This window comes from Lunatibacter salilacus (genome assembly GCF_009797935.1).
Classification (GTDB): Bacteria; Bacteroidota; Bacteroidia; order Cytophagales; family Cyclobacteriaceae; genus Lunatibacter; species Lunatibacter salilacus.
Genome location: NZ_VOLC01000002.1, coordinates 115,344 through 173,014, shown reverse-complemented (window position 1 = coordinate 173,014; position 57,671 = coordinate 115,344). Strand labels below are relative to the sequence as shown.

Sequence of the window (57,671 nt, the reverse complement as noted above, 5' to 3'; positions counted from 1 at the left end):
GAACCTTCTGATGGACGGAATGGTGCTGCTCCTGGAAAATTAACCGTCCCGGAGGTTTCCGGGGTGAAGTCGGAATGGGACCGTGCCGAAAAACTTTTACCACAAGGGAAAAGTCACCTTAGCTGGTATGAAGGAAGGAATTCCTTATCAAAAAATGCCTTGAAGGAGTTGGTCAAAGAATTGGGAATAACATTTTCAGAAGATCTGGGTGATAAATCAATTGGGGAGGTCCCTGTGTCGTGGCCTGAAGCAGACAAAAGACAACAGCGTACGGTGAAAGACATGGAATTTCATTTGCAGCAATTGATTTCAAAAAGTGAACAGATCAGGGACAAGTATTTTTGGGAAACCGTAAATGGGGATGCCAAAGGAGTGGTTTCAGCAAAGGATGAACATAGGGAAAGGCTTTGGCAGTTGCTCGGCCGATTGCCGGATCCGGATCTCCCCGTAAACACGATGGCCAGGAAATATGCCGAATCGGAGAAGTGGACCGGATATGAGGTAAAACTGGATGTTTGGCCTGGAATCTATGCATGGGGGATTTTATTGATTCCAAAAAACCGGAGGAGTGGAGAACAATATCCGGCAGTGGTTTGCCAACATGGCCTGGAGGGACTTCCCGAAGATGTGGTGACCAGGGATGAAGATTCCAGGGCCTTTGCCCCCTACCAGGGATTTGCAGCAGAATTAGCGGATCGGGGATATGTGGTATTTGCCCCGCACAACCTATACTGGGGAGGAGATGATTTCAGGGTATTGCAAAGAAAAGCCAATCCCCTGGGACTTTCCCTTTTTTCTATCATCACCGGCCAACATCAGCGAATTGTGGAATGGTTGGGGCAGCAATCTTTTGTGGACGCCCAACGGATCGGGTTTTATGGCTTATCCTATGGAGGTAAAGCGGCCATGAGAATCCCTGCCCTGGTGGAGGGATATGCCCTTTCTATTTGTTCCGGCGATTTTAACGAATGGGTACGCAAAGTGAGCAGTACGGATCATGCGGCTTACAACAGTTATCCATTTACCGGAGAATATGAAATTCCGGAATGGGACCTGGCCAATACCTATAACTATGCAGAAATGGCGGCCCTTATAGCCCCCCGTCCCTTCATGGTGGAACGTGGTCATCGAGACGGAGTGGGTACGGATAAGTGGGTGGCTTATGAATATGCCAAAGTACGACTTCATTATACAATTATTGGCAAGATCGAAGCTACTGAGATAGAATATTTTGATAAGGGACATACCATCAACGGGGAGGGTAGTTTTAAATTTTTGGACAGGCACCTAAAAAATCCATAAAATATGAACGCTAAAAAATCAGAGAGTCCTTCGAATTTTCTTCTGGGAATTGATACCCAACCATCAGGAAAGCCAATGCCAACAGTCCCGGACAGTATAAATAGGACCTTTAATACTTTTCATATAAAATATGGTTTTTTGTTATTTTTATTTGTTGGATATTTGATATCGAATTCAGCTTCACCGGTTTTTGGGCAAGATGATCCTATTTTTGAGAGCACTCTACTTCTTGGTGAATTCGATTTCTCCCAAATGATGGTAAATGGTATAGGGGAGTTTTTGGATGAAAAGACCAAAAATACCATCCCGGACCGTAGTTCTTTTTGGGACCCCGATTTTTCCAATGAGCAAGCTTATGAAACTTCCGTTTCACCAAACCGTCAACGCCTTTTAGAAATCTTGGGAGCGGTTGATCCAATATTGCCCAAAACACAGATGGAATTTCTGTCCACCACTGAAATGCCATCATTGGTTGCAGAAAACAAATATTTTGAAGTATTCTCTGTTCGTTGGCAAGTACTGAAAGGTGTTTATGGGGAAGGCCTGCTGCTACAGCCCAAAGGAAAAATAAAGTCAAGGGTGGTGGTTCTACCCGATGCTGACCAGACTCCCGAGGACTTGGTGGGTATGAGTTCCGGTCTTCATGAAAACAGGCAATACGCCCGCCTCTTGGCTGAAAATGGCTGTCAGGTAATTATCCCCACCATTATTGACAGGAGTAGTCATGGTTCAGGTAGTGAGCGGATGGACCGGTTTACCAATCAGCCTCATAGGGAATGGATCTACCGCCAGGCTTTTACTTTTGGAGGGCATATTATCGGGTATGAGGTTCAGAAAATCAGGGCAGCATTGGGCTGGTTTGAATCTTTGAATAAAAATGATCCTACCAAAATTGGTGTGGTGGGTTGGGGAGAAGGGGCATTGCTTGGATTTTATACCGCAGCGGTTGATACAAGAATTGATGTGGCTTACCTTAGTGGTTACTTTTCAAAGAGAGAAGATTTGTGGCAGGAACCCATTTATAGAAATCTATCTGGTTTCCTTAAAGAATTTGGGGATGCGGAAGTGGCCAGTCTTATCGTTCCCCGAACCTTAATGATTGAGTATTCCAGAACACCGGAAATTAATGGGCCACCCCCGGCTGTGGAAGGCCCATCCAGGTTGGGGGCCTCTGCCGCACCAGGAAAAATTAATACCCCGGTATTTAACAGCGTGAAGAAAGAAGTGGAAAGAGCTAAAAACCTTTCGGGAAAATTCCATCATTCCATTCACTTTATCCATGAGAAGGGAAAGGTTGTAGAAAGCCTAAACAGGACCAGTATAGCTTTATTTTTAGAACAGATTCATCCGAATGAAAGATTAAGATCGGGTTCCGGAAAATCCATAATTGACAAAAGGGCGGAATTTAATCCCGCGGAAAGACAATTGAGGCAAGTCAAAGAACTGGAAGAATATACCCAAAATTTAATTTACAGTTCAAGGCATTTGCGGGAGGCTTTTTTTTGGAATAAGATGGAGCCTGTCGATCTTGATTCATGGATGGACAAAAAGAAATACTTTCAAGACTATTTATGGGATGAAATAATCGGTCGTATACCGTCGGAAAAAACGTTTCCTATTCCGAAATCCCGTAAAATTTACGATGAGGGGAGATGGACAGGTCATGAGATTATTTTGGATGCCGGACCGGGTATTTTTCTATGGGGGTATTTCTTGCTTCCAAAAGACCTGAAGAAGGGTGAAAAGCGCCCGGTCATGGTCGTAATGCATGGGGGAAGCGGGTTACCGGAAGTGGTAATGGATAACCAAAATAAGACTTATAAAGGATTGGCCGAAAAATTAGTAGAACAGGGATATGTGGTTTTTGCACCTCATTTTCCCTGGCGTGCTGGGGATGATTACCGTAACCTGCAACGTAAGGCCAACCCCTTGGGGCTATCGGTATTTTCCATAATACTCCACCAACATGAAAAATTATTGGACTGGTTGACGGAACTGTCTTTTATTGATCCGGAAAAAATTGGTTTTTATGGTCTCTCTTGGGGAGGAAAAGTGGCCGTAAGGATTCCTGCATTATTGGAAAGGTATAGCCTATCAATATGTTCTGGAGACTTTAATGAATGGATTTGGAAAAATGCTACAACGGATTGGTCCAACAGTTATATGTTTGCTCCTGAGTATGAGATGTTTGATTTTAACCTGGGAATGACTTTTAATTATGGAGAAATGGCAGCCCTCATGGCCCCAAGGGCATTTATGGTAGAAAGGGGGCATGATGACGGGGTAGGGATTGATGAATGGGTAGCCTTTGAATATGCGAAGGTAAACCGGTTGTATAATCGATTGGATATTCCCCATAAAACTACTATTGAATACTTTAATGGGGGGCATGAAATCAACGCAAAAGGAACTTTGCAGTTTATAAAACAACATTATAATAGGGAATCCAATAAATGAACTTGGTTGTAAAACACATAAAGTCAATGTGGTTACATACTTGATTATAAATAGCTAAATATAGGGCTTGAACAAACCTTTTTCAAAATGAAACATTTCTTTCAAGGTATGATTTTAAAGTGGTTGGTTCCAAAATCGAACCTTGTAATGGTTTTAATAGTGACATCCATTAGCTTTCAGCTTTTTTTGTCCAATACATTGGTATTGGCCCAAGGTGAGGCAAACTTTTTCAGTACACCCTTAGAAGGAACAGAAGATTTGTCCAATGAAATGGTTAAAGGAATTGACCGATTTCTTACGGATGAGGCAGATAATATCCTTTCTTCGAGAGGAGCTTTGTGGCAATTGGATTATTCCTCTCTGGAATCATATAATTTATCCATAGAAAAAAAGCGGCTGCTCTTGGCAAAAATCCTAGGTGTGGTAGATAAAAGGACAACGCCATTTATGGAACTATTAAACGAAAGTAATTTGGAACCATATTTCCTAGATACGAAGACCTGTATCATCCGTCCGGTCCGGTGGAAGGTGTTGGAAGGTCCCAATGGAGGAATGAATGCTGAAGGGTTGCTGCTTCAACCAAAAGATAGTGTCATTGCCAGGGCGGTTATGATTCTTGATGCCGATGTTCTTCCCGAAGTACTGGCAGGGTTTCACGGTCACGGGCAACCCGGGTTTGGAACCGCTAGACGTTTGGCTGAAGCGGGATGGGAAATCTTGGTGCCTGTTTTGCTAAGCAGGGAAGATACTTTTTCAGGCAATAGGGAAATTGGACCGTTCACCAACCAACCCCATAAGGAATGGATTTACATACAGGGGTTTGAGGTAGGAAGACATGTTATTGGTTATGAACTTCAAAAAGTTTTTTCTGCAATTGATTGGCTTGAAGCTCAAAATAGGGGGGGGAATTACCCCATTCCAATAGGGGTTGTCGGTCATGGAGAAGGGGGTATGTTGGCATTGTACGCAGCGGCATTGGACCGACGCATCAAATCTTCTCTGGTGTGTGGGTATTTTGATTCACGGGAAAGGATGTGGATAGAACCCATATATAGAAATGTATTCGGTTTATTGAAAAATTTCGGAGATGCGGAACTTGCCGTTATGGCCTGGCCGCGAAAATTGGTGATGGAGCATGGGTTTTTCCCTGAAAGACCGGGTACACCTACTCCTTCGCAAGGACGATCAGGTGCAGCCCCCGGTAGCATCGAAAAGCCCGATTTGTCAAGTGTAAGGGGGGAATGGGAAAGGGCGGTCCACTTTTTACCTGTTGGGCATAATCACCTTGGTTGGCATGATGGTACGGAAAACGGAGCCTTAAAAGTTTTTCCCACTCCAACCATAACAGAATTCGTAGAGGGAATGGAAATTGGTTACCCCTCCCAATACGATCAGCCAACCCCGATACTGGGCCCTACGAGGTGGCCGGATCCCATACAAAGGCAGGGCAGTATGGTCAAGGAAATGGAGCGGCATGTTCAGTGTGTCCTGGATAGATGTGAATTTGCGCGAGAGAAATTTTTCTTGGAAAGGTTAAAAGGAGATACCCTTGATCAAAAACTTATAAAGGATATCCTTAGGAACCGGTTATGGGAGGTGATAGGGCGGGTGCCCACTCCATCCACCCCGATTAACACACGGGCAAGATTACTTAAAGAAACCGCAAAATGGAAAAGATATGAAGTGGTCCTAGATGTTTTCCCAGGTGTATTTGCATGGGGTATTTTAACTATTCCAAAGGACTCCGAAAGGAACACTACAACCCCTGTAGTGGTTTGTCAGCATGGGCTAGAAGGATTACCCATGGATGTGGTGCGCACTGACCCTGATACCAAAAAATTCTCCACGTATAATGGGTTTGCTACCCAATTGGCCGAAAGGGGATATGTGACTTTTGCCCCACATAATCCCTACAGGGGTGGGGATCAATTTCGGATACTACAACGGAAAGCCAACCCATTGGGTATTTCCCTGTTTTCCATTATTACGGCACAGCACCAAAGAATTCTGGAATGGTTGGCCCAGAAATCCTTTGTGGATTCGGAAAGGATTGGTTTTTATGGTTTGTCATATGGGGGAAAGACGGCGATGCGGGTCCCTGCTTTAGTGGAAGGCTATGCTCTTTCTATCTGTTCTGGTGACTTTTATGAATGGGTACGGGTCAATTCCCTTACCGATCAGTCATATAGTTACATGTATACTGGAGAGTATGAAATGCCAGAATGGGACCTAGGCCACAAGCTTAACTATGCGGAGATGCCTGCCTTGATTGCACACCGACCTTTTATGGTAGAGAGAGGACATTTTGACAACCTTAAAACAGACCCTTGGGTAAATTATGAATACGCCAAAGTCAGGAGACATTATGATTTTATAGTCCTGAGTGAACGGACACAGCTCGACTATTTTATGGGGAGTCACCGGATAAATGGAGAGGGAACTTTCGATTTTTTGGACCGGTATTTAAAGCATTCCTAGTTTAATATTACGTTGATTCAATTATGTATAAACCCAGGTTATGGTGGCTTCAACAATGTAAAAGCTTTGCTTTGAGCCTATTTGAAAATTAAAAGTAAAAAAATCTATAAAATTAATGATATGAAAAACTTTATTTTGTTTTTAGAAAAAGCAATAGATTCAAAAATTCTATTGAGAAAAATGCTTTTATCTTTAATACTTTCATTTATCCTTGTTAACGCTACCCTTGCTCAATTAAGGGCGGGGGTGGCCAAAATGGACATCACCGACAGAGAGGCAGGGGAGGTAAATGATCCTCTTTTTGCCAAAACGCTGATCTTGGATGATGGGACTACCAAGATGGTCATCATTACACTTGATGTGGTGGCATTGGAGGGGATTGGACCCATCAGGGATGGGTACATGGAGAAAGTCCGCACCCAAATCCAAAATCAACTGGGCATTCCTCCTTCCCATGTCCTTTTCAATGCTAGCCATTGTCATGGTGTCGTCCGGAAGGACGTGGATCAACTCACCATGGTTGCCGTTCTTGAAGCCAGTAAAAATATGGTAAAAGTAAATGCAGGGACCGGCAGCGGCACTGAAAATAGAATTATGGAAAACAGGCGGGTATTTTTGAAAAATGGAAATCAGGCAGATATGAGAAGGGCCTATCCCTTTCCACCCGATGAGGAAATAGCCAAAATCGGGCCTATTGATCCTGAAATAGGGATTTTACGGTTGGATAGATTAAATGGCCAAACTTTAGCGGTAATCTATAATTTTGCGGTTCACCCCATACAGGGTGTTCCCAATGGGGGGAATACAGCAGATATGATAGGTTTTGCTTCAAAAGTAATAGAGGATAACATGGAGGGGACCATGGCCTTTTTTTTGCAGGGGTGTGGTGGGGACATAAATCCTGTTTCCTATAAAGGGGTAGAAACTCCTCCAAATGCAGAGCCACTCGGGAATATGCTCGGTCTCAGTGTACTCCATGCTCTCAAAGAAATACCCAGTAAAAAAGTGGGTAAAATCCAACTCATCAATGAAACCATAGAGCTTCCAAGGGCTGATTTCAAAGAACGTATAAGGTCTATGGAAGAAAAACAAATGGATTTGGTCCAATCCCTTCGAGGCTCCAATATAAATTTTAAAACCTACCTCAGCCTTTTGATCGACCATAATTATTCCGAGACCACCCCTTCCGCATATGCCTACAGATACATGCACGAAGAGATGATAGGTAGTTGCGGGTTACGTAACTGGGATAAAATCAATAGAAACGACCTGGATAATTATCAAAACAATATCTACATCATGGAGGAGCTCATTCGGCTGAATACCAACCTGGCGTTGATTAAAAAGCATCATCAACAAGCTGAAGGGAGACCCATGATTCCTGTAGAAATTTTGGGGGTGAATATTGGGGATTTTTATTTGGTTACTTTCCCCGGAGAATTAACGGTTCAGATTGGATTGAACATCAAAGAAAAATCTCCCCATGCCTCCACTTTTGTGGCAGGGTACACCAACGGATATATTTATTATGCCCCCACTTCCGAACAACTAAGAAATAAAGGAGGAGCACAGGAAGACAGTGATACAGTTTTGGCACCTGAATGGCAGGACCTATATGAAAAGAAAGTAGTTGAAATAATTCAAAATTTAAATTGAAACTGTGCTAGGTTATCGATTACATACTGGCAATCTGGGGATGTTTTTTAAAAACCCTGTCTGTTTATGGTTGTCGTAGGGCAAGGTACATTTTCGGGTGGTGACCGGTTTCGCATGAGTGTTTGTTATCGATGTGGTGAAAGCCTTTTTTGTTCCCTTTCCTTACGATGCCATTTAGCCCTAGCAGCGTTTTATGCCGTTGTTTTTACCTGATATCGCATTGTGTTCACCATCCAGAATGTCAATTATCCTAGATGCAGGTGCGCCATCGTCGCATCGTCATTTTCGTGATAGATCGGCAGCAGGAATAGATCAGTTTTCATAATGCAGAAGATATTTTTGTCTCTCTGATGGTGTTGTAAATGTCCCATAAGACAACCTCATCACATACACCCATGTTGGTGAAAATAAACAGAAATTAACTCGAAGTTTCTCGCTTAATCCGGAAAAGCGGTAATTGGGGTTAATCATACCGCCTAAGCAAGGGTCAACAAAAACGCCGCATCTATGTGCAGTTTTTGGTGGATTGCTGTCAAAAAATCAACGTCTGGTTCACGCTTACCTGACAGAATTTGCGATAATTTTGGAGCTCCCATACCCAATTCCATAGCCAATTTGGCTTGATTCATTCCTAATTCAGCCAATTTTTAATTCGATGGACTGCTACAAAGTTTTAGGTTGGATGGGCATAAATTTGATGATATTGTCCTCATAATTTTCTGCAAGTTGGGACAGTTCCGCAAGCAATGCTGCTTCATCCTTTCCCAGTTTATGAAAGCCACCTTTTTTAGTCGCTTTTTCAAAAAGCGATTCATTAGTTTTCATTACTGCCGTATATTATATTTCTATCCAGACCCTATTTATTATAATTTTATATTCTGAAATGAAGACCATTCCACATATTTTGGGTTTTTATTATGATTTAGTTAGGATATTTCTCCCCAATTTCTATATGTATTGTCCTCGATATGATTGCGATAGACCTTTATATTTAAAAAATAGAAATTAAATTTTAATTAATGTAAAAATTTGAAACACAATGGAATGTCTTCAAATATACTTACTTTATGGTATAAAAATTCTTGTGTATATTCTGGGTTTAACTTTGCACATGTCACCACCAATTGCCTGGTTACCAAATTTTCCTGTATTCCCTATCACCCAAGAACTTCATCATTACCATAAATTCATGGGTATTGCCCAAAAACTGTCTGCTGGAGGTTGTGGGGTATTCATATACATATCCCAACCGGAAATTACCTCCGAGATAGCCTACATGGAGTGAATTGGCATAATTGAAGCGGTGTCCGGCTCCCACCCAAAAGGTGTCAAGCATCAAGGCCTTCAAGTTGAATTCGGTGTTGTCTGCGAATCCTTCCTGTCTTCTATAGAAAAAATTCCCAATGCCTGTGATACTTTCGTTAATCGCAAGCCTGTATCCTGCCTGTACCATCATTGATACCGGATTCCCATCCATGAAATTGTCACCTGTAGACAATCTTCCCCCGTTGACATTGTGCATCCCATAGGAGAGATAATAGTTTTCATGGGTTAGTGCAAGTCCTAGGTTGAAATCAAGAATCTGCATATTGGCAAAACTACCCATATATTGGCCAACCGATGCGTCTTGGGATTGTTCAACTGTCAACGCATTGCCATCAAGCCTTACTGATAGGTAGTTGACGCCTGCGCCGAGCCGTAGGTTGTGACGGTCAGATATCCTGATCCGGCTTGCGTATGCTCCGATTAGCTCGGTTTCTTGGAATGCCCCATAGGTATCATGCAGCATATTGAGACTCATTGCATTTTTTCCCATCAGCGCAGGATCCTCCAAGCCGCCCAATTCCCCAAAGTCCAGTTCCAAACTCAAAAACCTTGTTTTGGGGGCTCCTTCCACACCACTCCATTGATTCCTTACAAATCCCCTTACCGCACTACCCTCATAGCCCGTTAACCCAGGGTTGTAATAACTTTGAAACTGTGTAAACTGTGAAATATATTTTCTGCTTTGCCCAAAGGTCTCTCCAAGTGTGCAGCAACTGAGCAATATCCCTATTAAAATGACTCGATTTTTCATGTCCGTTTTATCTAGTGATTAGATTGATGGTACCTGACCTCATTTCTTTTGGGTCTTTGGTTGCGATAATGTAGATATAAGTTCCCGCAGGGAGGTTTTTACCCTCAAAGGTTCCGTCCCATCTATCCCGGGGGTCTGTGCCCGTAAAGACAATTCTTCCCGCCCGATCTACCACGCTTATAGTTACTCCGTTAAATCCGAAGAGGTCCGGTATGCCCCAAGTATCATTCACCCCGTCTCCGTTTGGAGAGAATGTATTGAATACCTCTATATCTGCCAATTTTGGTAAGGCAAAGGTCATTGAAAAGGTTTTGGTTATAGTATTTCCGGCCCTATCGGTACTGCTTACCTCAATGGAAAATTCCGTACGCCCCGAAATATTCTTGCTGCCGTCCCAAGTAAGTATATTTCCCGCTAGAATAAAGAAACTGTTATCTGGCCCAGTACCTGTGAGTTCGTAATAGTGAATATTATCAGCGGGATCAATCGTAGATAAATCTCCGATTGGAACGTTCGGGTTTCTGTCCTGATTGGTGATATTCAATATAATATCCTGCGGTTGGGGTTTTTCAACGATCAAAACTGTCAGGTCGGCCTGTAACTGATCGGGGTTGATGATATCCTCCGTTAGGTTCAATGTTCCGGAAAGGGTGTAAATTCCTGAGACAACAGATTCATAACCTGACTCCTCCCAGCTTACATTCATATTCTCCGTCTCTCCATTATTCAATGTAACAGATACACTGTTTGGAAGCGAAAGATCGCCAAATGCGGTATTCCAATTCACTTCAACCATATTGAGTAGTGATACAGCAGCAACTTGAAAGGCTTCTACCTCGATTGCAAAGTTGGCTGATGCAGTATTGCCGCTTTTATCTTTGGCCATCAGCGTAATTGTATGTCTTTGATCTGCATCTAGCGTGCTTCCAGCTGCCGGACTTTGGGTGAACTCAACCGTCTCGCAATTGTCTTCTGTGATAGATGAACTGATAAAATCAGGTATCAAATAGCCGGAAGAGGCCCCCGCATATACAAGCTGATTTTCGGGTACATTCAAAATAACAGGAGGAATCTCATCCATAACTTTCACGGTGACATTCACTGCCGATTCATTGCCCGATACATCGGTTACGGTAAGCACCACTTCATTGTCACCAAGATCAGAACAGGTAAATGAAGTCCTGTTTATAGACAAAGATATAGGGCTACAGTTGTCTGCTGATCCACCGTCAACTTGAGAAGCGGAAAGGCTTGCTACGCCATTTTCATCCAAAAATAGCTCTACAGTTTTCCCTACTGCGCTTGGTGGGAGTATATCCTGCACCAAAAGTGTGACCTGTTGCACTGTTTCATTTCCTGACGCATCTGAGGCTGTAATCGATACTTGCTGCTCTCCAAGGTCATCACAGGTGAACATGGTTTTACTTAGGGCAATGCTTTCAATTCCACAGTTATCCGAGGAGCCGTCATCAACCATTTCTACAGTTAAACTTCCATCTCCATCGGAATCAAGGTTGACTACTATATTTGATTTGACTTTGATCAAAGGTGGTTCTTCATCCATTGCGACGACAGAGATTGTTTGTGATACTGTTTTGCCTCTCGCATCTTTAACAGTGACTTGGTAGGTACCGGCTTCCAATTCGCCAAGAAAATCAGCATTGGATCCAACTAGCTGACCATCTTTCTGCCAGCTATATTCAAATGGGGCGATACCTCCAGTCACGTTGGCTTTGGTGGTTCCATCGGCTCCATCCGGGCAGCTCAGGGCAGTTCCTTCCAAAGCCACTGACAAGATTTCAACGAACTTGGCTTTTAGATTTTTAGCGGCATCCATGGTCAGGGTTAAAGAAGCCTCTGTGGATTCTGAATCACCCTCCCATGCGTAAAACTCCCATCCAGCCTCTGGAGTCGCAGTCAAAGTAACTATCCTTCCGGATTCATATTGGCCGCCTTGGGGATCAATAGAGACCGATCCTTTTCCTTCGGTTGTAAAGTCTACTGCAAAAACAGGCAGCTCACCTTCGGCATAGACTGCTCTGATAGATGAATTATTGTCCATCACCAGTTTAATACGTGATTCGGTACTGCTTACAGCTCCTTCCCACCTTACAAATATCCAACCTTCCGCGGCACGTGCTTCAAGTTCTATCTCCTCTCCTTCGTTGAAAACAGTTCCAGTTGGGTTGACAATGATTTCTCCTTGTCCGGATACAGCCGTCTGAAGGGTGAATATTTTTGAAATGTTGATGACATCTTCTGGAGTCTCAAAGCAGATAACATCCTCTTCGCTTACCCGGATACCGTTGTTTACGTTGTCTTTGACCAGAGGTGCCAAACAGTAATTTTTTCCAGGGGTACCGCGGAAAACAAATTTCTCCCCAACAGCATTGTCAATACTTTGCAAAATGTATGGTCCCCCATCTTCGGAAACGAAAACATCGAATCCTTTCACACCGCTACCTCCTTCATCATCTACCGCTTCAACAGTGAAGCTCATTAGGGAATCAAATTCAACCAACACATCTTTAATTTCAAGTAGGTTAGGAGCTACCGCATCCACGGTATTTAAAGTTTCGTTGGTCACGATCGGCGCATTGGTATCAAAGAAGATATTAGCCATCGCACTTAGGCTGTCTCCCGTTACTGTTTCTCTGCCAGCTCTGATCGTATAAGAAACGAAACCCTCGCCCTTAGCGGTGGAATCATTCACAGGAAGGAATCCTGCCAAGGCCTCAAATGGTGGTAGGCCTGTTTTTGAATCCACGGACTGTAAAGCCCAGAACAATTCATTGTTCACAGGATCGAGTCCAAAGGTTACATTTACATCCACACCGATTTCTGCTGCGGTATTCAGCTTGGTGGTATAATTGGTCAATCCAGCAGGAACATCAAAGGTCATGTTCTGGAAGCCAAAACCAGTCAGCCTAAACGTAGCAGGATCAAAATTCGGATCTAACTGCTGCCTCACTACCACACGCTGTGCAGGCGCTGTGGCAAAGATTGGGTCGTTTTCATAGAATATGGTAAATGGCAGCTCCTCCTCTTTGGATACAAAGCCCTCCTCACCGTAGCCTGCAGGACCCAAAATTTCATTGGGGTCGCAGGAGGATACTACTGGCTTGCAAAGAACCTCTTTGGCACCACAAATTGCAATATCAACCGCTGCGGATACTCCAGGTGAAACCAATCCAAACAAACACATGGCCCATTCGTCCTTTTTATCCGTGGGTTTTGCATTGGGAACAAGTGCATCATAAATCCCAAACATACATGACGTCAAACTAACTGTGCAAGTAAGGGCACCTACACCACATCCTATAACAGTTGCGCATAAGGCAGCACCAGCTCCACATCCAACCACTGCAGCTCCACATCCCAAACCGGTGAACAGGTTTCCGCAAGATGGGGAATTGAAAAAGCCACCAGCTCCGCCCGATCCTTCACCAACCCCACATCCGCTTGGAGCCGGACCGCCGCCGCCACTGCCACCGCCGCCTCCAGGAGGAAAAGCAGGTTCGCCGGGTTCCGAGTGACATGGTGTTCCGGAAGGAGTGCCTGGTACACCATTGCTGCAATCGTCAATATCCTCTTCCGGCCTGTCATCGTTGTCACAGCCCTCAGGATACGGGCAGATTCCGGGAGGATCATTATCTTCTGGATCATCCGGATTATCCGGATCGTTGGGATCATCTGGATCGTCAGGGTTATCGGGATCATCTGATTCGCAATATTCACCTGCTGGACATCCACCGGGTTCACCATTTGAGCCTCTTTTCCCGCCTCCCGGACCACCGATTCCACCTCTACCTCCTAGACCTGGATTAATTCCAGGAGCTCCAGGCCCTCCGGGTCCCCCCGGCGAACCATCCTCTCCCCATCCACCAGTTGCACCTGGAACCCCCTGCTCGCCAGGTCCTGGTATATAAGCAGTAAAACATAAAGATATAGTAAAATCATCTAACTGCTGTACACTAAAAGTACCATTATAGACGAAGTTATACGCGAGGAATCCACTGAGATCCAATTCAAATTTCTCCGGATCGAAACCTGTAATTCCCCGGTCCGCAACTACGATAGACCAGCATTTATCTACCGCCGGATACCAACCTCCCAAATACCCTGGACTGTTGTTGTAGTCTAAGCTACTTATTTTGATAATAAACGGTGCTTCTTTAGTAGCACTTATGTTTAAATTGTTAGCAATCTTAATTAAATCCCACCCTGGATTGTTTCCAGCACTACCAGAGTATTTGTTTATCTGCCAATTATATACCTCACCTGAACTAAATGAAGCATTTTCCATAAAAGATGTTCCAATGCCTTGTGCTTCTGGATTGAAGCCACTATCCAAAGGAACCAAACTACAGTTCAAACAATTTAAGTCTATCCCAATGGTATCATTCGGAGTTAAAAGTCCATAGTCTAAATAATTTTGGATCATTGCATACCTGAATCCTATCTGATCATTGACCAGTTCTCGATCTTCATAGAACATTTCTGGTGATGATAATGCCAGCTGTCTGGTAGATTCGATTTTATCAAATAGATTCAATACCAAAACGGAAGGAGAGATTCCTACATATTTCACCTCCATTGGAAAGGTGCTACCCGTAAAATTACCCAACAAAAAACTTGCGGAAAGTTCTTCCCCAGGTCTTATATCTCTTCCATATAATGGCACAGTCATCATACCATTTGTTATGCTAAAATCAGAATTATCCGCTAATCGGCCCAATGGATCTAAGGTTGAATTTGTCTTAAGACCTCCCTGGGTTTTCAATTCGTAGATAATGATGTCTTCCTGCATGGTAACCTGTGAATTCAAAATGGGTATGTCCACATTGCCATCATTTTTGAAAACCACATTATAAAATGCAGTCTTGCCTCTTCGTACCACATCAGGGGCCAATATATCGTAGGTCAATCCCCCATATCCCGTACTGAGTTCAACTTCAAGCCCATTCTCCAAAATAAAGGTAGTGCCATCCGGGTTCTTAACTTCTACGTCATAAATACCGAAGGGCACTTCCGACAATCTCCATCCCAACCTGCCACTCATACTATTGGTCAAATCTACATTTGCAGCGCTGATTACCTTTGTTCCACCTTTGAGTAAAGAAACTTCCATACCGGCTTTGAATCCCGCACCGGTGATGGTTGTGGTAACTGTTCCGTTGCCTACAGTCCCCGGATTGGAGGACAAAATGCTGAAAGGCAGTGCCCGCGCAAGCAATTCAATATTCTGGCTGAGCGGAATGTCAGTTTTGACCAGAATATAGTAGGTACCAGGTTTGGTGGCTGGAACGAGTACTCTCTGGTCGGTTTGGTTTTTATTTGTACCTCTAAAATCAAATTCATTGGGAGTAGGCACTTTTCCAAATGACACAAAGACATCATTAGTTCCGACGGACCTGCTCGAACTCAGGTCTATCACCAAATCCAGATCTGCCCCAACATTTACTTTGTAATATCGCCAAGTACCTGCAATAAGGGTATTGGAAGTGGATACATCAAGCGGAAGTGACCTGACATCCAGGTTCAACTGCCTTTCAGCAACCAACATGTTGTTTTCAAAATTCGCCTCATTGATGGAAGCCAAAATATTGGTTCTGCCTATTCCAAAATAATTTCCGGGATCAAGACTTAGTATTGGGCCTTTTATGGTGAATTTCCTGCTTTGCCCGGGAAGGATATTTAGATCCGATTCCAGATTCCCAACCAATGGATCTACTGCTCCGTTGAATTGTTGGTCTCCAGAGAGATAGAAGCCATTGTAAAGCTTTCCCAACGCAGGTTTATCCCCTACATTAGTTACTTCAATTTCAGCTGACGTTTCGTCGCCTAGGAAAGCCGATTCCTGAATAGAAACGGCACTGACCGCCAAGTCCGTCGGATCGGATAAATTGATTAAGATTACTTGGTTACGTTCATTATTGACCTCACCTCCAGTAACCCCTTCAAATACTTTGTTTTGATAATCGGCTTTTGCTACCAAGTAGTAATTTCCTGAAACATTATTCGGTGTTTTGACTAAAGCACTGTCCCTTAACGTTTCTCCTACAGCCAGCATTTTGGTGACTCTTTTATAGCCAATATTTTGTGATCCTGAGGCCAATAAAGGGGAAGTACTTAAGAAGAATCCATCATTCCACTCAGCCCTAGTCGGACCCTCGCCTTTGTTTTCAAGGGTATATTTGATGTAAAAGTTTTCTCCGGAAATAACAGTTTCCGGTACTTCTAATTCTTTAATGACAAGGTCAGGCGCAGGTGTAGCTGTGATATTCAGCTTTCTTAGGGCAATATTGTTGGACTTGTTCTGATCTTCCATCACATTTTCCCTATAATCAACCCACAGATAGACAAAGTATTCCCCTGATATCCAGTCAGGAATTTTTACAGATCTTCCAAATTCATACACTTCTCCAGCATTTAACTTATTCCTTGAGAACTCAGTCAGGTATATATCATCTTCTGTCAGCACCGAATCCCTAGTCAAGTAAACCCTGCTGGTAAATGGCCTTGCCACATTATCGGGGCCGATATTTTGCACTTTAACATCAAAATTCAATTGATCCCCAGATCCAACAGGCGTAATAATTGAAAATTCCTGGATAGCTAGATCTACGACTTTGTCTGCTACCTGTTGCGTTAGCATTACGGGAGATTTGACCCCCAGTGCTTGATTACTTGCCCTATTATTTGTTTCATCAAGTTCAAAAACAACATCATTTACATCCGTGAAGATGTGGAAATAAATGCTGTCAGGTGTGTTAGCAGGTAAAGTTACCAAGGCAGTTTTTTCTGATGCCTGCCCCGCTGGCAAGCTATCTCTTTGCAATACATTATCCAGATTCCTAAAGGGCCTCTGTGCCGGGTCGGGACTCGTAGACCAATAGATCCTATCTGTAAATCCAACAGCCGCCTTATCACCATTATTGATTATTCTCCATTTTAATGGAAAGGCAACACCCCTGTAAACGGTATCCGGAAGTGTGATGGAGACGGGGGACAACTCAGCTCTCTCCCCAGTAATTAGTCTTACCGGATTTTCGCTTCTTCTAACATTATTATCTTTTGATTCGAATTCAAAAATCTTGTTATCTGTATCAGTCAGTACAAATACATAATAATCTCCTGCTAGGCGTTCCGGAATCAAAGCCTCCAAATCTACAGAATATGTGTCACCAGTTTCCAGAGGCTGGGGGGTACTCATCCCGAATTCATTTATTCTTACCGGTGTGGTAAAAGTTTTTCTAACTATTGAAACTGATTTACTTTTATCGAAATCAGGTTGCTCGGAAACAAATACCTCATCTACCCATGAGTTGACATTGGGCGGGTTGGCTCCCAAATTTTGTACGGTCCATGAAAAATCCATTTTTGTCCCGGCGGTAATTTCATTGGGAACCTGCAAGTCAACTACTGAAAGGTCAGAGGGTGGAGTAAGGATGACATTGATCGGATCACTTCGGCGGATGTTGTTGCCATAATCGTTTTCAAACATTCCTGAAAAATTGGAAACAACATAAAGGTAATAGGTGCCAAATACATTAACAGGCAATTTCAGCTCCCTTTGTTTGGTATATGTTGAATTTACGGGAAGATTTCCTCCTATAATGCAAGTGGAGCCCTCGTCTTCTTCGCCCAAAAACACCGAATATTCCTGTAACTTGGTGGCTTTACTGATATTGAATTCCGGTTCCTGAGAGAGGTAAATCGCATCTCTCCAATAATATTCAATTCTACATGATTCTGTGACAGAAATGTTGATGGGAGCTACACTGACACTTCTACTCCCTCTGGAAGTTCCACCGGAGTTTCCGGTGGAATAGCTGTATTGACCGGCGTCCCTTCTGAATCTCCAGTACAATCCTTTGGCTTCTCTTTCGCCAATATTCTGTACTTCGTAAATCACGCTGATGGAATCACCGGAAAATGCGTCTGTGGTTACCCCAACATTGTTTACAGCCAAATCAGCCAAAGGAGGAATCCCTATAGATATTGTTTGATATATTATGTTGTTTTGTTCATCACTTTCTACGACACTTTGTCTCCGTGTCCGCCGTTCACCAGCACAAATCCCATTTTCAATCCGACAGCTTCCGTTTTCATTATCCGTAATGATAAACAGGTAATAGACTCCTCTGAGATTAATTGGAACCCTTACCTCCTGCGTCATGGTGTAAGATTCTCCTTGGATCAATGAAGCTGGATTATCAAATACACCCAGTAGAATATCATCAGGTGGCCATAAGTCAAGGTCTGCGGATAAATAAATACGGTCTTTCCAACGCAAGTTGTTGGTATTTCCAGCACCGATGTTTTTTACCTCCCAAGAGACTGTTATGGTATTTCCAGCCACCACTGCCTCCGGAGCATTATAGGATTGTATCGTAAGGTCAGGAAGTCCCGCAGCAACGAAGTTTTGAACAGGACCTTCGGTAACTAAGCAACTGTTTTTAGAATGGACTTGCCACAGATATGATTTTTGGGGATCAATATTTTGCAATGTATAGTTGATATCAGTAATATCCTTCGCTACAGGTTGAGTTGGTTTGTCGTTACCTTCTTCCCACACAAAGACATCGTAGACCACGGTAAAATCCCCCGGAGTCCAAGATAGAGAAATAGGTTGGGCAAGATTTAAGGAGCCGTCGGCGGGCAGCATCTGTCTTACTGGCCCAGGTGCGGTGGCAGGAATTACCTTTACTTCCAATGTGTCTGAAAAGACACAATCAGTACCATACTTCCCACTCACCCAATATTTGGTATTGGTCGTTGGGCTGATATTGATGCTTTCTACTGACTGCCCGGTAGACCAGATTATACCACTTAATCCCTGGATGGACAAAGTCAAGGATTCTCCTGAACAGATGGTACTTAGTCCTGAAACCTCCAATTTAGGCAGTTCGTCCAATTCAAAGACGAAACTTGATGATTTGATTTCACAGCCATTTTCATTCACGTAGCTTGCGGTATATAAACCTGATTGATTGGCTTTCAGCGTGAGGGATTCCCCGAGGTCGAAATTCTCAGCATCTGTATTCAATACCCAACGAACTGGCATATTGAATTGGGTGCTTAGGATTCGACCGCCTTCACAGGATTCATTGTCAGGGGTCGATGAAATAGCGGGAAAGTCACTGCTATTTTCCACAAAAACCCGTACGTTTTTTTCCACCTGACATCCATCCGCCGTGGTTATCACAACGGTAAATTCTGTGTTTTCTATCGGGGCCACATCTATCAGATTGGTGGTTGCCCCGGTATTCCACAGATAGGAAGCTCCACCTGTAGCTTGCAACAAGACAGACCCGCCTCTACAGATATTGGCATCAGGGGATATGGTGGTATTGATTTCAGGTGTGTTATTAACTATGACAGTGAGGCTGTCATTATCTATATTTACATCCCCTTCCAAAATAGTATGAGCCCTTATTTCATAATCGCCTTCTACCGACAAATCCAGTTTGGTCTGGAAACTAAAGGTCAATGTACCACTACCAGCGATGGTATTGGTTCCAGAAACACTTTCGATGACAGGTTCTCCCCCGTTTACAGAATAAGCGATCTGGAATGAACCTGCGGGGGAAGTATTGAAATTTGTGATTTCGACTGTGACAGTTTCTTGGTCTCCCAAATCACAACTGGAAACTGGCGCGTTGATTTGTGTGACACCAAGGTCTGCATTGGTTTTGGAGGATTGGGATGAAGTATATGCCGGGGACAGGTAAAGTTCACCCTGCTCAGTAAAGGCATATTCGTAAAATGCAAAATGGTAAGTGACTCCGGCTTCGAGTCCCTCTAAAGAAAAGTTTTCTCCAAGATCATTATAGACAACAAAATTTCCTGTTCCAATCTGATCCCCTTCACCGAAAATTTCATTCGCCGTGTACGAAGTAAAATCTGAGGGGCCAGCATTGACAGGGCTTCCAGCTCTGGCAAGTACCAACCGACGGGTACCATCACCCTTAATAAAACCAATATCAAAGGAATTGAAATCTATCTGGGAGTAGGAAGCGTTGGAGACTTGGCCGGTAGGTCTTTCCCCAAAAGTTTCCAGAGCAAAGGGGTATCCGGGTCTCTTGTATAACTTGGCATCGCTGCCATTGAATTCAAAAAGGGCAAAATAGTAATTGGTGCTTGGCTCAAGGTTGGTCACGTTTACGTTATTTCCTGCACCGGAATAGAGTACATAATTAGCTGTTCCAATCTGCCTGTTGCCGAATACAGATGAACTTTGATAATTAGTTAGGTCTGCGGGTTCCACATTTACCGGCCCATCTTTCCTGCCAATCAGAATCCGTTCGGCTCCATCTCCTCTTGTCCATGATATATTGATGGAGGTATTGCTCCGACTACTTGTAAATGCGTTATTTGATTGGACAGTGGGATGACTCAATGTAGTTCTTGTCACTGCCAAATAGGGATCCAATAAATAATAGGTTTCCTCTCCAGTACCATTATATTCGAAAATAGCAAGATGGTAGTCAGTCGCAGGCTCAAGTCCAAAAAGCCAGTTTTGATTGCCTGTCCCGTCATAGACAACAAATTCTCCATCTTGGATCTCTGTCTCTGAGCCAAATGTAGTATTGTGGGTATAAGTAACGCCATCCTCTGGAACAGCGGTCACGGGACTACCTTTTTTGGCAATTACAATCCTTCTCTCCCCATTGCCTCTTGTAAAAAAATAGTAAAACCTGTTTCCATCGAGATTGCTGACTTGGAATGAACTTGCAGCAACTGTTGGTTTTGATGCTGTAAGTTGACTGCCTGTGGTACCTGGTCGCAGAAAAATTGTCCCATTGCTTCCGTTGTATTCGAATATGGCAAAATGGTAGGTTTTGTTTGGATCAAGTCCACTAATGTTGGTGGAGGAACCAGATGCCATATATTGGACAATATTCCCATTTCCCATATTGGTCCCGTTGGCGAAAGAAGCCGAGCCCCCGCTATAGTTTGTCAAATCCTGTGGTTCTAAATCTACAGGACCACCCGCCTTGCCAATGACTAACCTACCGCTACCATTGCCATTTGTCCAGGAAAGTGTCATTCCCGTACCAGTCACATTACTGAAAACAATGTCGCTGGATTGTACTGTTGGGGTAGTGACTGTGCTGGCATTAGCCTGCAAAAACTCAGTGGTCAGGTAAAAGGTTTCCGTACCCGTACCATTATACTCAAATACTGCCAAGTGATAGGTGCTTGAATGTTCCAGCCCAAAAAGCCAGCTTTGGTTGCTTGTCCCGTCATAGACGACAAATTCACCTTCTTTTATCTCAGTCCCTGACCCAAAAGTTGTATTGTGGCTATAAGTAACGCCGTCCTTCGGGACAGCGGTCACTGGGCTTCCTTTTTTGGCGATTACAATCCTTCTCTCCCCGTTACCCCTAGTGAGAAAATAATAAAACCTATTTCCATCAAGATTGCTGGCTTGAAAAGAACGTGCTGCTTCAGTTGGTTTTGACGCAGTGGCTTGACTGCCTGTGGCACCAGGCCGCAGGAAAACCGCTCCATTGCTTCCATTGTATTCGAATATGGCAAAATGGTAGGTTTTGTTTGGATCAAGTCCACTAATGTTGGTGGAGGAACCAGATGCCATATATTGGACAATATTCCCATTTCCCAGATTGGTCCCGTTGGCAAACGAAGCCGAGCCCCCACTATAATTGGCCAAATCCTGTGGCTCTTCATCCACCGGACCACCAGCCTTACCAATGATTAACCTTCCGTTTCCATTGCCATTTGTCCAGGAAAGTGTCATTGCCGAACCTGTCACATTACTGAAAACAAGGTTACTGGACTGTACAGTCGGAGTAGTGACTGTGCTGGCATTAGCCTGCAAAAACTCAGTGGTCAGGTAAAAGGTTTCCGTACCCGTACCATTATACTCAAATACTGCCAAGTGATAGGTGCTTGAATGCTCCAATCCAAAAAGCCAGCTTTGATTGCCAGTTCCGTCATATACGACAAATTCGCCTTCTTTTATCTCTGTCCCTGACCCAAAAGTAGTATTGTGGTTGAAAGTAACGCCGTCTTCCGGAACAGCGGTCACCGGGCTTCCTTTTTTGGCGACTACCATCCTTCTCTCCCCGTTTCCCCTATTTAAAAAATAATAAAACCTATTTCCATCAAGATTGGTGACCTGAAACGAACTTGCTGCCACAGTTGGTTTTGATGCGGTAAGTTGACTGCCTGTGGCACCAGGCCGAAGGAAAACCGCTCCATTGCTTCCATTATATTCGAATATGGCAAAATGATAGGTTTTGTTTGGATCCAGACCACTAATGTTAGTAGAAGAACCAGATGCCATATATTGGACAATATTCCCATTTCCCAGATTGGTTCCGTTTGCGAATGAACCGGATCCGCCGCTGAAATTGGCTAAATCTTGTGGTTCTACGTCTACAGGCCCACCTGCCTTACCAATTATAATCCTTCCGTTACCGTTGCCATTATCCCAGGCAATTGACATTCCCGAGCCTGTTATATTGCTGAATCTTAGTGCACTTGCTTGAACAGTTGGCGCAGTAATAGTAGATGCACTGCCTTCGAGAAATTGGTCAATAAGATACTCTGTTGTAAAATTTGCGCCATTAAATTCAAATATTCTGAGGTAATAGGTGGTAGAGTGGTTAAAGCCGTTGATCCAGGTTTGGTTGCCTGTTCCATTGTAAACTACAAATTGCCCCGGGGAAATCTCATTTCCCTGGCCAAAATTCCCGGCAAGATAATCTGCACCATTGACGGGGACAGCAGTTACAGGACTGGTGCTGGCGATAATGATTCTTCTTGTACCGTTTCCCCTCGTAAAATTCACATAAAAGCGGTCCCCGTCTATATTGGAAATGCTGAGGTTTGAGGCGGGTGAAGTAGGTGCCTGACCATGGGCAAAATAACTAGTCAAAAACAAAACAATTGAAAAAAGTAAGATTTTCACTGTTTGCGTAAATGTTGGGTAAAAATTGTCCATATTTCCGACACTAAAATTGATAATCAATTTAAATAATTGCGATCCTAAGCTGGCATACCTAGGCTTACTTACAAATGTGATATTTCAAAAAAAAACTTGATATAAAGCATGTAACAAAATATATCAGTTCTGTAACATTTGGACAAAAAAACGCCTTTCAAGGATGAAAAAAGATATGGGGAAAAAATAATTCAATATCAATTTATGATCCTCCAACCCTTACCCATTCGAGATCATCCGGTAAATTTTCCAATTTCGTGACTTTGATGACCTCTGGAAAAACAACTCCATTTATTGACCTAAACACCTCCTCGATTTCGTATTGAACAATGTTCCAGCCTTTTTCGAGGTCAAGGTCAAAAATGGTAAAGCTATCAAAATTCTCATCACCCGAACCCGTATAGGTTTTCGTCATGCAGGTACCTTTTGCGGATGCTTTTTCTTCGGAAAAATAAAACTGTAAATAATATCCCAATCCAATATTCCCTTGTTGATCATGATGCAACCAATTTGCAATGGTGGGGCTGTTGACCGCGTAAACACTTCCGTGCTGAGCATTTTTCCTTCTATCCGTAATTATCAGGTCCGGCAAACCGGAAACCAAGCAATGGGGATTTTCGAATTCAACGTCAGGATACCTACAGGTAAAAGTACCTTCGACAGTAGGCAATTTTAACGTGAATCCTTTAGGAGCCTTTCTCTGCGCTTTTGCAGCCATTTTCTTGATTTCTTCCAGGTAGGTATCCGACAAGGGAATAGTAATCCTACCCTCATCATCAATTTCGCCCCAAGTGTATGTTTCACCTGTTACGATATCATTAGAAATAATCAGACCTTTTCCATTAGAATAATCAGAGACAATGCCCGATAAGGTGCCCTGGGCAATTGTCTCCAAGTGGAAGTTTAAAATGAAAAGGAATAATAGCAAATAGGCGGTTTTTAGCATTTTATATTCAATCTATCAAATCATCATCTTCCGGTCTCATTTCAAAATCCAGCCGTTCGATTGTTACGTTTCGGGATCCGTTAAATGTCGCCAATTTTAGTACTCTGATCGATCCTTTGAGCAATCTGCCTTCTCTCCACAATTTTACCTTTCCATTGCTGGATTCAAATCGGTAAAAGGACACGTAGTCTCTTCTATCTTCATCACTCCAATAAGATACTATCGCATATTCCTCAAAATTCTGTAATTGATTGATATATGCTGTAGTGTATTCTTTATCCTTAGTCCAAGGCTTTGATGCATTGGTTTTGATGGAAATCGAAAGGACATCATTACTCCTTGGGTGGTCAGCCGGAGGATACAGATTGATTACCATAGAAGCATCAGAGTTGCCCGCTGTAATGGCAAGGTAAGTACTTGCTTCTTCTTCGAAATCCTGATTACCGCCGGCAACAGCCACAAATTTGTCTTCATCATAAGTGATTTCAGTATTGACATCACCTGTTATTACTGCTGTGAATTTTTCAGGGTTCAATACCCCTGTGGGAGAATTGTCATCTTCACAAGAAACCAAAAGTATAGACATCAGGAAGGCAATCATTGGGAGTTTCAAAGTTTTCATGATACAGCGTTTTATAAGTAAAATAAATAAAGAAGGGAAAAAGGTATATTTCTTTTATGTTGATTGATGTTGGATCAAATGTATCCGCAATAAAGTCATTGAGATAAAAGAAATGTATCAAATAATCATACTGATGTAACATAACAAAAAAACCTGTCCATTAATGTGGACAGGTTATTGGTCGGTATTTAAGTTTCAAATAAATAGTTACCCCAAAAAAATCAATTCCGTCTCGGCGCAAAAAACTCCCCTTCAGTGATGGTTTTGGTTTTACCGCTCAGAAAGTCTATAACTACTTCCTTGAATTTACCTTTGACGAAGTTTGGTTTGATTTCAGTTATTTCAAGATTCACATTAGGATTTTTGACATCAGTAGTATAAGCTATGTATTCAACGTCAAGGGCGTATCCGAGAAGAACCCCTTTTAAACCAAACTCAAATGGTACAAGTCCAGTGTAAGTTTTTTCCTTGATGGGTGAAGTTTCAGTAAGAATGACGGCAATAGATTCTTCCAAACTATTTTGACCTGATGATTGCCTTCCCCCTGATAAAGCCAAAGAATAGGTGCCATTTGACCCTGGCTCAATTTCAACACTCAACAAGGTTTCAGTTTTAAACTCAACAATTTTTCCGTCAACTTTTGCTTTCAAGAAATACCCGGAATTGTCGGTGTCAGCAGGATTTATATCATCTTCCTCATTGCTTTCACAAGATGAACTCGCAAATAATAGCATTACAGCAAGTAGTGCCCAGTTAATCTTTATTATTTTTTTCATAATAGTTTGTCTTTCAATGCATTAATAATAGATCCCCACCCAAAGCATTTTCGAAGGATCTTTCAAATTGCTGATGCTTACTTTGGAAGGAAAAGATGCCCTGACATCGGGATCAGTTTCATAAACTTCCTCGATAGTATATTCTACCCAGTTAAATCCCTTTGTTAACTGAACATCAAAAATATATTCTGTTGGAACTTCTTCGTTGTCTGCCGCATAGACGCTGCTGATGCAGGTCATATTTACAGTTATATCTTCCTCCGCATAGATAACTTCATAAAAAGACCCTTTTACAGCATTGTTGTATCCGCCATCTTCTAGCCATGGAATAAGATTTTCATCGGAAACCAAAAATACAGTGCCTGCCCATTCTCCTTTGTTTGTCAACCTGACATAATCCTGTCTTGCTGCCCGTTTTTCAGCATCATCTCCGAAATCATTTGAGTCGTTGCACTTGAAGTAGAAATTAAAATAAAGTGGACCAATGGACATAGAGCGATTGTCTTCTGATATATGATCTATGGTTAGGTTAGCAAGGTTGGCGGTGAATTCCCCCTTCTTGTTAACCGTTCCAATTGAAATGGGATTATCCATTCCAAATAGCATAAGTACCATATCCATTTCGGATTTTCCATGATTTTTGATTTTCCCTCTCATTTCTTGCGCATTAGCACAGAAAAAACAGCACATATACAGGAGGATTAAAGTGGATTTCATAGCGTAAATTTTAATTAGTTTTCAGGTAGTAGTGTGATTGTTATTGTCAAAATTATTCGAAAATTACGCATAGTAATATCAAGCATGTATCAAAGTATCAGACGGATGTAACATTGGAAAAAAACTAATTTCTAATTATAAAAAGTGCATAGCATTTTAAGCACGCGCATGTGCTATTGAAGGTTGGTAAATTCAAGCTGAGCTGCAAAATCCCACAAATCTTCATGCTGTAAATGGGTGCCTTTGATCGACACTAAAAATCTGCCAGCATGAATAAACTCAAGCTCTGCGATTCCTTCCTTTCTGTTTTCAGCTTCCCAGACCCGCTGACCATTTCTTTCAAGTATTCTAGAAAATCCATCGGTCTTTATTTCCTCAAAATCCGAATTCAATTTTTGAATACTTCCGGCCAAAAGTACAGAAGCAATCGGTCCTGCCCCATCCATAATATCTATTAAAATAGTCTTGGATATTTCTGCCTCGTGATGATACGTACATTGTATGGCACTAATTTCAATCGGTTCTTTATGGCCAATTAGTGTTTGTGTTTTCAAATACCTACCTACCTTTTCGGGAAGTAACTTTCTTAAAGTACTTTTTGAAAGAGGCACAAGACTTTTAAGCTTTGAAGCAGCTTGCAAATCAGGTTCCCCAACAATATTTTCGGCGTTGTAGCATGAAAGTTGTATCTCCGAATTTTTTGATCCATCCATCTGTTTTTGACAACCTATCCCAAAAGTCATCAAGCAGTAGACAAGAAAAGCCATTCCTTTTGGAGTAATTGAAGACCATTTTTTCCAGTAAAACATCCGCTGTTATAATAGATTGACCAATGAGATCCAAAACATTCAATATACGGTCAAAAGTATATATTTAATAATCCTGGGTGTATTCCATTTGTATCTAAAAATATAACCCATGTAACATCGGTTGTGATTTTCAAATCAAACATTTAAAAAAATATGAATTTGTAAGTTATAAAGGAACTAGTTCGAAAAAATGGATTTAATTTTTTTTTAAAAAATTGCTCTTTTTATGGGTTAAAACTTTATATTAGGAAGACTAATTAGTTGTTTGAAGACTGAAAAATAAATTTTAGTGCCAAAATTATCGTTTAATTTAAACTTTCCGGTTATTGTGTTTTTGTTCATTACTGGAACAACGAATTGGACGTTTTCTCAAGTAGACCTGTCGTTTAGGCAACTTTCAGTAAACGATGGTCTTTCTCAAAACTCAGCCGTGTCCGTTGCGCAAGATCAAGATGGTTTTTTGTGGATAGCCACTCAGGAAGGATTAAACCGCTATGATGGAAAGGAATTTAAGGTTTTTGACAGAAAATTTACTGATATAACCCAAGAGTCGCACCTTCAGCTGGGAAAGGTATATGCCGATAGTAAAAATAGGATTTGGATTATTCCAGATACTTCAATACCAGAAAAACTAAATCCATCAGGAAAAGAATTTATACCAGTTGCGGGAATAAATGCAGCAAGCTGTATCCAAGAAGATGGCAAGGGTAATATATGGATTGGCAGTTTTTCCGGACAACTTTTTAAGTGGAATGAATCCGTACAATCCTTTGAGATAAATTGGACGGACCCTTCCCGGGAAATTATAGATATTGATGTTTTTGATGACAGTAATTTGCTTTTAACTTTTAAAGACGCAGTGGCTATTTGGCAGATTCATACCCAAACTATCAGGTTTTTGGAGCTGCCAGATGGGAATTTCAATTTTTCTTGTAGTAACAGGGACTCAGCGGGAAATATTTGGATTGGAACTTTAAACGCAGGCATATGGCTCGTGGAAAACGGGAGTCTAACCGCAAAGCCCATCCATGAACTAATAGAAGACCAAACAGCTGATGTATCTTCAACTATGGTTTTGGATATCAAGGAGGATTCAATGGGGAATACTTGGGTAGCTACTTATGGAGACGGCTTGACTAAGTTTAATTTGAATCAAAGATCAGCAATTAATTATTCGTATAGCAAGCAAAATCCCCGATCTCTCCATTACAACGACGTTCTCTGCGTATTTGAAGATTATACAGGTACGCTTTGGTTTGGGACGGATGGTGGAGGACTCAGTTTTTATGACGTTTACCTGGAAAAGTTCAGTTTCTTTCACAACCAACAGGTTCCTGAGGATGTCAATATAGATGTTGTCAGAGCCTTATTTGTGGATAAATATGAAACAATTTGGATAGGCACTTCAGGGAAAGGATTAACATCTTACATTCCCAAATCACGTTCATGGAAAACTTATACCAAGTCAGAAGGGAGTCCGACTAGTATCAGCAGCAACCGGATAATGAGTTTGTTAGGAGATGGAAATGGGAAACTTTGGATCGGGTATCAGGAGGAGGGTATCAGCATTTTGGATCTTGAGTCAGGCGAGTTCCGACATTATAATGATGATAGTAGTATTAAGTTGCCAGCAACTACAGTTTGGAAGATATACAAAGACGGTAATGGAAGGTTTTGGTTGGCGACGAGAAATGACGGATTGATTCATTTTGACCCTGAGAAGGGGGTTTTGAAACAATATATCCATGACCCTAATGATTCTCTCAGTATACCGGGAAATAATATCCGAACATTAGAAGAGGGGAGAAATGGAGATTTATGGATAGGAACCGAAAATCATGGAATAGCGAGGTTAGATATGACTTCTGGAAGCTTCCATTCCCTGTCCTTCCAAGAAGGAAACCCCCTATCTATTTCCTCCAATAGTATCAAATCCCTTTATTTTGACGGAGGAAATTTACTTTGGATAGGAACAAACGGAAATGGGATCAATGCACTGAATATCGATACCTATGAGTTAGTTAGTATTACTACCAAAGACGGCTTAGCAAATGATGTGGTCTATGGGATTTTGCCTGATGCTTCTGGCAACTTATGGCTGAGTTCAAATAAGGGTATCACAAAAATCACCGCTCATCTCTCCAAATCTCCATATTATACCATTACCAATTACACCAATTATGATGGGCTTGCTACCGAGTTCAATACAGGCGCTTATTTTAAGAATACAGATGAAACGTTGTATTTTGGAAGTTTAGAGGGTTTTTATTGGTTTCGCTCAGCTGATATTTCCTTTAATAACGTCCCACCAAAAACAGCCATAACGGAATTACATGTTTTTGACAAGCCTGTAGATATCGACGAAAAAATCACGTTAAACTATGATGAAAATACACTTACCATAACCATGGCAAGTCTGGTTTTTTCTTCTCCTAACAAAAATGAATTCCAATACAAACTTGAAAACCATGACGAAAACTGGATTCAGTCAGGAAACAATCAACAGGCAAGGTATACCAATTTGGCTCCTGGCATATATAATTTTCTAGCCCGATCGAGCAATTATGACGGTATCTGGACTGAAGAACCTGTAACGGTTCAATTTACCATTCTTCCACCTTGGTATTTGAATTTTTGGTCAAAACTGGTTTATTCGGTGGTTTTTATTATGGCTGTAATCTGGATATATCAATATCTAAAATGGCGTTGGCAAATAAAGTTTCTTATTCAGATGAAAGAAGAAGAAGCCAACAGACTCGTGGAAATTGACAGATTCAAAACAAATTTGTTCACCAATATTTCTCATGAATTTAGAACTCCATTAACGCTTATTGTCGGCCCTGTAGACCGGCTGATGACTGCGTCAGAAAACCCTATTTTCAAGTCACAGCTTAACCTGATCAAACAAAATTCACAGCGCCTTTTAAATCTTGTTGATCAATTGTTGGAAGTTTCCAAAATAAAATCAGGAAAGCTTGAGCTAAAAATCCAAAGAGGAAATTTGGGTCTGCTTTTACAGTCTATCGTGTCAAATTTCTTTTATTTTGCGGCTGAAAGAGATATCAGGATCCATAGTGAAATTCCCTTGATCACTGAAGTTTGGTTTGATCCTGACAAGATCGAAAAAATCGTTGGTAACCTCTTACAGAACGCAATCAAATACGGCAAGCCTGGGACAGAGGTCTACCTCATATCCAAAAGCAAAGAAAGAAAGTTGTTTTTATCGATTTCCAATCAAAGTATGGTCAGGTATTCGGAAATGGAAATTTCACGTTTATTTGATAAATTTTACAAACCTAATACCAAAACAGATGGATTTGGTATTGGCCTTCCGTTGGTCAAAGATTTGGTAGAACTAAATAGAGGGACAATTAACATTCACTTAGAAGGCAAGGATTGTTTTAAGGTAGAATTGGAAATACCGCTCGAAAAATATTTCTTCCGTCCAGAGCAGGTAGTTGACGAAGAAGCGTATGTGGAAGGCAATGAAGAGAAAAGTAATGAAATTATAGCAGGAGATAATGCCCCACTTGTCTTGGTTGTAGAGGACAACTCGAAAATTCGCTCGTTTTTAATCAGTGAAATTAGACCTTATTACAAAATTCTTGAAGCTCAAAATGGTCGGGAAGGACTTTTTTTAGCATTGAATAAAATTCCCGATTTGATCATATCAGATGTAATGATGCCTGATATGGACGGAATAGAGCTTTGTCAAATATTAAAGAACGACGAAAAGACCTCCCACATCCCCATCATCTTGTTAACTGCCAAGTCGGAAGAAGACAATATTCTAAAAGGCCTTGAGGTAGGTGCTGATGACTATATGCTTAAACCTTTTAGAACCAAACAACTTTTGGTAAGGATAGAAAAACTTATCGAATTGCGAAGGAACTTACGGATCAGATATTCAGGTAAGACAAGTGTCTCCCCAAATGAAATCGCAATAACATCCACGGATGAGAAATTCCTCGAAAAAATTCAATGTATTGTTGACAATGACCTCGGGGATTCGAATTTTACGGTTGATGATTTCTGCAACAGACTTGGAATGAGTAGGATGCAGTTGCATAGAAAACTAAAGGCACTTACCGGGCTTTCTACTTCGGCTTTTATCCGTGACCAAAGACTCCGGATGGCCATTCAACGACTGAAAAAATCCGGTGAGTCCATTTCTGAAATAGCCTATGCGGTGGGTTTCAGCTCGCCTTCTTATTTTATCAAGTGCTTTAAAGAAACCTATGGGGTTACTCCTAATGATTTTTTGGAAAAGGAAAATTAATCGCAAAAGACTATCAATCTACGGAATGCTAATTTTAAGTTGGATTGAACGCAAGAATCCTTAATTACATCAGAATTTTTTAAAGTCTTTTAACAATGTCAACTATAAACAATCCACTAGGGTTGCCTTATGTTTGTAGAATAAACTAAGAAGGTAGCACATGGTAAAAGGGATTTACTGGTTGATCTTTATTGGGAATCCATTGATATTGTTTGGTCAGCAGCGGCTTAGCGGCTATGTGGAGGATGCGGATTCCGGCGAGCGGTTGTTTGGCGCCAGCGTGTGGGTGGCGGGTACCAGCCAAGGCACGACAACAAATTTTTACGGATACTTTTCACTGCTTTCGGCTGAGGAAAATGCGGTATTGAAGGTTTCTTATGTGGGTTACGAACCGATTGAGATCGCCATCACGGACCAAGATCCATTCGCATTACTGATAAAGCTTGACCCGCTTGGTGACTTGGAAGAAGTAACTATAACGTCATCGAGGGAGCTTCCTCCGGAGCGGCAGGCGCAGGTATCGGCAGTTTCCATTCCGATCAAGCAAATTCAGCAACTGCCGGCAGTGGGAGGGGAGGTGGACCTGATGCGTGGTCTACAGCTTTTGCCCGGCGTGCAAAGCGGCCGTGAGGGATTGACCGGACTCTATGTACGTGGCGGCGGACCCGATCAAAATTTAATTTTATTGGATGGTATTCCTCTGTATAATGTATCTCACTTGGGAGGTATATTTTCGGTATTTAATCCAGATATCCTTTCGGATGTCAACCTGATAAAAGGCGGCTTTCCGGCCCGTTATGGTGGAAGGCTGTCTTCGGTATTGAACATTAAGGTACGGGAAGGAAATCGAAACGAAACCCAAACCCAAGGAGCGATAGGTTTGGCTTCCGCCAGGCTAAGTCATGAAGGTCCTATTACCAAGGGAAAAGGTTCCTACCTTCTGGCAATGCGGAGATCATATATAGACGCGTTTACAAGGCCAATCAGCAGAATTACATCTGGCGGGGAAACTTCTTTCGGATATACCTTTTACGACCTCAACGGTAAAATAAACTATGACTTAAGTGGAAAGGATAAAGTCTATGCCAGCGTCTACACGGGACATGACCGGGCGGTAGTGAATACATCAAGCAGTGATGATATCAAAGCCTCAAGCAATTTCCAGTGGGGGAATGTATTGGCCACAGCGCGGTGGAACCGACTCGTGTCGGACCGTATATTTACCAACCTTTCGCTGGGGTATACCCGGTATAACTATTCCATTGGGTTTGACCAAGAAGAGTTGGACACGGACAATGCTTTTCTGTTTAACTATTCCTCCGGAATCGAAGACCTTAGCCTACGCTATGATTGGGAATTTTATCTGAACAACAAGCACAGCCTTCGGACAGGCCTGCACTTTACCGAACACTTCTTTACACCCGGGGTAAATCTATTCCGTACCCAACAGGAAACGGTGAAAACAGATACTGTTTTTGGATCCTTTAATGTCAACGCCCGAGAGCTTTCTGTCTATGTGGAAGATGACTGGGAAATCAGTAAACGGCTCCGGATGAACTTGGGTTTGCACCTGAATGGCTATCATGTCAACGGGGCCAATTACCTTTCCCCGCAGCCAAGAGTCACGGCCAGCTATATGACCGGAGCTCGGTCCGCAGTAAAGCTATCCTACGCGCAGATGCAGCAAAACGTTCATTTGCTAAGCAGCAGCGGTGCGGGTTTGCCCACAGACCTGTGGGTTCCTGCAACCGAGCGTACAGCCCCGCAGTTTTCGTCACAAATTACGGCAGCGTACAATAAGAGTTTTTCGGGTGGTTATGAGGCTTCTGCGGAGGTATATTATAAAACAATGGACAACCTTATCGCTTATTCCGATGGTGTCAACTGGCTGGAAGGAGCGGAGGATTGGCAGGATAAGATAGAAAGAAACGGTCAAGGTCTTTCAAGGGGCTTGGAGCTTTTTCTGCATAAAAAGGAAGGCAGATTTACGGGATGGATCGGCTATACCTTGGCCAAGTCTGACCTGCAATTTGAAACGATTAATGAAGGCCGGTCTTTCCCAGACCGCTTTGACCGTCGACATGATGTAGGACTTTTTCTTAACTATGAAATAAACAAACGCGTATCGGTCTCTGGAACATGGGTATACGGAACCGGAAATGCGATAACCTTGGGTCAGTCACGTTATATGGGGGTAGCTGAGGGAATTCCCAATTTAAGTGATCAACGCTTTGGCTTTAACCGTCACGTAGAGTACTATGAAGGTCGGAATAATTTTCGGATGCGGGCCTACCATAGGGCCGATGTAGGCATACGGTTTACCAAACCTAAAAAGTGGGGAGAGCGCACCTGGAACCTTGGGTTCTACAACGCATACAGCCGTGCCAATCCATTTTACTACTATTGGTCAAACCAAAGCTTATTCTTTTTTAACAGTGCAGATGACTCCCGGTCTCTTCGACAAATTGCGCTGTTCCCGATTATCCCATCTTTCAGTTATGAGTTTAAATTTTAGGTTATGAAATCGAGCATGACGAGATCGTCACACACAGGGGTGATTATAGCAGCGAGATTCTCCCGAGAATCGGGACAGGCTACCCCGATAAACCGGGACAAGTTATGGCCACTGAAAAAAAATTTATAATATGAAATATCTAATTCAACTACTATTGTTTGTGACAGTATCGTCCTGCAATTTTTTTGATAGGGAAATCAACCTGGAAATTCCAGAACATACGCCACGTATAGTGGTAAATGCCATCGTGGAAGCCGGAGGCGACGAACTGCGTCTGGCAATCACGCGATCCCTGGGAATGCGGGATACCAGTTCCTTTTCCGAACCAATACCAAACCCGGAAATATTGGTTACAGTTAACGGACAAAATTATACCGAATTCCAATTGGACACCGCCAACCATTATGTGACTCCTGCCACTATTCAAACTGGGGATAGGATTGAACTTGAAGTTCGGGCTACAAATATGGAAACAGTCTTTAGCGAAACAGTAGTACCTGCCGCACCGCTTATTCGGGATGTGAAACTTGGTGGTACGGTCTATGATTTTGGTGGATCGGAAAAGCGGGAGATATCCTTTGTAATTCAGGATATCCCTTCGGAAGAAAATTTCTATTTGGTGAAATTTATACAGGAAAGGGATGATTTCCCTAACTACTTTGGAAGCCGGGGTATTGGGATAGATTCACCGATTACTTGGCTAAATTATGTGTTTTCCGGTTTGGCATTTACGGATGCCGTCTTCAGAAATGGGGAAGCAACGGTTACCATTTAGATAGATAAACACCATGTTTCAGGAATTTCCGATCAAACGTTTAATTTTCTTCTCGTGGAAACGCTGGAAAAGGCAAATTACGACTATCAGACAACTTTCTACACCCATTATTATAACCAACAGCCTGGACTGTTTGGAGGTGAACCTGTACCGATGGTGAACAATGTACGGGGAGGCTTTGGATTGTTTTCTTCCGCCGCAGGTGTAAAGATACCATTGGAGAGAGACTGATGGTTAGGTTGAACTTAAAATTACTGCAATTGATAACCTAAAATAGGGGTGGACAATCAAGAAATCGCCAACATTCTAACCGGACTGAGAGATGCTGATTTGGCACTTAGGGACAAACTTGTCCCATCGGGACAATTATTTGACGGATACCACTCGGAAATGGAGAAATTGCACCTTCGTAATGCCGACTGTTTGAATCAGTTTATTGAGCGGATCGGTTATCCAACAACAGACAAGGTAGGTGAGGAAGCTAGTGAGGCCGCTTGGCTGGTAATCCAACACGCTATCAGCTTGCCTGCTTTTATGGTTAAATGTAGGACGCTTTTGGAAGTCGCTGTATTAGAAAATAAAGCAAACCCCAAAAACCTCGCCTATCTGACAGACCGCATTGCCGTATTGAGTGGCGAACCCCAACTCTACGGCACCCAGTTTGACTGGGATGAAAACAGAGAATTAAGCCCAAATCTATATGACGACCTAGATAAAGTAAACTATAGGCGAAAAGCTATCGGTCTAAACAGCTTGGAAGATCAGACCATTTTAATTAGAAATCAGGCAAAAAGTGAGAAACGATCCTCTCCGGTAGACTTTGAGAATAGGAAGCAGGAATATGAGGCATGGAGAAAAAGTGTGGGATGGGTGAGGTGATGGAGTTTTCTCTTTGTCGAAAATCTAAATTTGCCTAATTCTTATCTTTTCTTTGGTAATAGTGATAAATACGTGACTTTGATTTTTGTAATAGGATTCTAGTGTCCAAAAAATATTCTTTTTTATCTGATCCAAATCTTGTTTATTATATCGTAAAAAAATAACAGAACAGTCTTTAATACCGTGAGAGAAAATCAATTCTCCGAAATCTTTGTCTTCTGTAATTAATAAAACTTTTTTCCGTTTAACGATTTCGATGACCAGATTGTCACTGATTCCCTGTTGGTGTTCTCGAATTGAGTAAACTTCATACCCGATGCCTACCAGTTGGTCAATAAGATCCTGTCAAACATTTTCATCTTTGATGATTATGCCCTCTCGAGCGATTCCTCATTCGCAATGATATCAGCAGCATATTCAAGTGCCGCAAAAACCTGTACTTCCGTCAAATTTGGATAACTCCTTAAAAGATCGGAAACTGTAAAACCTCCCGCAAGCTTCCGAATTAGGAGTTTCACAGTAATTCGAGTCCCTTTGATGATTGGTTTTCCAAGCATAATTTCTGGGTTTCTTTCTATGAACTGTTTATATTCCATAAATTCTTAGATTACGAGTTTCCTACTTAACTAAGGTTTGGTGGGACAAGGAACCTAGCCTCCCCCTTGCACATCCTAACCATGACCAATTTCCACCGACGCTAGATTGAGATCTTGTATTATTCAGCATAAGTTTATTATATTGAAGGGATCAAAAAGAAAGAATGAATAACACCTGCATTTTCTACCTTCACGCTTTTGTATTAGTAACCGTTTTAGGTTGTACACCTTCCAAGCAGCCTGCCGCGGATATGATTTTATTCAATGGTCAAATAATCACAATGAATAAGGACCATTCAGTTGTAGAAGCCGTTGCTATTCGGGAGGGGAGATTTTTTAAAGTTGGAGATACTGATGAAGTAATGGGTTTGGCTACAAATTCCACGGCTATCATAGATCTTGAAGGGCATACTGTTATTCCAGGATTGATTGAAGGCCATTCCCATTTCGTAGCTGCTTCCCAAAGCGAGTTTTTTGAAGAGATTCCAACGGTGGAAAATATGGGTCAATTATTTGGATGGATTTCAGAACAAACATCATTGAAGAAGGAAGGGGATTGGATCATTCATCCCAAATTCTTTTTTACGAGACTTGAAGAAATCAGGCAACCGACTAAAGAAGAATTGGACTCCCTGGCACCTAATCATCCCGTTTTCCTCAACGGAAGCTATGGAGGGATAATCAATACGAAAGCACTTGAAATTTCGGGATTGGCTGATTCTGATCACCAAGGTATAGTAAGGGATCAGGAGACTGGACAAACTAACGGCGTGTTGCTCCGCTCCGCTTTTGAATCGCTGGCCATTCCTCAAAAAACGGAACTAACAAAAAAGGAAAAAAAAGAGGCCTTAAAGGAAATGCTGCATCGCTATAACCAAGCTGGAATTACATCGGTGATTGCCGGGAGGAGCGATTGGGAGGAGCTGCGGCTATTTCAGGAGCTCCTTTCTGATGGTGAACTTACAGCAAGGTTATATCTCAATATGTCTTTTCCCTTACCTCCGTCCGTATCACTTGAAGAAATGAAAAATGCAATTGAGGATCTGGGTCTTCCGATCGGAAAGGGAAATGAGTGGATAAAAATGGGAGCTTTGAAAGCAGTGATTGATGGAGGTGTATTGACGGGAACTGCTTTTTTACGTGAGCCATGGGGTGATAAAGGAAAAGAAATTTTTGGAAGGGGCGACCCTGGCTACAGAGGAGAGTTGTACCTCAACAAAAAGGAATTGGTCAAGCTCATCACAGCGGCAGATGATTCAGGTTGGAATTTTACAGCACATGTAACGGGTGGAGGAGGCGTAGATACTTTATTGGCAGCTTTTGAAGAAGTGAATGCGTTAACCCCAATAAAAGGAAAGAGGTTTTCAATTATTCACGGGAATTTCTTTACTGATGAAGCAATCTTAAAAATGAAAAATTTAGGAATTTATGCCAATATGCAACCCGCATGGTTATATCTTGACGGCGTTTTTCTAAACCAGATGAGAGGTGAAGAACGAATGAGTGATTTCCACCCCTATAGGTCTTTGACTGAGGCGGGCATAAAGGTGGTGGGAGGTTCAGATCATATGGTAAAGTTGGATTTGAATTCATCCATCAACCCGTACAATCCTTTTTTGTCCATGGGTACCGTAGTAACGCGAAGGACAAAAAACAACACCATCCTTAACGCTGAGGAGAGAATTTCACGTCAGCAGGCACTGGAGATGTATACAATTAATAATGCTCATGCCTCTTTTGAGGAGGAAATTAAAGGCTCCATTGAAGTGGGTAAATTAGCGGATTTAGTAATATTATCAGATGATATCCTACAATGCCCGGAAGATAAAATCAAGGATATTCTCCCTGTTATGACCATTCTGGCAGGAAAGAGGGTCTATGATGCGGGTGTTCTTATGGATAGTGTGTCGACAGAATTCGACTGAAAACTCAATTGAAATTTTAATAGTTAGACATGAGCTGGTTCATTACTAAAACACATGAGGGAATTATGTTTATAATAAGAGCCGGGTTCTCTTTAGACCTACTGACGAATAGAGGTATAGCCTTATGTTCGTCGGTTTTTCTTCTATCGTGGATATTTATTTCAACCGCAGCAGCCCAAAAACCACAGGTTATAGATGGCAGCCATTTTAGCAATATGTTGGGAGAGGTAAGGAAATATAGAGTATACTTACTATCTGACTATCATGATAGCCCGGAAAGGCAATACCCGGTGATCTATTTTTATCATGGATGGTCTCAAAGGTATTTTGGAAGTAAAGAGGCAAAATCAGAAAGCGATTCCCAGCTTAGCGATGAGGAGAAAATTGCGGTATTGGGATCAAAATATGGAGTCATCGTTGTCAAGCCGGATGGGTATAACAGAAGGCCAAATGAACCTTATTATCTTCGGCCATATAATATCGGACCTGTAGAAACGCACAGGCAATTCCCCCATTATTTCCCTGAATTGGTGGAATATATCGATGCGAATTACAGAACGATTGCGGAAAGAGCGCAAAGAGGTATCACGGGTTTTTCCATGGGTGGGTTTATGAGCTTTTGGGTTGCCGGCAAATACCCACATCTGGTGTCCGCAGCTGGGAGTTTCTGCGGTTCTGCGGAGTTTGTGATTGGGCCTGTTGATTTTCCCGTGGAGTATTTTCACGGGGAGATGTACGGCAACTACGAAGGTTTGAAGTTACGGCTGCATCATGGGGAGAATGATTTTATCCGGGCTTACCATCGGGACATAGATAGGATCTGGAAGCAGGTAATGGACAATTATGAAAGTCGACAGTATCCCGGACGGCACGAACTTGTAGGCATGGAAGACATGTTTCAATTTTTTGAAGAATCATTTGATAATCCGGCAGATGTTCCTAACAGATGGAACCACATTGATGTATATCCTGAATTTTCTGTGTGGGATTATGAAGTTAGCTCCGACCGTAATTTTCCGGGGTTTACAGTCCTGGAAAATGTGGACAAGCAAGGATTTAAAATAAGTGTCCGAAGTCAACATACTAAAGGAGAAACGCTTCCCCGGACTAAATTGTCAATTACAACTGCCCCTTTGTATGGTATAAATAACGACTACCAGGTCACGATCTTTGATCTTGACAATAATAAGAAAACCCAAACTACTCTCCGTTCCAACCTTAAAGGACGTTTAAAAATTGATTTAAACGGAGGAAGGCAGGAAGTAGGCATTCATAAAATTTCCGGGAAACCCAATATTGCGATAAGTACAGTGGTAATAACCTCGGGAAATTATTCCGCATCCAAGACACATACACCAATTGAAATAACCTTAATCAACAAGGGAGGCAGCAAGGCGGAGGGGATAACAGCCGAATTAATAGGCAGAGGCTCCGCAGAACTGGAAGATAAAATTGTTCAGGTGGGTGATATCGGGGTTTTGAGTACTGCTACAGTTTCACCCTTAGTTTTTCACATTCCTTCCGAAAGTATTGGAACCCAAAAGTTCACCTTAAAGCTAAAGGATCGTAATAATAATGAATGGCAGGAGGATTTTGTCCTTCATCTAAAGCCCAAGGGCAAGCCCATTGAGCGCTTTGAAATCGCTGATGGAAGAGAGGTGACTTTTCTAAAAGGAGGAAAGGACACTGTATCCATGGTGCTGGGTGTGGGGAACGGTGACGGGATTCCTAATCCCGGAGAATCCATTGTTGTATTGGTTAATGATGGGGGAATAAACCGCCTAACTTCATTACATTCATTTAGCCCGCTAGTGGATTTGAAAAGTTCTCACACCAGAGTCTCCGATTCCTGGTCCAATTTTGACCATGTGGGATGAAGTTTTAAATATAGTAGACCGGTAATTTCTTCAAATTTGGAAGGCGAAACTGACATCACGCTTTACGCAGAATACTGGATCCCTGAATATCCTGACCACCATATCAAAGGTGGAGAAATAACGCTGAAGGTATCCGGGGAAGATAAGACCGCACCTCAGGTGGATTGGGCCTATGTCAAAGGTGACAATATCTTTCAGGCTAAATTTTACGATGGCCGGAAAATTGTCCATGCTGAAGTGACTCTTCGGTCGCAAGAAAACCCAGACCTAATCTATAATGCCACATTAAATGACCAAGGAAAATCCGGTGACAGGTCCGCTGAAGACGGGGTTTTCAGCCAAAAAATTGAGGTCAAAAAATTCGGCCTATATAATGCTGAAGTTGTAGTTGTTGACGATTTGGGCAATAAGGGTGTCTATACTATTCCTGAAAAGTTTATATTTCACGAGGTGGATTTATTCCATGAAAAGCGACTGCCTTAAAGAAGCCAAATGATAATCCGCATATTTTTAGGCATCTGAAATTCGTTATGATGGGTTCGGGTTTAACGGTAGTTTTGCGAATTTCACCCAATCCTACTTCCATTCTCCACCTTTCTTTCCGTAGAGAGAAGCGTAACAACATCACGTTCCCCCAATGCTCCTAAAACGAGGCATTCACTTCTCATGGTGGCTATTTGTTTGGGAGCAAAATTGACCACAGCGATAATCTGCCTGCCAATTAGTTCAGCAGGTTGATATAGGTCTGTAATTTGGGCGGAAGATTTCCGAACTCCAAAAGAACCAAAATCAATCAGGAGCTTGTAGGCCGGCCGCCGGGCTGCTTCAAAAACGGCCGCCTCCAACACTGTGCCTACCCGCATCTCTACCCGCTCAAATTCCTCCCAAGAAAGGGGCTCATTTTCTCTATTCATCTTTTATCCATTTGACTTAAGCAATTTTACTGCAACTCAATCGGTAATTCGTTTATTAAAATTAAACACTATCACTGTAACCACTCCGTAATTCGCAATTCATTTCTTCCCGTAATTCGTAATTCTAAATTCGTAATTAATATTACTGTAATCCGCAACCACAGCCGCTATGTGTAAAGCCGCGAATACTTTCATGCCAAGGAAATGCTTCATGAAAAAGCCCGTTTTCCCAATAAAAGGATCCCCTTTCTTTCGGTGCGTTGCCGATTTCATGCATGGTGGAAGTATCGTATAGCCTTCCATTAATCATAGTATGGGTGATGGTTTCAGAGTTTTGGATATCCTCCAGCGGATTTTTATCCATGATGATCAAGTCCGCCAGTTTACCTACCTTTAGGGACCCGATATCATCGCCCACACCAATATATTGCGCTGGATTGATGGTGGCAGCTTTTAAGGCTTCATGGTTACTCATGCCCCCCTGTACAAGACTCCACAGTTCCCAATGCGCTCCCAGTCCCTGTAATTGGCCGTGCGCACCCAAATTTACTTTTACCCCTTTTTCAGCCAGTTTGTTGACAGACTTTGAGGTTAGGATGTGGCTGTTTTCATACTCCTCATCAGGTACCATAGTCCTATGCCTGGACCGGGCATCCACAGTACCCCGGGGAGTAAACTGCAGCAGTTTTTCATTTTCCCAAACATTCGTCTTCTGATACCAATAATACTCAGCATTCAGCCCACCATAGTTTACGATAAGGGTAGGGGTATAGCCTACCTCAGTTTGACTCCAAAGTTCCAGCACATCCTTATAAACAGGAGCAATGGGTATATTATGCTCAATGCCGGTATGCCCGTCGATCACCATGGTCATATTGTGAAAAAAGGTTGACCCTCCCTCTGGTACCACATTTACTCCCAGCTCACGTGCGGCCTGCAAAACCTGCTGACGCTGATCTCTTCGAGGCTGGTTATAGGACTTGACAGAAATGGCACCAAAGGCTTTGGTACGCCTTACAGAAGATCTGGCATCATCCAATGAATTGATCACCGCCTTAAAGTCCCCATCTGCTCCGTAAAGAATAAATCCGGTGCTAAATACCCGTGGACCTACAATGGTACCGCTCTTTACCATTTCCGAAAGGGTAAAAACTGTCTCCGTATTGGCAGAGGGGTCATGTGCCGTGGTTACACCAAAGGCAAGATTGGCATAGAGTTGCCAGCTTTGCTGTACAGATAGCCCCTGCCTAAATGCACCTATATGCGCATGGGCGTCAACCATTCCAGGTAGGATGGTTTTGCCTTTCATATCGTAGGCGGTTGCCGATGCTGGCACTTTGATAATTGATGATGGGCCTACAGCCTTGATTTCATTTCCTTCAATTAGGATGGTTCCGTTTTCAATGACTTCATTCCCTTCCATAGTGATGATGCGGGCGCCTTCCAAGGCGATCATGCCGTTGGGTTTGTCCACAGCAGCCGATAGTTGAATGGGAAGTCCGGGATCTGCCTCCTTTTCTTTGGCAGGCTTTTCACCGCCCAGGAATTCAAAGCTTTCGGAAATTTTGTTGGAATAATACCTATCCCCCATGGTCCAAAAGACATCTTTGCTATCGGCAGACCAATGCAGGTTGATACCGGCATCTTTGGTCAATTGGGAAATGGGCACGGCAGTCGTTTTGTCGTCCAGGTCTACGGGTTGACCGTTTAGCACCATGGGTGCAACATAGACCTTGTGTAGATGGATAAATGCCACCCATTTGTTGTCGGGGCTGGGTACTAGGCGGTTTCCATAGCTGGATTTGATATGGGTTCTTTCATCGTGCCCATTGAGATCCACGCTTTTCAGTTCTTTGGTGATACTGCCAAAAAAAGTCCCTCCGGTCTGGAAAAATATGCGCTTCCCATTCTGGGTAAACTGTGGATTGCCACCGGCATTGGTAATAAATCGAGGATCTTCTTCATCGGAAGTGATAATATATATCCCGGGGTTTTTAGAAAAAGTTCTTCCCTGATCTAAATTGCCGGGTTCCTTACGGTAGGCGATAGTCTTCCCGTCAGGGGAATAAGCTGGTGTACGAAAAATCCCCTTTTCGGAAGTCAGGGTTTTGATGGATCCGCCAGCCAACGTGATTTCGTGGATGGCTCCTTTTTCTAGGTCATTCCAAGTCACAAAAAGTATTTTCTTTCCATCCGGGGAAAAGCTTGGCTCAGCTTCAAAGTGACTTCCTGTGGTTAGCCTTTTTGGTTTTCCATTTGGCAAAGCCTTTGTCCATATATACCCCAATGCAGTAAATGCCAAAGTTTTGCCATCGGGAGATGTGACGGCATCTTTGATCATTTTGATATCGAAATTATCTCTTTCAATCGGATGCTTGCTGTAGGCCCGGTCGGCAACCTGAATAGCCGCATCGACGCTAAAGGGAATATTCGCAACTTCTAAGCTTTTCGAGTTGATGCGTTGAATTTTACCCCCAGCCCAGATGACGAGCTGCTCATTATCCGGCATCCACGCAAATCCGGGGTATACGCCAAAAATGGCCCAGGCGGTTTGTTGGTCTTTGTTGAGTTGGTCATATACGGGCCATTCCTCCCCGGTTTCCAAGTCGTGGATGTAAAGCACGGTTTTGGTGCGCACCCGCTTTACAAATGCCAATTTTTTCCCGTCCGGTGAGACCTGAGGTCTTGCCGCGCCTCCTGGTCCGCCCGTGATTACGGTTGTTTCACCCTTTTCCAAATCATATCGCTTGATCACATAAATCTGATTGTTTGGATCACGGTTGTATTCAAAACTCCCTCCGGGAGCCACATCCTCGCTGAAATAGAGGTATTTTCCGTCAGGTGAAACAGTAGGTTCGTTCACATCCTGTTGATCATTTTTACGTTTGGTAAGCTGAAATCCAGATCCCCCGGTAATATGGTATTGCCACATTTCCCCAGCTCCAAGAGAACGTCCCGACGTAAAATGTTTGCGGGCAACCAGGTAATTGCCATCAGGCATCCAAGTCGCGTTGTTGAGTAGGCGGAACGTTTCTTTGGTAACCTGCCTGGCATCCGAACCGTCTGTTTTCATCACCCAAACATTGTCTCCCCCTCCGGCATCAGATGTAAAGGAAATCCAATTACCATCAGGGCTGAATCGAGGCTGGATTTCAAAGGGAAGACCAGTACGGATCGGGTTGGCTTTCCCACCGGAAATCGGCAGCGTATAAATATCCCCCATCAGGTCAAATGCGATGGTTTTTCCGTCAGGACTCACATCCAGATTCATCCAAGTCCCCTCATCGGTGGTGAAGTCTACTGTTTTAAAGTTCCAGTCTCCTGAGGGATTGGCTACATCCCATTTAGAATCTTCTTCCTGAGCGAAGCATGGTAATAGTGTCAGAAGGCAGATAGCCCATATATTCCCTGCAATGTTGAACATGTGGTCATTTTGTTGGTCGTGGGCAAAGATAATGGATTTTTTAGGTTTGGGTAGGTAATTTGGGATGGAGTGTGTTGGCAGAATTGTTTTGTCAATTACGAATTTCAAATTATCAACTCTCAATTACCCAATAAATCGGGTCGCAATTCCATCAAACTTATCAACCTATCAACTTATCAACCCATAAACCTATAGACCCATCAACCTATTAACTAAATTCATGTACGGGAAATGACGTATTTCTAGCAAGAAAAGGAAGAACAAGACATTTACGGGCTTGGGAGGGAAAATTTGGTATCGTACAAGCCCAACCCCTCCCAAAACATAATCGAACTATGAGACCCGAATATGTTGGGTGAGCGTAGACGAAGACCGGCTACAACCAAACACTTAGGTAATTTAGATTTTATCGTTTATAGTAAAAATGTTCATTGTAAAAGAACAATTATAATTAAAATTGGTCTTTTTAAAAAAACAATATTATGTATATTTGAGGCTCATACAGGTTTGTTGGGAACTTGATAAAACCAATGTCGAAAGGGAAACTCAGGGTCTTTACGAAGCGATGCAGGTGTATGGGTTGAGGGAAGGCCTGATTATTACGATGTACTGCGGGGATTCGCAACTTAGTGTGGTTGAAGGAGCCAATATTATTCCATGTTGGAAGTGGTTGTTGATATAGTTTACCTGATTTAGGATTTCAGATGTTTGTTGTTTTTAAGTTGATTTGCTCATGGAATTGTAAATCAATTGATATGAACTCGTAACTGCTTTTTCCCTACAATAATATCTACCAATATCCAGCCTTTCTGCCGATAGGCAGGTAATCAATAAGTATCAATTCCAATATTTCGGCCGTAGGCCGTACCCGCCTACCGGAGGGCAGGTTTCTACTTTATTTCAATTTTTTAACCCCTAGTCAATAACTCTTAATTAACCATTAATCACTACCCATTGACTCTTCCATTTATCCCTAATTTTTAGTTACTTGCTATCTATATCAAAACACATGTCTTATTTTTCCAATTATCGACCATGGTCCCAGAAGATGTAAAAATAGAGATCAACAAAAACCCCGAGGTTTCTGAACTGATGGAATTGTTTCGGCAAACTGATTGGGCAAAAAATAGGGATCCCGACAAAATTGGGTGGATGCTGGCTAAGACGGATATGTCAGTGTGCCTGCGACAGGACGGGAAATTGCTTGCTTATGGTCGCATACTTAACGACGGGTGCTTTCGGGGATTGCTGGACGACGTAGTCGTTGAAAAATCCGTTAGAGGCCAGGGTTTTGGAACTTTATTGATGAAAACCCTGATTCAAATTTCAGAGCCGTTAGAGGTGCTATTTCTCAATGCAGATCCCAAAATGAAGGGATATTATGGTAAATTTGGCTTTAGCGCATTTCAGGGCATTACGATGGTTAGGCGGAAAAAATCAGGGGGATAATTAGTCTAATTTTGTCTATTGAAATGTTATGCGTCACTTTTAAAGACACCTAGCACAATGACAAAGAAGATTTACGAAATACTCTTGGAAAACAGTAAAATTTGGGCGACAAAACTTGAAAATGCAGGTACACCTACAGGAGTAGTTATTGGACAAATAAACTTTATCAATATTACTTCAGGCTACGAATTATTTAAAAATTAGAAGAGCATTCGATAATCAATTTAACGACAATCAATGACTACTGACAATATAAAAGAAATCGGCATTGACGAAAAAGAACGCTTATTTGTTATGCCACAGACTGAACAATTTGAGTTTATTTATAGAGATGCATCGGGGGTTGGTTGGGACGACAAAGGAAGATTTCTTTATTCACCCAAACTAAAAGATATGACGTATTTTGATTGTTATAGACAAATCCTTTTGGCAACCAAAGGCGAATATGGATGTGAACTTAAAGTAAGAAGTGAAACAGACTGGACGAATATTCCTAACGAACTAAAAGATCAAATATGCGGACAATAGAAAAGCGAACGCATAACTGTGTACAATTTTTGGCTATTCAGTTTCCTGAACCGGAAACCTTCTTTTCGTCCCGGCATATAATTCGAAGTGAAGCAGCCTACAGTCCAGCGTCCCGTTATAGAAAGGAATCTTCCGCTTGGGTTTAAGCCCGATCTGTTTACCCAGATCCATATTTCCCGTAAAAACCAAGCCCGCATAGCCGGCGCATTTTTGCTTCATAAAATCACCTATCCGTTTATAGGTAGCCTCAAGCTCTGTAACATCTCCCAATCGTTGTCCGTATTCCGGATTTAGAAACACAACCCCTTGACCTCCCTCCGGTACAGTGGTTTCCGCAAAATCACAGGTTTCGAAAGTGATTAAGTGTTGAACCCCTGCTGTTTCGGTATTTATTTTGGCAGCGGTAATGGCGATTGGACTAATATCAGAAGCAATAATTGGAAACTCTAGGTCATCCTTTACCCTTAAATACACTTCCTTCTTCATCTGACGGTAGATTTTTTCGTCATATCCCAAAAAATGCATAAACGAATAATGATCTCTGTATAGTCCCGGGAAGCGGTCGGTGGCGATCAAAGCCGCTTCTATAGCCAAGGTCCCCGCACCGCACATGGGGTTGATAAAGGGACTTTTTCTGTCCCAGTTGGATGCCAATATCGTGGCTGCCGCCAAGGCCTCCATCATGGGTGCCTTGCCGGGAACTTGCCGATAGCCATGCTTAACAAGGGTTTCACCGGATGTGTTGAGATACAGGGATGCCTGATTGTTTTTCCAATACAATTGAATAACAGCTCCTTCAAAGTCCGAACCGGAATTGGGCCGGACACCAAATTGATCCCGGAAACGGTCCACGATGGCATCTTTGATCCGTACGTTCACGAAAAGGGGATTGTCGACCGTCTCGTGATCTACCGTACTTGATACGGAAAAATAGCCGTCTTTTGCCAGGTAATTTTCCCAGGGTTGGGATTTGATTTTGCCATAAAGGTCATTGACATGATGCAAGGGGAAATCAGCCAGCCAAAACAACACGTTGCTGGCGGTACGCAGATGCAGGTTTAGAAACATGCAGTCATTCAAGGAACCGGTGATGGTGACCCGTGTCCGGTACACCTCCGTCGGCGTAAAACCCAAGGCAATTATTTCCTGTTCTAAATTGGGGGCGAATCTGTCGAAACAAGTAACAGTGATTTTCCCTTTTTGTGCAAAATCAATCATGCGACAAATATACGGGGATTATTTCAATGGAGAGCGGATTTCCCCCAAAGTCCGCCGATAACCCTCGGGATCATTGACGTTTTTCAGCTCGTTTTCATCCAGGACTTCCAGCCAGGCGACATCCATCTTGAGCAATATTTTGGATGGTGAGTACTGGCCTGATTGAATTCCAAATGCGATTTCCGGATAAGCGGCTGGTTCGTAGATGGCTAATAGGGGTTCGGGAAAGCCCTTTTCTCCAGACCGAAATGCCGTCGCCTGTTTGCCGGTCTGTCTGTGGGAAATTAGGTGGGAAAGGGTCCCGACGCTAAGCAAAGGCAAATCGCAGGCGACAACCAACCAAGCAGCGTCTGGAAATTGTGCAAACGCCGCATGAATCCCGCCAATGGGTCCTATCCCTTCTCTGCTATCTTGGACGATGCAGTATTTATCACCAAGTTCTGCGGCTTGGGAAGCATTGCAGGAAAGAAAAATTTGACTGCACAGTGGTGATAAAAGCTGTACCAAATGCTCCCGCTGGTTTTGGTTATGGTACTGAAGGGTGCTTTTGTCTTTCTGCATCCTCGAACTTCTACCACCGATTAAAATTAGCCCGTTTAATGGGTTATTCCCGGGTAAAGTCACTTTTACCTCCTGTTTTTTCGATTAATTTGATCTCTTTGATTACGATATCGTGCGAAAAGCCCTTACACATATCGTAAATCGTCAATGCCGCAACTGATGCCCCAGTGAGGGCTTCCATCTCTACGCCTGTTTTCCCGGTAAGGGAAGTGGTGCACCGTATAGTGACCGTATCTGGTCCGGATGGATTTATATCTAATGTGATTTTTTCAAGTCCCAGGGGGTGGCAAAGGGGAATTAAATCCGAGGTCTTCTTGGCAGCCATGGTACCCGCGATGATAGCCGTTTGAAAAACAGGACCCTTCTTCGTTAAAATATCTGTTTCATCGAGGAGGAGGCAAAGGATTTCGTTTCCCAAAACCACATCGCAGGTAGCGGTAGCCACCCTTTTGGTCGCTGTCTTTTCACCCACATCAACCATGGTAGGATTGCCGGTTTTCTGATCCAGGTGGGTAAAATCTTTTTTGGGTGCAGTCATAACGGGGTTTTTAGGTTAGAATTCTAGTTTTCCGCAAGGTAGCTAACGTTTCGGAAACGTGGGCAATCGTAAATCGGATATCGTCCTCAGTCGTAAACTTACCCAGACTAAAGCGTAATGTAGCTTTTGCAAGATCATTGGGAATACCCATAGCCTGCAGTACATGCGAGGCTTTATCCGTCACGCTACTGCAAGCAGAACCGGAGCTCACTGCTACAGCCTTATTTATAGCAGTTAATAAGGCTTTTGATTCTACACCTTCAAATGAGATATTGGATACATGAGGCAATCGCTGTTCCGCATCTCCATTTAATGTGGTTCCAGGCAACCGCAATATATCTGATTCCAACCTGTCCCGGAGAACTTTCAACCTTTGATATTCGGTATAAAGGTTGTTCTGTTGAATTTGGGCTGTTTTACCCAAGCCTACAATTCCCGGTACATTTAAGGTGCCACTCCTTCTGCCCCGTTCGTGGCCTCCTCCTGTGATTTCCGACTGAAGCTCGATCTTTGGATTTTTTCGGACATACAGCGCACCAATACCCTTTGGGCCGTACATTTTATGGGCCGACAGCGGAAGTAAATCTATTTGTAGTTTTTGTACATCCACCGGTATTTTGCCTACCGCCTGCACTCCGTCTGCCATAAACACAATACCGTTTTGTCTAGCAATTTCCCCAATTTCCTGAATCGGCTGAATAACGCCGGTTTCATTGTTGGCTACCATGACGGAAATCAGCACTGTATCTTTTCGAATAGCTTTTTTCAACTCTTCAAGATCCAGAATACCGTTTGGCCCTACGGAAAGATAGTCTACCTCAATTCCCAGTGATTCCAACGCGTTGCAGGTATCCAAAACGGCAGCATGTTCCGTGGATACGGTCACCACATGTTTTCCTTTTTTGTTATGGGTAGAAAAAAGGGTACCACGAATAGCCAAGTTGATGGCTTCCGTGGCACCACTGGTAAAGACTATTTCTTTTGGACTGCTGCCGATTAATTCCGCAACTCTTTCCCGGGCTTCCTCTACTGCCTCAGCTGAGATCCATCCATATGGATGGTGGGTGCTTGACGCATTCCCATATTGTTCAGTAAAGAAGGGAAGCATGGCTTCCAGAACTTCGGTTGAACAGGGAGTAGTTGCGTTATGGTCCAGGTAGAGCGGAAATTTCACGGTTATTTGGTCATGGATTCTGCCATTTGGAGGGCTTCATAGGCATTGACTAAACCGCCTGTGATGCTTAGGTGGCTAAAAGGAACGCGATCGTCACTGCCGGGTTTCAAAACTTCATGATCCGTCTTGTTGTAGACAGATGCCTTTAAGATTTCTTTTACTTGGGATGCCTTTAGCTCGGGGTAGTAGGCCAATAAAAGTGCGGCCACACCTGCTACCGTAGGAGCTGCCATACTGGTACCGCTATTGTTTTCATATCCGCTTCCGGGAGTAGTTGAATAAATATCCACCCCTGGAGCAAATAAGTCTACCCCTGTTTGGCTGAAGTTGGAAAATTCCGCGGCCAAGGTTTCATCAGCCTGCCAGCTTGAAGCACCCACTTCGATCCAGTTAGAAGCTTCTCCTTTTTTAGCAAAATGCTTGTTGGGGAAATTATTGGATTGATTGATTTCCTTGGAGCTGTTGCCGGCGGCATGAATAAGGACTACTCCCTTTTTCTCCGCATATTTAACGGCCTTGTCCACGGCTTTTTTTCCTGGAGAATACGATTTGCCAAAGCTCATGTTGATGATATCTGCGCCGTTGTCAACCGCGTAGTATATGGCGTTTGCAATGTCCTTATCCCGCTCATCACCATTGGGAACGGCGCGGATGGGCATGATCAACACATGTTCAGCAATTCCTTTTATCCCCAAATCATTGTTTCTGTCTGCCGCAATGATACCCGATACATGTGTGCCATGATTGGCATCCGGTCCTGTCGGATCATTATTGCCATAATTTTTGTCTTTATAGTCTTCTGGATCATCACCTACAATGCTTCGGGGGTTGAAATCGGTATTATAGGCATATTTTACCTGAACTTCATAATGTTCCATAGCCCTGCCGATCTCGGAAAGAATTTCATTGATGGTCATGCCCTCTTGGCGCATGTTCGAGAATATTTGGGTGAGCAGGCTTTTGGCGCTAGCCACCGCTGAATCATCTGAGATAATTCGACTCAAATCCTCCTCTCCGAAATCTTCTACTTCCAATTCTTCTTTAATTATTTCTGCAGCCCGTGTAAACCCTTCCTGCAGGTTTTGGAAAAACCCATAATTCTGTTCCGCCTCCTCTTGGGTTGAGTAGAAATTTTCTTTTATTTTCAACCAATAAGTAAATTCTTCCCGTTGTCTCCTTTTGACATCTCCCTTTTCCTTATCCTCAAACTTCGCTTTCAACCTCAAATACTCTCTTGTCAACTCATGGGAGTCTTCCGCGATGTGGGACCCGTCTTTGCCCCCGATAAAATTCCAACCATGCACGTCATCCACATAGCCGTTGTTGTCATCATCGATGCCATTTCCTGGTATTTCTCCCTCGTTTACCCAGATTTTTCCTTGAAGGTCTTCATGATCCAAGTCCACTCCGGAATCGATGACAGCCACGACTACCGTCTTTTTTGGGGACCTGTCACGAACAAGTTCGTGCGCTTTTTGGGCTCCAGTGCCCATAATCCCATCTTCCAAGGGATCCATTAGAAACCAGTCATTAGGTGCCTTCAGGCTGTCTGAAACATAGTGGGTTTTAAGGTGATCGTAAGCCGATACCTCTGGAGTTATCAGAAATGCTCCAAATATAAAAATGGAAATAAGTAATTTGTTCATATGCAGTTTGCAGTTAGTTCGTTTTCAACGATAGGAAAAATCCATTATTTTGGTGTAAAATTAAAATTATTTTTTATTGAAAGTACTATTTTGGTTATATGAGGTTGTCCATAGTGTTTGAGTATTTAGAATTGGTAACCCAACCGTACTTCAATATTCTCGGCCACATGTCCATGAGCTTTCAACGCAACTCCAAGTTTTATTGAATTTTTCAATAAATAGGATAACACATAACGCTGGTAAAATAATCTATCCGGTTCGTAAATTTTAGGTTTTTTAACATAAACCCCCATACGCTGACTGAAGTCAACTTTTCCAAAAAGAAAATGATGGGCTATAAATGGCGCATGAATAAACCCGTTTGGCACATCGGGAAGGACTTTCAAAGAATTGTCCCATTGGCTTTCGAATCCCGCCCCAAGCCCCTGAATAGCATTAATCTTTTGAAAAGCACCTATTGTAAATCCTATTAGCGGTTGTCTTCCATCCCTAGGTGAATCACTTCTTAGAGTTCCGAAAGCTTCCAAATAGTATCGCCGCATGTTGTATGTTTTTTCAGCAGTATGTTTCGGAAAGTTATATTGTTTTGGACTGTAGTTTATTCCGAGTCCAAGAGTTGGAAAGTTCATTCCTCGGTTGGGCTGCTTTTGGCCACCATTGGAAATGTGATTGTAGTGTATCGCTAAGGCAACCGCAAGCTCCTCCCGCAGGTGCCACTGAAATCTGGGACTGACAAGCAGCAGGAAACTTATAGGAGACGAAAAGAAGGAATTGCTCGGATTGGTTTCCTCATCAAAGACTTTGGAAAGGTACGAAACACCGAATCCGGAGCGTAAGCCAAGCTGTAACCTATTGCTTTTCCACAAAATAGGCTCAAAGCTACCTGACAAGGAAGTGGCACTTCCAAGTACCTCCGAGTTGTTGAAACTATAATGGGAAAGGTTAACTCCCAGATAATGGAAGCAGTTGCAGATATCCCAATTACTTTTGTCCAGCCTAATGTGATCATATGAAAGATTTACTCCTGTCGGGTTACTTTGGGAGACGGCCACGAGATCAGAAGCATGGGGAATTATAAATCCATACTGCATTTCTACCCCATACCGAAACCCCGTTTCTTGTTGGGCGTTGAGTGAGAGGTAGCTTGCAAATAATAAAAATACAGTGACATTATATCGGTTCAAAGGCATGAAGGTCGGTAATCATTTTATTACATATTGCATCGATTTTTTGGTCAAAAGGTTTCAATTTACCTTATCAAAGGTTAAAAGTACTTGGTTTTTGAAGAAAGAACCAACCAAAAAGGGATGGAAGTGGTGCTAAAAAAAATATTTGGTACTTTTAGTTGTAATTGTTCCGTATCCCCACTTTATTTGCATTATCCTTTTACTTTTAAAGTAGCGGGGTTTATACAGAAGAGGTGAGAGACAGGCTCCACGACCCTCTGGCAACCTGGAAAAACCAAGGTGCCAATTCCTGCCGGGTAAGATATCCTTACTTGGAGATATAACATCTAGCTAATGAATCTGTCAGACAGTATCCTTCGATTTTCTTACCCATACTTCAACCAAGTATTCTCGAGACCTATTTTTGTCTTGCATATCAAGCTTTGTTGATAGCAGCAACGGTACTTTGTGAACCTACCTGGGCTTACAATATAGAGCATTGAAATAAATTAAGATAACCTAAACTAAAAAAAAATGTCACAGAATTATCGATTTGAAACCCTCCAACTTCACGCAGGACAGGATCCTGATCCGACCACCAATTCCCGAGCAGTGCCTATTTACCAAACCACTTCTTATGTGTTCAATTCTGCGGAGCACGGAGCCAACTTGTTTGCCCTGAAAGAGTTTGGCAACATTTACACCCGTATTATGAATCCCACCACGGATGTTTTTGAGAAAAGGATGGCAGCACTCGAAGGGGGAGTTGCGGCAGTAGCCACCGCCTCCGGACAGTCCGCCCAATTTTTGGCGTTAAACAATTTTTTGACCGTCGGAGATAATTTTGTGACCTCTCCATTCTTATATGGGGGATCCTACAATCAATTTAAAGTTTCTTTTAAGCGAATTGGGATTGAAGCGAGATTTGCCAAAAGTGACAAACCAGCTGATATCGAAGCCCAGATAAACGACCAAACCAAGGCCATTTATTTGGAAACCATTGGTAATCCTGAGTTCAACATTCCGGATTTTGAGGCCATCGCCGCCATCGCAAAGAAATATGATATTCCTTTAGTAGTGGACAACACTTTTGGTGCGGGCGGGTATCTCTGCCAGCCGATCAAACACGGAGCGAATGTGGTTACTTCTTCTGCCACGAAATGGATAGGAGGCCACGGTACTTCCATTGGAGGAATTATTGTAGATGGTGGAAACTACAACTGGGGTAACGGCAAATTCCCTCCATTTTCAGAACCTTCTGATGGATATCACGGACTCGTGTTTTCGGATGTGTTTGGGATAGACAATCCGCTGGGAATGCCAAATGTCGCTTTTGCAATCCGGGTACGTGTGGAAGGACTCAGGGATTTTGGACCCGCAATTAGCCCATTTAATTCTTTTCTTCTCCTACAAGGTTTGGAAACGCTTTCGTTACGGGTGCAGCGGACGGTGGACAATGCATTGGAAATTGCCAAATGGTTGGAAAGCCATCCACAGGTTAAAAAGGTCAATTATCCCGGGTTGGCTTCCAGCCCGTACCATGCGTTGGGTAAGAAATATTTGCCCAACGGATTCGGTGGTGTGTTAAGCTTTGAAATAGAAGGGGAAAAGGAAACGGCTTCCCAATTTATCAACAACTTGAAGCTGATATCCCATCTGGCAAATGTAGGAGATGCAAAGACCCTAATCATTCAGCCTGCCGCCACTACTCATCAGCAGCTAACTGATGAGGAACAATTAGCAGCCGGGGTCACGCCAACCTTGTTGCGGATTTCTCTCGGAATAGAACATATTGAGGATATTAAAGAAGACTTAAGTGGCGCCTTTGACAGTTTGAAATAAATAAAATGAACCAACCGTTCCCGTTTTTAATCAGTGAAATGACCAGAGAGATTTTCAGTTGCGAAGAAGGGCTGACATTGGAATCCGGTGTTAACCTTCCCCGGTTCCAGCTCGCTTATACTACACAAGGTCATCTGGCACCAAACAAGGATAATGTCATTTGGATCATGCATGCCCTAACAGGTGATGCCAATCCTCATGAATGGTGGTCCGGTCTAGTGGGGGAGGACAAATTCTTTGATCCTACCCGCCATTTCATTGTATGTGCCAACCTCCTTGGTTCCTGTTATGGTTCCACACAGCCTCTGAGTGAGAATCCGGAAACGGGAGAGCCCTATTATTACGATTTCCCAGCATTGACCACTCGTGATATGGCGTTATCCTTGGATAAATTACGCGAGCATATTGGACTTGCGTCCATCCATACTATTATCGGAGGGTCTTTAGGGGGGCAAGTTGTCGTGGAATGGGCTTTTTTACTGCAGGAAAGGTTGAAGCACGCAGTAATTCTTGCTTCGAACGCCAAAGCCTCTCCATGGATCATTGGATTTAATGAGGCACAGCGCATGGCGATAGCAGCGGATGGTACCTGGGGTAAAAAACAACCTGATGCTGGAGAAAAGGGCTTGGAAGCGGCTCGGGCAATTGGTATGTTGAGCTATAGACACCCGACAACGTTCGTTCAAAGTCAGGGCGAAACAGAAGAAAAAACGGATGAATTCAAAATCAGCAGCTATCTCAGGTATCAGGGGAAGAAGCTTGCAAACCGGTTCAACGCTTTCTCCTACTGGGTACTCAGTAAGGCCATGGATAGCCATGATGTGGGTAGAGGAAGAGGAGGTACGGCAAAGGCCCTGGCCGCAATTCCAAGTAAGGTTCTTTCTATTGGAGTGGATTCAGATGTTCTTTTTATTTGTGAAGAATCCCGATATATCAGTCAACACGTACCCAATGGAACCTACCGGGAAGTTCACTCTATATATGGGCATGATGCTTTTCTGATAGAATATGAACAGTTAAATTATATTTTAAAGTCATTTTATTTGGAAAACAATTCTTAAAGGAAATGATTTTGATTAGTTGGATTAAACAAAAAGCGCAGGTTATCTCTGCGCTTTTTGTTTGTCCCAACACACGCAGTTTTAATCGCCTATTATACAACCAAAAGGTGCTGATATAGGTTTAAGAAATATGGTAAGGTAACCACGACGATATATGCTCGAAGTAATTGGATTAATTAAACGCTATGAAAAGCAGAATGCAGTCAACGATATTAGTTTTTCGCTCGAAGGGGGTGAGGTAGTTGGGTTGATAGGGCCAAATGGTGCCGGCAAGAGCACGACAATGAAATGCATCGTAGGCTTGTTGCGAAAAACGGCAGGAACCATAACTCTGGGCGGCCATGACCATTTATCAGTTGCCGCTAAAAAGCTTTTTTCCTATATCCCTGAAACGCCGCATGTGTATGATCTACTGACAGTGAAGGAGCATTTGCAATTTATAGCCCAAGCTTACGGAGTTAAGGAATGGAAGTCTAAAGCGGAGGATCTGATGCACACATATGACTTGCTGGATAAACAGGACAAATTGGGAAGGGATTTATCCAAAGGAATGCGTCAGAAGGTTTCTATCTGCTGCGCCCTTTTACCAGATCCGGAAGTGCTTTTTTTTGACGAACCGATGATTGGATTGGATCCCAAAGCGATCAAAAACACCAAGCGGATTTTTAGTGAACTCAAAGCCCGCGGAAAGACAATTTTGGTAAGTACACACCTGATCGACAGCGTGGAGGCTATTTCTGATCGCATTATGATTATGAAAGACGGGAACATTATCGGTAATGATACCTTAGGTAACTTGAAAGCGGCTTTTAGCAATGGAAATGAATCAAGCTTGGAAGATTTGTTTTTGGAACTGACAAAAGATGAATGAGTTTGCCCTTTTACTTCGCAAGGACCTATATATCCTGATCAATAACCTGAAGTTAATTCTCAGGAACCCACTTCGGTTATTTCCATATCTCTTTATCGTAGGGTATTTCGGCATTTTTTATTTCTTAAGGGGAAATAGATCCGAATCTTCGATAGACCCCGATCAAATGGGAGACCTGCAGGAAGCCATGGATCAAATCAATGCACCCGACGTGGGGCAATTGACTCTTGTGGGTGGGCTAACCTTACTTGCCCTATTTGGAATGCTTTATCTGTTATTCCGTGCAACGAAAAAGAATGTGACATTTTTCAGCATGGCTGATGTAAACCTACTGTTTACTTCTCCGGTAAATCCCTCCAAACTGTTGGTATATTACATGGTGCGATCCATCATTCCGGCCTTGGGAGGATCTTTGGTTTTTGTCCTGTATAGTACAGCCCAATTAAATGACGTTTTCGATTTTAATGTGCTCAATCTAAGTATAATGGCTATGGGAGTGGCACTTTTGTTTTTCATCCTATCACCCATTCGGTTTTTGATTTACACGCTTCATACCAAATATGGCATTATACCGCAGGTTAAGTCGGGTATTTTTATAACAGGAATCATCGTCCTGATTATGATAATAATACCCGGACTATGTGCGGAAAATTTTTACGAAGGAATGTTTGCCTGGATTGCATCCCCTTGGTTTGATCTCTTTCCTTTGGTGGGTTGGAGTAGAGGAATTCTTACGTATGTTGTACATGAAAATGGCTGGAGGGTACTTGGATTGATGGGTTGTTATGGTCTGTCTTACGGATTGATATTGACAATGGTCCTAAGGCATTCTGGGCATTATTACGAAGATGTGCTGGAGTCTACGCAATCCCAGGAAGAGACAAAGGAGAAAATTAAGGGAAAACGTACGGCTTCTGAATCCAGCATGAGCCTGAATACCAAGAAAAAACTTGTTTTTAAAGATTTTGGAACCGGTGCCACTGCGATTTATTGGCGTAATTACGTTCACGGATCCCGGCAGGATTTTCATCCTTTCTTTGGCGTATATGGTTTAGGATTTGCCGGCCTAGGTGTACTTATGGCAGTACTTTCCCGATTTGATTGGTTTTCACATTGGATAATTTACGGGTACCTAATTTTGTTGATTTTTATCTATTTTATGGCAGGTATAAGCCGGGTTAATGTAGGTGATCTCAAAAAACCCTTCATTATTCTAATTCCAGACACCTGGGGGGCTAAATTTTGGAATTTGATCCGCCTTGATTTGTATCAAACCTTCATTTTTTCCGTGACACTAATTGTGCCAACCGTCCTTATTGCCAAGCTTAGCCTTGGATTGATTTTGCTATTTCCGATTTGCATGATTTGCTTTTACCTCTCTGGATTTTCCATCAATATGACCGTACAACTTGGCTTTAACGAAGGTTGGGACAGAAAGCTAGTCAGGCCATTGATTATTGGAAGTGTATTGATATTCGGAATACTGCCTTCTTTGGGTTCAGGCTTTTTTGTAGCCATCATTTCCAGACAATTTGTTTATGGATTGTTGGGAATATCCATGGGTATGGGACTTGTCGCCGCAGTCATGTTGCATGTGGCATTTGATGTGATAAGCAG

At 42.7% G+C, this 57,671-nt stretch carries 38 protein-coding genes, 1 pseudogene and 1 riboswitch (2 of these 40 cut by a window edge); of the genes and pseudogenes, 19 read left to right on the top strand and 20 right to left on the bottom strand.

The genetic code is table 11. From position 1 onward, the window contains the following. From FQ608_RS03660 to FQ608_RS03645, 4 genes are all read left to right on the top strand, one after another. Positions 1 to 1,302, top strand: the 3' portion of a protein-coding gene (locus tag FQ608_RS03660; protein ID WP_158856451.1) for an alpha/beta hydrolase family protein. 1,059 nt of this gene lie to the left of the window's left edge; the window shows 1,302 of its 2,361 coding nt (coding positions 1,060-2,361); its start codon lies beyond the left edge, outside the window; it ends in the stop codon at positions 1,300 to 1,302. Between the two features lie 3 nt (positions 1,303 to 1,305). Then, complete coding sequence (locus FQ608_RS03655) at positions 1,306 to 3,759, top strand: alpha/beta hydrolase family protein (protein ID WP_158856450.1); 2,454 nt, start codon at positions 1,306 to 1,308, stop codon at positions 3,757 to 3,759. Positions 3,760 to 3,846: 87 nt separating this feature from the next. Further along, on the top strand, positions 3,847 to 6,237 hold the full coding sequence (locus FQ608_RS03650) for an alpha/beta hydrolase family protein (protein WP_158856449.1): 2,391 nt from the start codon (positions 3,847 to 3,849) through the stop codon (positions 6,235 to 6,237). Between the two features lie 120 nt (positions 6,238 to 6,357). After that, positions 6,358 to 7,893, top strand: a complete 1,536-nt coding sequence (locus FQ608_RS03645) for a hypothetical protein (protein ID WP_158856448.1) — start codon at positions 6,358 to 6,360, stop codon at positions 7,891 to 7,893. A 60-nt stretch (positions 7,894 to 7,953) separates the two neighbouring features. On the opposite strand, the pseudogene FQ608_RS28200 reads toward FQ608_RS03645, so the two are convergent. The 10 genes and pseudogenes from FQ608_RS28200 to FQ608_RS03600 all read right to left on the bottom strand — a co-directional run. After that, positions 7,954 to 8,305 (bottom strand): annotated as a pseudogene (locus FQ608_RS28200) (IS1634 family transposase); the annotation flags it as partial. 64 nt (positions 8,306 to 8,369) lie between these two features. Continuing rightward, the gene (locus FQ608_RS03640; protein WP_158856447.1) at positions 8,370 to 8,522 is read right to left on the bottom strand and encodes a helix-turn-helix domain-containing protein; all 153 of its coding nucleotides are present in this window, start codon (positions 8,520 to 8,522) and stop codon (positions 8,370 to 8,372) included. 34 nt (positions 8,523 to 8,556) lie between these two features. After that, a complete protein-coding gene (locus FQ608_RS03635; RefSeq protein ID WP_158856446.1) occupies positions 8,557 to 8,718 on the bottom strand; it encodes a hypothetical protein in 162 nt (53 codons plus the stop codon). A 307-nt stretch (positions 8,719 to 9,025) separates the two neighbouring features. Beyond that, positions 9,026 to 9,970: a PorP/SprF family type IX secretion system membrane protein gene (locus FQ608_RS03630; protein ID WP_158856445.1), complete on the bottom strand. Its 945-nt coding sequence runs from the start codon at positions 9,968 to 9,970 to the stop codon at positions 9,026 to 9,028. A 7-nt stretch (positions 9,971 to 9,977) separates the two neighbouring features. Continuing rightward, positions 9,978 to 22,946, bottom strand: a complete 12,969-nt coding sequence (locus tag FQ608_RS27720; protein WP_262885468.1) for a CARDB domain-containing protein — start codon at positions 22,944 to 22,946, stop codon at positions 9,978 to 9,980. Between the two features lie 202 nt (positions 22,947 to 23,148). After that, on the bottom strand, positions 23,149 to 23,841 hold the full coding sequence (locus FQ608_RS03620) for a hypothetical protein (protein ID WP_158856443.1): 693 nt from the start codon (positions 23,839 to 23,841) through the stop codon (positions 23,149 to 23,151). A gap of 58 nt (positions 23,842 to 23,899) precedes the next feature. Continuing rightward, on the bottom strand, positions 23,900 to 24,514 hold the full coding sequence (locus FQ608_RS03615) for a hypothetical protein (protein ID WP_158856442.1): 615 nt from the start codon (positions 24,512 to 24,514) through the stop codon (positions 23,900 to 23,902). A 221-nt stretch (positions 24,515 to 24,735) separates the two neighbouring features. Then, the gene (locus tag FQ608_RS03610) at positions 24,736 to 25,290 is read right to left on the bottom strand and encodes a hypothetical protein (RefSeq protein ID WP_158856441.1); all 555 of its coding nucleotides are present in this window, start codon (positions 25,288 to 25,290) and stop codon (positions 24,736 to 24,738) included. A 21-nt stretch (positions 25,291 to 25,311) separates the two neighbouring features. Continuing rightward, a complete protein-coding gene (locus FQ608_RS03605) occupies positions 25,312 to 26,007 on the bottom strand; it encodes a hypothetical protein (protein ID WP_158856440.1) in 696 nt (231 codons plus the stop codon). Between the two features lie 173 nt (positions 26,008 to 26,180). Then, entirely contained in the window at positions 26,181 to 26,720 is a 540-nt protein-coding gene (locus FQ608_RS03600) for a hypothetical protein (protein WP_158856439.1), read from the bottom strand. A 424-nt stretch (positions 26,721 to 27,144) separates the two neighbouring features. Between FQ608_RS03600 and FQ608_RS03595 the strand changes: the two genes are divergently transcribed. The 5 genes from FQ608_RS03595 to FQ608_RS03575 all read left to right on the top strand — a co-directional run bounded on the left by FQ608_RS03595 (position 27,145) and on the right by FQ608_RS03575 (position 35,264). Then, positions 27,145 to 31,095 (top strand): two-component regulator propeller domain-containing protein, encoded by a 3,951-nt coding sequence (locus FQ608_RS03595; RefSeq protein ID WP_158856438.1) that lies wholly within the window; start codon positions 27,145 to 27,147, stop codon positions 31,093 to 31,095. 160 nt (positions 31,096 to 31,255) lie between these two features. Next, positions 31,256 to 33,610: a TonB-dependent receptor gene (locus FQ608_RS03590; protein ID WP_158856437.1), complete on the top strand. Its 2,355-nt coding sequence runs from the start codon at positions 31,256 to 31,258 to the stop codon at positions 33,608 to 33,610. 130 nt (positions 33,611 to 33,740) lie between these two features. Beyond that, positions 33,741 to 34,385: a DUF4249 family protein gene (locus FQ608_RS03585; RefSeq protein ID WP_158856436.1), complete on the top strand. Its 645-nt coding sequence runs from the start codon at positions 33,741 to 33,743 to the stop codon at positions 34,383 to 34,385. A 54-nt stretch (positions 34,386 to 34,439) separates the two neighbouring features. Beyond that, positions 34,440 to 34,616, top strand: coding sequence for a hypothetical protein (locus tag FQ608_RS03580; RefSeq protein WP_158856435.1), 177 nt, complete (start codon positions 34,440 to 34,442; stop codon positions 34,614 to 34,616). Between the two features lie 48 nt (positions 34,617 to 34,664). Next, positions 34,665 to 35,264: a DUF6624 domain-containing protein gene (locus FQ608_RS03575; RefSeq protein ID WP_158856434.1), complete on the top strand. Its 600-nt coding sequence runs from the start codon at positions 34,665 to 34,667 to the stop codon at positions 35,262 to 35,264. Positions 35,265 to 35,288: 24 nt separating this feature from the next. On the opposite strand, the gene FQ608_RS27980 is transcribed toward FQ608_RS03575, so the two are convergent. Together FQ608_RS27980 and FQ608_RS03565 are read right to left on the bottom strand one after the other, a co-directional pair. Further along, entirely contained in the window at positions 35,289 to 35,591 is a 303-nt protein-coding gene (locus FQ608_RS27980) for a DUF5615 family PIN-like protein (RefSeq protein WP_394351629.1), read from the bottom strand. A gap of 41 nt (positions 35,592 to 35,632) precedes the next feature. Next, complete coding sequence (locus FQ608_RS03565) at positions 35,633 to 35,860, bottom strand: DUF433 domain-containing protein (RefSeq protein WP_158856433.1); 228 nt, start codon at positions 35,858 to 35,860, stop codon at positions 35,633 to 35,635. Between the two features lie 164 nt (positions 35,861 to 36,024). Between FQ608_RS03565 and FQ608_RS03560 the strand changes: the two genes are divergently transcribed. The 3 genes from FQ608_RS03560 to FQ608_RS03550 all read left to right on the top strand — a co-directional run bounded on the left by FQ608_RS03560 (position 36,025) and on the right by FQ608_RS03550 (position 40,145). Next, on the top strand, positions 36,025 to 37,785 hold the full coding sequence (locus FQ608_RS03560; RefSeq protein WP_158856432.1) for an amidohydrolase: 1,761 nt from the start codon (positions 36,025 to 36,027) through the stop codon (positions 37,783 to 37,785). Between the two features lie 65 nt (positions 37,786 to 37,850). Next, positions 37,851 to 39,662 (top strand): alpha/beta hydrolase-fold protein, encoded by a 1,812-nt coding sequence (locus FQ608_RS03555; protein WP_158856431.1) that lies wholly within the window; start codon positions 37,851 to 37,853, stop codon positions 39,660 to 39,662. Between the two features lie 36 nt (positions 39,663 to 39,698). Further along, positions 39,699 to 40,145: a choice-of-anchor X domain-containing protein gene (locus FQ608_RS03550; RefSeq protein ID WP_158856430.1), complete on the top strand. Its 447-nt coding sequence runs from the start codon at positions 39,699 to 39,701 to the stop codon at positions 40,143 to 40,145. A gap of 83 nt (positions 40,146 to 40,228) precedes the next feature. Here the strand turns inward: FQ608_RS03550 and FQ608_RS03545 are convergent, their stop codons facing one another. After that, positions 40,229 to 40,576, bottom strand: coding sequence for a tRNA-binding protein (locus FQ608_RS03545; protein WP_158856429.1), 348 nt, complete (start codon positions 40,574 to 40,576; stop codon positions 40,229 to 40,231). A gap of 142 nt (positions 40,577 to 40,718) precedes the next feature. Beyond that, positions 40,719 to 44,000 (bottom strand): amidohydrolase family protein, encoded by a 3,282-nt coding sequence (locus FQ608_RS03540; RefSeq protein WP_158856718.1) that lies wholly within the window; start codon positions 43,998 to 44,000, stop codon positions 40,719 to 40,721. A 490-nt stretch (positions 44,001 to 44,490) separates the two neighbouring features. On the opposite strand from FQ608_RS03540, the gene FQ608_RS03535 reads away from it, so the two are divergent. The 3 genes from FQ608_RS03535 (at position 44,491) to FQ608_RS03525 (ending at position 45,977) form a co-directional block, all read left to right on the top strand. Further along, positions 44,491 to 44,682, top strand: coding sequence for a hypothetical protein (locus FQ608_RS03535; RefSeq protein ID WP_158856428.1), 192 nt, complete (start codon positions 44,491 to 44,493; stop codon positions 44,680 to 44,682). Positions 44,683 to 45,035: 353 nt separating this feature from the next. Next, on the top strand, positions 45,036 to 45,449 hold the full coding sequence (locus FQ608_RS03530; RefSeq protein ID WP_158856427.1) for a GNAT family N-acetyltransferase: 414 nt from the start codon (positions 45,036 to 45,038) through the stop codon (positions 45,447 to 45,449). 237 nt (positions 45,450 to 45,686) lie between these two features. Then, positions 45,687 to 45,977, top strand: coding sequence for a hypothetical protein (locus tag FQ608_RS03525; protein WP_158856426.1), 291 nt, complete (start codon positions 45,687 to 45,689; stop codon positions 45,975 to 45,977). A gap of 33 nt (positions 45,978 to 46,010) precedes the next feature. On the opposite strand, the gene FQ608_RS03520 is transcribed toward FQ608_RS03525, so the two are convergent. The 6 genes from FQ608_RS03520 to FQ608_RS03495 form a co-directional block, all read right to left on the bottom strand. Then, positions 46,011 to 47,195 carry a THUMP domain-containing class I SAM-dependent RNA methyltransferase gene (locus tag FQ608_RS03520; RefSeq protein WP_158856425.1) on the bottom strand — a complete coding sequence of 395 codons (1,185 nt, stop codon included), beginning with the start codon at positions 47,193 to 47,195 and terminating at the stop codon, positions 46,011 to 46,013. 18 nt (positions 47,196 to 47,213) lie between these two features. Continuing rightward, positions 47,214 to 47,819: an NTP transferase domain-containing protein gene (locus FQ608_RS03515; protein ID WP_262885467.1), complete on the bottom strand. Its 606-nt coding sequence runs from the start codon at positions 47,817 to 47,819 to the stop codon at positions 47,214 to 47,216. Continuing rightward, the gene (moaC, locus tag FQ608_RS03510) at positions 47,800 to 48,294 is read right to left on the bottom strand and encodes a cyclic pyranopterin monophosphate synthase MoaC (RefSeq protein WP_158856423.1); all 495 of its coding nucleotides are present in this window, start codon (positions 48,292 to 48,294) and stop codon (positions 47,800 to 47,802) included. Before moaC ends, FQ608_RS03515 begins: the two co-directional genes overlap by 20 nt. A 10-nt stretch (positions 48,295 to 48,304) precedes the next feature. Then, positions 48,305 to 49,468 (bottom strand): cysteine desulfurase family protein, encoded by a 1,164-nt coding sequence (locus FQ608_RS03505; RefSeq protein WP_158856422.1) that lies wholly within the window; start codon positions 49,466 to 49,468, stop codon positions 48,305 to 48,307. Positions 49,469 to 49,470: 2 nt separating this feature from the next. Continuing rightward, on the bottom strand, positions 49,471 to 51,114 hold the full coding sequence (locus tag FQ608_RS03500) for a S8 family peptidase (protein ID WP_158856421.1): 1,644 nt from the start codon (positions 51,112 to 51,114) through the stop codon (positions 49,471 to 49,473). A gap of 125 nt (positions 51,115 to 51,239) precedes the next feature. Next, entirely contained in the window at positions 51,240 to 52,304 is a 1,065-nt protein-coding gene (locus FQ608_RS03495; protein WP_234364050.1) for an acyloxyacyl hydrolase, read from the bottom strand. 214 nt (positions 52,305 to 52,518) lie between these two features. Continuing rightward, a riboswitch (SAM riboswitch) is annotated at positions 52,519 to 52,627 on the top strand. 187 nt (positions 52,628 to 52,814) lie between these two features. Between FQ608_RS03495 and FQ608_RS03490 the strand changes: the two genes are divergently transcribed. From FQ608_RS03490 to FQ608_RS03475, 4 genes are all read left to right on the top strand, one after another. Next, on the top strand, positions 52,815 to 54,122 hold the full coding sequence (locus tag FQ608_RS03490; protein ID WP_158856420.1) for an O-acetylhomoserine aminocarboxypropyltransferase/cysteine synthase family protein: 1,308 nt from the start codon (positions 52,815 to 52,817) through the stop codon (positions 54,120 to 54,122). 5 nt (positions 54,123 to 54,127) lie between these two features. Next, positions 54,128 to 55,183, top strand: coding sequence for a homoserine O-acetyltransferase family protein (locus tag FQ608_RS03485; protein ID WP_158856419.1), 1,056 nt, complete (start codon positions 54,128 to 54,130; stop codon positions 55,181 to 55,183). A 154-nt stretch (positions 55,184 to 55,337) separates the two neighbouring features. Next, a complete protein-coding gene (locus FQ608_RS03480) occupies positions 55,338 to 56,054 on the top strand; it encodes an ABC transporter ATP-binding protein (protein ID WP_158856418.1) in 717 nt (238 codons plus the stop codon). Further along, positions 56,047 to 57,671, top strand: partial view of a putative ABC exporter domain-containing protein gene (locus FQ608_RS03475; protein ID WP_158856417.1) — the 5' portion only. 22 nt of this gene lie beyond the right edge of the window; 1,625 of the gene's 1,647 nt are visible here — the first part of the coding sequence; it begins with the start codon at positions 56,047 to 56,049; the stop codon falls past the right edge of the window. Before FQ608_RS03480 ends, FQ608_RS03475 begins: the two co-directional genes overlap by 8 nt.

Bases quoted from the DNA above. Each gene is read 5' to 3' on its own strand.
- FQ608_RS03655 (WP_158856450.1), top strand. From the start codon at position 1,306: ATGAACGCTAAAAAATCAGAGAGTCCTTCGAATTTTCTTCTGGGAATT.
- FQ608_RS03650 (WP_158856449.1), top strand. From the start codon at position 3,847: ATGAAACATTTCTTTCAAGGTATGATTTTAAAGTGGTTGGTTCCAAAA.
- FQ608_RS03645 (WP_158856448.1), top strand. From the start codon at position 6,358: ATGAAAAACTTTATTTTGTTTTTAGAAAAAGCAATAGATTCAAAAATT.
- FQ608_RS03640 (WP_158856447.1), bottom strand. From the start codon at position 8,522: ATGAATCAAGCCAAATTGGCTATGGAATTGGGTATGGGAGCTCCAAAA.
- FQ608_RS03635 (WP_158856446.1), bottom strand. From the start codon at position 8,718: ATGAAAACTAATGAATCGCTTTTTGAAAAAGCGACTAAAAAAGGTGGC.
- FQ608_RS03630 (WP_158856445.1), bottom strand. From the start codon at position 9,970: ATGAAAAATCGAGTCATTTTAATAGGGATATTGCTCAGTTGCTGCACA.
- FQ608_RS27720 (WP_262885468.1), bottom strand. From the start codon at position 22,946: ATGGACAATTTTTACCCAACATTTACGCAAACAGTGAAAATCTTACTT.
- FQ608_RS03615 (WP_158856442.1), bottom strand. From the start codon at position 24,514: ATGAAAACTTTGAAACTCCCAATGATTGCCTTCCTGATGTCTATACTT.
- FQ608_RS03610 (WP_158856441.1), bottom strand. From the start codon at position 25,290: ATGAAAAAAATAATAAAGATTAACTGGGCACTACTTGCTGTAATGCTA.
- FQ608_RS03605 (WP_158856440.1), bottom strand. From the start codon at position 26,007: ATGAAATCCACTTTAATCCTCCTGTATATGTGCTGTTTTTTCTGTGCT.
- FQ608_RS03600 (WP_158856439.1), bottom strand. From the start codon at position 26,720: ATGGATGGATCAAAAAATTCGGAGATACAACTTTCATGCTACAACGCC.
- FQ608_RS03590 (WP_158856437.1), top strand. From the start codon at position 31,256: ATGGTAAAAGGGATTTACTGGTTGATCTTTATTGGGAATCCATTGATA.
- FQ608_RS03585 (WP_158856436.1), top strand. From the start codon at position 33,741: ATGAAATATCTAATTCAACTACTATTGTTTGTGACAGTATCGTCCTGC.
- FQ608_RS03565 (WP_158856433.1), bottom strand. From the start codon at position 35,860: ATGGAATATAAACAGTTCATAGAAAGAAACCCAGAAATTATGCTTGGA.
- FQ608_RS03560 (WP_158856432.1), top strand. From the start codon at position 36,025: ATGAATAACACCTGCATTTTCTACCTTCACGCTTTTGTATTAGTAACC.
- FQ608_RS03555 (WP_158856431.1), top strand. From the start codon at position 37,851: ATGTTTATAATAAGAGCCGGGTTCTCTTTAGACCTACTGACGAATAGA.
- FQ608_RS03545 (WP_158856429.1), bottom strand. From the start codon at position 40,576: ATGAATAGAGAAAATGAGCCCCTTTCTTGGGAGGAATTTGAGCGGGTA.
- FQ608_RS03540 (WP_158856718.1), bottom strand. From the start codon at position 44,000: ATGTTCAACATTGCAGGGAATATATGGGCTATCTGCCTTCTGACACTA.
- FQ608_RS03530 (WP_158856427.1), top strand. From the start codon at position 45,036: ATGGTCCCAGAAGATGTAAAAATAGAGATCAACAAAAACCCCGAGGTT.
- FQ608_RS03525 (WP_158856426.1), top strand. From the start codon at position 45,687: ATGACTACTGACAATATAAAAGAAATCGGCATTGACGAAAAAGAACGC.
- FQ608_RS03520 (WP_158856425.1), bottom strand. From the start codon at position 47,195: ATGATTGATTTTGCACAAAAAGGGAAAATCACTGTTACTTGTTTCGAC.
- moaC (WP_158856423.1), bottom strand. From the start codon at position 48,294: ATGACTGCACCCAAAAAAGATTTTACCCACCTGGATCAGAAAACCGGC.
- FQ608_RS03500 (WP_158856421.1), bottom strand. From the start codon at position 51,114: ATGAACAAATTACTTATTTCCATTTTTATATTTGGAGCATTTCTGATA.
- FQ608_RS03495 (WP_234364050.1), bottom strand. From the start codon at position 52,304: ATGCCTTTGAACCGATATAATGTCACTGTATTTTTATTATTTGCAAGC.
- FQ608_RS03490 (WP_158856420.1), top strand. From the start codon at position 52,815: ATGTCACAGAATTATCGATTTGAAACCCTCCAACTTCACGCAGGACAG.
- FQ608_RS03485 (WP_158856419.1), top strand. From the start codon at position 54,128: ATGAACCAACCGTTCCCGTTTTTAATCAGTGAAATGACCAGAGAGATT.
- FQ608_RS03480 (WP_158856418.1), top strand. From the start codon at position 55,338: ATGCTCGAAGTAATTGGATTAATTAAACGCTATGAAAAGCAGAATGCA.